Source organism: Lactococcus cremoris subsp. cremoris KW2, assembly GCF_000468955.1.
GTDB lineage: Bacteria > Bacillota > Bacilli > Lactobacillales > Streptococcaceae > Lactococcus > Lactococcus cremoris.
Map to the genome: position 1 here is coordinate 1,326,442 of NC_022369.1, position 57,671 is coordinate 1,384,112.

Consider the following 57,671-nt stretch of genomic DNA (forward strand, 5'->3'; position numbering starts at 1 on the left):
CTTAACAAAACGTTGATATTATGTCCTAACGAACTCCCCGGTAAGAGAGAAACTCCAGTATTAAGCTGAACTACCGAACGTGTTGAATCTGCCAGCATGATTGCAAAAGGCAAGAGACTCAAAAGTGTCAAAATACCAAAACAGATATAAATCAAAGTACGTCTGGCTCTTAGTGAACCTGTATAGCTTTTATTCATCAATCTTTACCTCCTACCAAATCCTTATTGCTTGTCCGTTCACGGAAGAAACGGAAAAGAGCAATAGAAACAATCGCCGCGATAATCAACAGAATCACTGATGCTGCTGCCGCAATTCCATAATTTCGGTATTGAAAGGCCTGATTGTAGATAAACATAGCAAGCGTATAAGTTGAATTTTGTGGACCACCTGAACCAGAAGATAAAAGATAAGGAATATCAAACACTTGTAAGCCACCAACAAAGCTGGTTACAAATGTGTACATGACAATCGGACGCAATAAAGGTAAGGTAATCTTTCTAAAAATCTGTCCGTCAGAAGCTCCATCTATCCGTGCCGCTTCAAACAAAGCATCATCAATCGAGGAAATCCCAGCGACAAGTACTATCGCCGTTGAACCATACCACATCCAAAATTGTAAGAAGATGATAATGCTTCTTGTCCCCCAAATAGACTGGAAGAAATTGAATGGATGACTGATAATATGCAGATTTGTGAGCAAAAGATTGGCTGGACCATTTGGATAACCAAAAATCCCCAAAAAGAGCGCCGCAATAGAAGCTGCCATAATCATATTTGGCAGATAAAAAACTGTTTTCCAAAAGCTATTACCTTTTAGATTGAGCTTCCGATTAGTCCACCAAGCAGCAAGAATCAGAGCCATTAATATTTGTGGTACAAAATTCATTCCCCACAAAAGTAAAGTGTTTTGAATACTCGTGATAAACAAAGGAGTATTCTTTAAAAGTGTAGAAAAGTTTCCTAAACCAACATTTGTGGCCTCGGAAAAAGTTTGAAAACCATTCATACTCGTAAAGCTAATCGTAATCGAGTAAATAATTGGATAAAGTTGAAAGACGATAAATCCAACGAAAAAGGGAATTAAAAAGTAGTAACCAAAACGGTTGTACCTTTCAAAAAGTTTTTTCTTGGATGACTTTTTTTTGGTGTTTTCCATATCACCCTCCTCTAAAAAATAAAAGGGAAATTGAATAATGTTATTCACTCATCAGAAACTTAATTCCATTAAAAAATGGTAATAGCTTCAACTTAAAGCGAATATCTTTATTTATTTCCCTTATGTTTTATAATTAGTCAACGCTCAAAGCTGGATAAGCTGACTTCACATCGTTTTTGAAGTTTTTTAAAGCCTTATCCTTTGTAATCTTACCATTGGCATAAGGGTTAACAACATCATTAATCCAGAGGGATTGGATGTTTTGGTCATATTGCGTTTGATTTTTACCGTTAATATTTTTAGCAACGTTAGAGAAGATTGGATAGGGATTTTGTCCACCAAGCAGTGAAACAGAAGCGTCTTTACCTACTGTATCATTTACAGTTTTGACAGAAACAAAGTCATTTTGCGTTTTTGCTTCCCATGTTTGGAATGTTTTATCTGTGCTCAAATAAACTGAAAGGGCAGAGGCTGCATCAGAATTTTTTGCTCCCTTAACACCAGCTAACCAAGTTCCACCCCAAGAGTAAGAAACTGGTCCGGCAGTCACGCGCCAATCTCCCGCAGTACCTTTAGAGTAGTCTTTCAACCAATAGAAAAGTCCCCAAGATGGCAAAGCGTAAGTTCCGATTGTGTTATTTGACATTCCTGCGAACCAATCGGCAGATTGAGCAGTTGTATTTTGAGTCAAACCTTTAGAAACGAAATCTTTCATCAGGTCCAGTGAATCCGTCATTGTACTGTCGATTTTCAATTTATTGTCTTTGACCCAACCCGTTTTACGCGCTCCAATAACTGGATTGTAAATTTCTTCAAGTGAGCTAAAGAGATAAGCTTTTCCACCTGATTTATCCTTGATTGTTTGAGCAGTTTTTTCGATTTGTGACCAACTTGAAAGTGCCGCTTGAGCTGCTTTTGTATCGCTTGGTGCAATTCCTAGATATTTTTGGAAAACATTGGTGTTGTAATAATAAGCTCCTGGAGCTGCTTGATAAGAAATAGCTACTTGTTGACCCTTAGCATTTTTACCTATGTCTAATGTATATTTATAGTTGTCTTTGGCAGCTGATGATACCCCATAAGATGCGAGGTCAGTTAATTTGCCAGACTCTACATATTTTTCAACGAAACCTGCATCAAGTGCAACCATGTCAGGTCCTTTACTTGTTCCGATGACTTGGTCAAGTTTAGTTTGAAAGTCGGCATAAGGAATGACAACTTGCTTGATTGTTAGATTTGGTTTAAGTTTCTTCAACTCATCAATCTGTGGTTGTTCAGTCGTGAAAGTCCAAAGTGTGATTGTTTGCTTTTTGTTCAAATTAGCACTTGCATCACTTGATTTAGTTCCACTTGCAGATTTTCCACATGCCGCTAATGATACAACGGCAAGAGCGCCTGCGGCAACCAAAGCAAAGCTTTTCCAATTTTTTGCGAGATTCATTTTATTTTCTCCTATTATTATTTTTTTCAATTTTTAATTCAAAGGGGGAGGCTGGATATCCCTCCTCATTCCAAATAAAAGCTTGCGGAGCATTGCTCCAGTTATACCTGATTTTTGCATCAGCATTAAGCGATAGTTTTTCAGGGACTTCTAAAATGATTTGTTCCCCAACCTGACGACAGTTTTTCAATTTATAACTATATCCTCCTTGAAAAAGTTCAAAAGCCTTATTCTTCTCAATACTAAATTCTTTTCCAAAAGTATCAAATAAAAGGATAATAGCATTCTTCTGAGTTTGTACAGCGCCCTTGGCAAGCGGCCCTGTACAATAACCATTTGGGAATAATTCAACATTGTCATAAGCGTCTAATAGCTTATGAGCGATATCTTTTTTATTTAGTGGATGTAGGTCATCATCTTCTCCATCTCCGATTGTCACGACCATCGCTGTTCGTGATATCTTGAGCCCTTCTTTTTGTTCCTCACGAAGTCCCGCCCAATCTGCCTCTTTTTCAGTCTCACAGTTTGGCAATTGAACATAGAGAAAAGGTAAATTTGGTTGCTTAAAGAGTATTCGCCAACTTTCGATTAATTCACGAAAACGAGTCCCATAAGTCTTTGGCTGACCAGCATCACTTTCACCTTGATACCAGAGAATCGCTACAAACTTTAACTTTTGCAAAGGTGCAATCATGCCATTATATAAACCAGTTGGTTCATAATTAATAAAGTATGCCTTATGACGTTCGGGCAATGTACTGCTTCGCCTAATTTTCCAGCCATGATTTAAATCTAGATACTTCTCTCCAACTAAGAGAATATGAGGTTTGCTAGAAGTGATTCCACCAGGAGCATTATAAACTTTAAGGCGAATTGCAATCGTAAGATTTTTTATTAGTTTAGATATTTTGTAATTCCTAGGTGGATACTTGTAATCCGTACTACCAACCTTCTTGCCATTGACATAGATAACATCAGCATCAGTCATTGTTCCAAGTCGTAATTCCCCCTCCATTCCAACAAATTCTTCTGGAAGTTCAAGTTTTTTTCTCAACCATAGCACACCTGGAAAAGTATAGTCTGCATTCCAAGTTTCACTCAAAGAAATTTCAGCCCAGTCACTATCATCTAAGCTTGGCTTTTGCCAAGATTGATAGAATCCTTTATCCGTTTCTTCGCAAAGCTTCTGATAATTATCTTGATAGAGCTTATCAAGCTCTTGAATTTCTTTTAGATATTCCCTATTTTTCAAAGCATTGTAAGATAGTGGAAGAGAATTAAGTTTGGTTAAAGACTCTTCACTCAACCAAGCATTAAGTGGAGTCCCACCGACTGCTGTTGTAACCAAGCCAATTGGTACATTATCTTTTGAAAACTTTTCTTTAGCAAAAAATAATCCTATCCCTGACAAATTCTTTAAATCTTCGCCAATTGCTCTTTTCCATTTTCCCGATGATAATTCCGTTTGAATTTTATCAAAAGTTGGCTCTTCTGGCACCTCAAAATAACGAATCAAAGGATTGTTGGCTTGCTCTATTTCCTCAGGATAGCGCGTTTTAAGACGTTCCATCCATAGTTGCATATTGGATTGACCCCCAAGCAGGAAAACATCGCCAAAACAAATATCTTTAAGAACAATTTCTGCATCGTCGGTTGAAATTTTAATTTCAATACCCTCACTTGCTTCGTGTGCTGGAAGAATAAAATCAAAATAACCTTTCTCATCAGATCTAGTTTTTAATAGTATCTCTTCATAAAATAATGTGACTTCTTGACCTGAAATCGCATGACCCCAGAAATGGTTCTCTTGATTTCTTTGTAAGATTGAACCGTTCCTGAGAAGATATGGAATAAAGATAGATGATTTCATGGATTATCTCTTTCATTTAATACAAAACTTGGATATGTGTTTTTATCTAATAGATAATATAGCGCTTTCATTATTTATTTTCTGATTTTTCTTGCGATTGGGAGTGGGAAATGTTGTGTTTGGAGTTTAATTATTTTGGAATTTTTATTGATTAACGTAAACAATAACTTAGAAATAAACCCAAAGAGAGCAAATTAATTTTTGCTCTTTTTTTAATCAAATATTTTATTGCTGATTTCCTATAGTAAATAGCTAAGCTATATAATAGTTTATTAAAAGCAATTATATTTTACAGTTTCAAAAAGGATATCAAGTGTTAGTTTTATGCTAAAATAAATTAAAACAACTCCTTTGTGAGGCTTCCTATGACCACTGCCTTAAAACGTATTTTTTCTGATAAAACCTTTTTATTTACTTTCGCTCTAGCGCTTCTTTCTTTAATTTTTGGGACGGTCAGAGCTTCTGATATTGATTTAAAAACCATTTTGGCTCTGTTGAGTTTGATTATTCTCATTTCTATTTTTGAAATTCTTGGTATTTTAAAATATTTTGCGGCCTTTATTATTGAAAAATGTCAAAACTTGAGACAAGTGGCTTTAGTAGTGCTGCTCTTGTCTTTCTTTGGTTCAATGTTTTTTACGAATGATGTGGCAATTTTAACTTTAGTTCCAATTGTTTTTAATATTGACCGAAAGGTGAAGTTACCTAAAATTGTCTTGATTAGTTTGATGACAATTTATGCCAACTTAGGCAGTGCTATTACACCTATTGGAAATCCTCAAAATTTGTATTTGGTTTCTTATTACCACTTAAAACTTTTAGACTTTTTCAAACTGTCCTTACCTTTAGGATTGGTCAGCTTATTGACTTTATTTTTATGTGCCTTCTTATTTTCAAAGAGAGCTGTCAGTCAGCTAGAAAACAAGGCTTTTTCCATCAAAAAACAAGAGCTTTACTTGTTAGGATTCACGACCCTAATTGTACTTTTTGGGGTTTTAGCTTTAATTCCTGTTTGGATTTCTTTAATCGCAAGCTTGGTCTGTGCTTATCTTATTGATAAAAAAGTTTATAAGCAAATTGATTACGGAATCATCTTAACTTTTATTAACTTCTTTATTATCGTTGGTGCACTTGGGCGTATTCCTTTGATTCATGATTGGCTTCGTCAGTTGATGAGCACTGACATTTCTATTTTCTTTGCCTCACTCTTGTCTAGTCAGGTCATCAGCAATGTTCCTGCTGTTGTCTTATTGTCAAAATTTACCGGACAACTTTCTCCTTTATACTTAGGAGTGACAATCGGTGGTTTAGGAACACTCGTAGCTTCTTTGGCTAACTTGCTAGCCTTAAGGCAATATCAATTGAGTGTTAAAGACCAATCTGCATTGAAATTTTTCGGCGTATTTACTCTTCTAAACGTTCTCTACCTATCGATTTTCATTGTGATTGGACTTTTATTTCTTAAATAAATATAAAAAAATCAAACCATTTTCTGATTTGATTTTTTTTATTAATAGTGTGCCGTAGAGTTTAACAACTTTATTTTTGCTTTTTTATTTTCTACTTCTAAAATGCTCAATGATGTCGAGCTAAGATCCATCTCACCATAAAATTCTTTGTTGTTTAATAAGAGAGAAATCAGCATTCTAATCGTTATTCGATGAGAAACAATTGCGATTTTGCCTGAACGCTCCCTGAGTCCTTCTTCTTTGATAAAAACTTTCAGTCTAGCTTCTAGTTGGGCAAATGATTCACCATCTTTAGATGGAAAGTAATTAAAGGGATGGTTAAAGAAATTATTCCATTCTAAAGGAGCAATCTTTTCAATTTCTTGATAGGTTTTTCCTTCCCAGGCGCCCATAGCGATTTCACCTAGCAAATCTGATGAAGTTTTCTTTTCATTTCCAAATATTAGTTGAGAAGTTTCCAGAGCTCTAGGACTTGTACTTGAGTATATATGATCAAAATAGTGTTTATTCAGCTCTTTGCCTAATGACACAGCTTGCTCAACTCCTTCAACTGTCAAATCAGAATTGAGCGATCCTTGCATCTTCTTTTCAAGATTCCACTTTGTTTGTCCATGTCGTATTAAATAAATTTCTAGCATTTTTTATCACCTCAAAAATTATTTTAGTAAAATAAATAGCTTTTTAAAAATACATTATAATTAAGTAGATATAAGTAAAGGTTATAAATAAGGCTATCAAACGTATTCTGTTAAAAGACCTTCAAAAACAAAGCATTAAAAAAGCATAATAGACAGGCTCTATCATGATTTTTATCTGGACAATCTAAACTTACAATAATTTCATTTTTGTAAAATCATCAACTTTTCAATTGTCTGAAGAACGCCACTCTCTTCATTTGATTTTGTAATAAAATCAGCTTTTTCTTTTACGATATCAAAAGCATTATTTACGGCAAAACTACATCCAGCAGCCTCTAATAGTTCAATATCATTTAGTCCATCACCAAAGGCAATAGTTTCTTCTTTAGTTACCCCAAGAATCTTTTGTAATTCTTGAACAGTAGTTCCTTTGTGAACATTATAGTTGGAAATATCAATCCAAGCTGCTTCTGATGCCACGATATAGGCCTGACTTTCAAAGTTTGATAATTGTTTGACATTTTCAAAAGCTCTCAGTTTTTGATCAAAGACTGTAATTTTTACAAAGTCTTCTTCAATATCTTGTAAATTTGCTTGGGTCTTAACAAGAGCGTATGATTTTTTTACCTTTTGAGTATCCTCTTCTGACACTGTTGACTTGATGTAAGCAGCTGTTGGCGTACAAGCAATAATAATGTGATCTGACGCTATTTCTTCTAATTTTTCTACAATTTGAATACCTAATTTGTTTGGCAATAATGACTCATAAATATACTTTCCTTTGTGTTTAATACGAGTTGCACTATCACCCAATATCCAAATGTTATCAGAAATATCGGTATCAAATAGTTCTTCAACTCGCTCACATTGCTTACCAGTACAGGGAGCAAAAGCAATATTATTTTGGTCCATTATCGTCTTTATCTTTTCATAGTAAGTTTGGTCAAAACTGCCATTTTTATTTAAGAAAGTTCCGTCTAAATCTGTGAGTACAAGTTTAATCATATTATTATCCTTCTTTGACTTTTTATCTTGCTTTAATTATTAGCACTTCTTTGTTCAAGTAATTACTCTGTGATAGATATTATATAAAATCTCTCCACTTCATTTTAAGACAGTAAATCAAGTAGAAAACTATTTTTATTTCTACTTAGATAATTATAATGTGATATCAGCTTGGTGAGGGCTCTATAATCATGCTTATATAGGAGGTCAAAATTACAGTCATTCATTATAATTTAAATCATTTACTCTTAATTTTACTGCCTTAGAATGAAGTGGTACTTCTCTAACTTACCACTCCAAAGATTTCTTTAACCCAATTCATCAATTAAAGAATTAATCGTAGAGATTACTCCGTTTTCGTCATTTGATGGAGCTTGATATTTTGCTACCAAAGTAGCTTGTTCTCCCGCATTTCCCATTGAATAACTATAGCCCGCTAGCTCTAACATTTCTAAGTCATTATTGCTATCACCAAAAGCAAGTAATTGCTCGGGTTTAATCTCCCATTGATTCAATAATTGACTAAGTGTATTCCCTTTATTTATATTGTTTGCAATTAAATCAACACTTTCGTGGCCACTATATACTGCTTTTAATTTAGAATCGTTATTTGAGTTCATCATCTCAATAAGCGAAAAAGCATTTTTATCATCTAAATGAAGTGCAATTTTTACCCATTCATCGTCGGGAAGTTGCTGAAAAGAATCAATTTCTTTTAATTTAAAATAATATTTTGCTGCATTATCCTTAAACTCATCAGTTCCTGTTTTGAGTATGTATGCAGATTCTACTCCACATAGAATAATATCAACTCCATAAGATGTATTTTCTAAAACTCTCAATACCTCCTGAATAATTGAATTTCCAATGGTATTTTTAATTAATAAGTTTCCATTTTCAAAAACTAATCCACCATTCTCTGAGACAAATGTAATTTCTCGCCAAATTTCTGGAAAAAATGAGCTTATTTGGGCATATTGATTTCCACTTGCTACAACAAAATTTACACCTTTATTTTTTAATTTATTGAATAGTTCGAGAAATTCTTCTCTATTATAGTCGTTACTAGAGTTAAGGAATGTTCCATCCATGTCTACAGCGATTGTTTTAATCATATATTTTACCTATGATTTCTTCTATTAAATACATCTTTAGTCTTATTTTTCTTTTATTTTCATTTGATATTCTTGCTTTTTCTTGTTCCAATATTGCTTATCATCTTGATTGATGACTCGGATGAGTCGAGCGGGATTCCCTCCGACAATCGAATTAGATGGAACATCTTTGGTGACAACTGCACCCGCAGCAATGATTGAATTTCTACCCACGGTCACACCAGGAAGTATTGTAGCACTGCCACCAATCCATACATTATCTTCAATAGTGATTGGTAAACCAAATTCAAGCTCTTCTATCCGAATTTCTGCATCTATTGGATGACCTGCCGTGTAAAAACTGACACGTGGCCCTACCATTACATTATCCCCGATAATTATTTTATTAACGTCTAGGAAAATACAATCCATATTTGCATAGAAATTATTGCCAATCTCCACATGTCTTCCATAATCGACTTGGAATGGTGGCGTCACATAGAGGTTATTTCCCGTTTTTCCGAAAACTTGTCGCTCTAATGCAACTATTGTTTCTGTTTGTTCAATAGGAGTATTATTGATTTTTTGGACTATTTTTTTTCCATGTATTGATTTGTTTTCTGGTAATATATTTCCGGCAATATATAAATCACCTGCTAGCATTTGTTTGTAGTCAAAATCTTCTTTCAAATAGAATCACCCCTCTCTATTATTTATTAGCTATTTTCGTTTAGTGGAGTAGTCAGTTCAATCAAGTTTCCTTCAGGATCTTGTATTACGGCTTCATAATAACCATCTCCGGTAGTTCGAGGTCCATTGAGCAAAGGATATCCATCTTTTACAAACCTCTCAGCATATTTATCTACAGCTTGCTTATCACCAACTGCAATCGCAATATGAGCATATCCTAAGCTTTCAGCAATTCTATTTGATAAGAATTTCTTTGTTGTTACTTCCATTCGGCTGCCAGACTCAAATGTTAAAAAGTATGACTTGAAACTTGTTTTTTTATTATGATATAAATCACTTGATGTCACATTAAAATACTTTTCATAAAAAGTTTTTATTTTTTCAATATCCTCGGCATAAATTGCTACATGTTCGATATACATTTTAATTCTCCATTTTCTATTTAATACTTATTTTTAACCAACTCGACTCAATTCAACAAATAATTTGCATTCCTCCACTTTCAGTCTAAACTGTGCTTAGATATTCTATATTAACAGCACCAATAATCCTCTATATATTAAGCGATTCATTTCATTCCCCTTTATATCGTAATTTATAAGTTGTATAGCACATCAAAAATAATCCACAGAAAAATAATGACAGTATCATAATATACATAGGAACTAATACACTGCCTTCTTTAAAATCAATTATTTTTGAAAGATTGTTCCATACGATAGGTGCCGCATAAGAACTCAATATTGTGGTCATTGTTATTAATGAGTTAACTTTAGTTAACTGGTATTCTTCTACTTGTTGATTGACTTGTAGAACAATCGTTGGGCCAGTAAATGAATAAACAAAATTAAAAAGAACGGCGAAAATAAATATCATCATCCATGAGTATGAATTAATCATCCCAAATACACTTAAAGCAGCCAATAAAAATCCAATTGGTAGCAAAAATAGTTTAAATTTTTTATACATGAGCCCAAATGATAAGCCTGCTAACATTCCAGCAATATTCATTACTCCTAAAATCAAACCAGCTTTTTCTGACGATACTATTCCTCTTTCATAAAGAAATGTTGGTATCTTTAATTGAACTCCCCAGATAATAAGAAAAGTCACAAAAGATAGTATCAGATATTTAATCGTTGAATGACTTAAACTTTTTGTTGATTTTTTATCTTTTATTTTATCTATGTGAACTTCAGGAACCAGTAGCCAGACTAATAAGGCAACAATCCCTAACCACAAGTACGTAAAGAAAGTATATTGCCAATTCATTTTAGCTAGCCATCCACTAAAGAATAATAGAATAGAGTTCCCAAATGCTCCAACCCCCATTTGTACTCCTAATAAGTTTGCTCTTTCCGAACCTTTATACAGGATAGAAATTAAGGTTATCGCATGTGGTGAATACATCCCTACACCCAGTCCAAGTATAATGCGAGAGATAAAAAATACAGGATAATCATTATTGAAAAATGGGATAACTCCAGCTATCATCCCTATAACAAGTCCAGAGAGGATTGTTTTTTTTAGTCCAAATTTCTCTACAAGTTTATTATTAAATAGGATTGTTAACAAGGCACTAAGACTAGAAATTGTAACCAGCGTTTCAATTCTTGATATACTAATTCCTGGATAATGTTTTAAAATTAGTGGTATAATAGTTGTAATGGCGGTGATTGCTCCTGTTACTATCGATAATGAGAGCACGCCAATTTTTTTAAACATACTTTATTAACAACCTTTCTTAAGTTGGTTATATTATATCCTTTTTATTAGAATTAGTAAAGCGTTTTTATTTTAAAAAAATATTGTAGAAGGAGAATTATGAAAGCCTATAAACCTAAAAATATCAAAGAACACAATAAAGAACTGATTTCAGACTATATTAAAAACTCTCAATTACCACTTACAATTCGTCAAATATCTGAGGGAACTCAACTCAGTGTTGTTACAATTAATAAACTTATTTTAGAACTTATTGAAAATAGTACTATTAAGGCACTTGAAAAACATGCTAAGACGGGAGGCCGTTTTGCAACGGCTTACGAATTTAATGCTACTAAAGAATTAATACTAATCATTCAATTTATTGAAAATGGTGATAATCTAGTCGTAAATTATCACATTGTTGACCTGCTTGGACAGGTTATCGAAGAAAAAAGTCTAAGTACAAATAACTTAGAGGAGCTTCTCGATAATATTAATCATTTTAGAAGAGTTTATCCTCAGATTGTTTTAATTACTTGTGGTATTACAGGTGTTGAGATTGATGGTGAATTACGAATTATGGATTTTCTACCACTAAGGAATATTAATCTAGCACAAGAAATCAAAGATTCGACTCATATCGAAACAATTATCGAAAATGATATTAATGCTGCTACATTAGGCTACTCTTCAAATGATGATGAAGTTCTCTCAGGTATCTATTTCCCTGAAAAATTCCCACCAGGTTCTTCTTTGATCATAAATCAGACAATCTTTAAAGGAAGTAATAATATCAGTGGAGAAATAAAATATCTTCCTAGTTTTAAGAATGTTAAATATCCTTTGAGTCAACAAGAAATTTCTTTAAAAGTATTCGATTCTATTCAAACGATTATCGCGATGTATGCCCCGCATAAATTGATAATATTCATTCCTAAAGTTTGGGAGAATATTTTGGATTTAGAAAAAATCAAAAATGAACTTAAAGAGATTTTCCCTAAGGGTACTCTCCCTCAAATTGAAATTTCCTCTGACTTCTCTAGTTTATATCTTGCTGGTTTAATCAAGTTGTCCTTGAAAAATTATTAAAATATTGATGATGAAATTTTGAATTTGCTATATAAAAAAACATTAGGATTTTCCTAATGTTTTTACTTTTTATAAAATTATTGGACTTTGTCTATTTTACTTTTCATCATCCGTTGATATCTATTTATTTTGCTCAGCAAATAATTTACCCATTTGTTTCAGTAATTTTGGCGCATCTTCTTTTTCCAAAACTAGTTCTATCCAATACATTCTACTGACATCTGCTTGGGCTTCTTTCATGACAGACACAAATTCATTCTCTGTTCTAACAATTTTTGATACTACACGATCTTCTGTTGCTCCAAATGTTTCTGGTAATTTCAAGTAATTCCACATTGGAATATCGTTATAACTTTGAGTAGGTCCGTGGATTTCTCTTTCAACTGTATAACCATCATTATTTATGATAAAACAAATTGGATTGAGTTTTTCTCTGATTGATAGTCCTAATTCTTGTACGGTAAGTTGAAGTGAACCATCACCAATAAATAAAAGGTGTCTGCTCTCTTTATCCGCAATTTGGCTTCCTAAAGCCGCTGGAAAAGTATATCCAATAGAACCCCATAAAGGTTGTCCAATAAAACGACTATTTGATTTTAAGAAAATTGTTGAAGCTCCAAAAAATGACGTTCCTTGTTCAGCAACGATTGTTTCATTGCTTTGAGTCAAACTTTCAACTGCCTGCCATAGACGGTCTTGTGATAAGGGAGCACTTGATGGAATAAATTCTTCATATTGCTTATCAATATATTGTCCTTCATATTCTATCCCTTTTAATTCTGATAAAGAAGAAACCACTGCTCTAAAATCAAAATCTTCTACCACTTTATTGAAAATTATTCCTTCATCTATGTTTAGTGAAATCATTTTATTTTCATCTAAATGATGTGTGAATGCACCTGTTGAGGAGTCCGTAAGCTTCACTCCAAGCATTAGGATAAAGTCTGCGGACTCCACAAAATTTTTAAGACTGATTTCTGAAAGTTTCCCGTTATATATTCCTAAAAATGAGGGCAAAGATTCATCAACAGCACTTTTACCAAAATTTAGTGTCGTAATCGGTAGTTTTGTTTCTGAAACAAACTGAGTTACCGTTTTTTCTAAGCCAAAACTAATTACTTCGTGTCCTGCAATCACTACTGGTTTTTGGGCATTTTTCAAACTTTCTTCAATCTTACTCAAAATCACTTGTTCAGTTGTATTCGTTGTAGAGCTTTCTTTTTCTAAAGGTAATGCAGGCTTCTCTGCTTTTGCTGCAGCAACATCGACTGGTAAGTTAAAATAGACTGGTTTTCTTTCTTTTAGTAATTGAGAAAGTACTCGGTCAATTTCAAATGTGGCATTTTCTGCTGTCAGTAAAGTCCGCGCTGTTGTAACAGGTTCATGCATCTTCATAAAGTGTTTAAAATCACCATCTGCTAGTGTATGATGGACAAATTTTCCGTCATTTTGAACTTTTGAAGTTGGTGAACCAACAATTTCTACTACTGGTAAATTTTCGGCATAACTTCCTGCCAGTCCATTGATTGCACTCAATTCGCCGACTCCAAATGTGGTGAGAAATGCGGCAGCTTTTTTAGTACGAGCATAACCATCAGCCATATAAGAAGCATTTAATTCATTAGCATTTCCAATCCATTTCATATCTTCGCGTGAAATAATTTGATCTAAAAATTGTAAGTTATAGTCACCAGGAACTCCAAAAATTTCTTCAATTCCCAACTCGTGTAATCGGTCTAACAGGTAATCTCCTACTGTATACATCACATTCCTCCATATTTTATATTTGATTTAGTCAACTAACTTGACATTTAAAGAATAACTCTTTCTTCTAAATAAGTCAACGATATTGACTTATCTAAATTATAAAGTATAATATATTAATAAAAGGAGTTAGCCATGACTAAAGAAAACCAAGAAATAGATGATGACTTAAATTTTACTAGAGATTTAGCTTTATTTTACTTCGGATACCGAGCATTTATAAAACAAGAGGATAACCTTGTACTTTCTTACGGAATTCGTCAGGTACATCGCCGAATTATCTTTTTTATCGGCAGACTTCCTGGTTTAACTGTTAATGAATTACTTGAAGTTCTTGATATTTCTAAGCAGGCTTTGAATGGTCCGATGAATGAACTTAAAGAAAAAGAATTAGTTTATGTCAAATCAAATGAAAATGATAAGAGAATCAAGCAGCTTTATCTGACCGAACAGGGCGCCATGTTAGATAAACGTATGAATGAAAATCAAATAAAAAAAATGAGACAATATTTTGATGAATCTGGCGATAAAACTGGCACTTTCTGGAGTAAAGTAATGGAATTATACGCCGATGAAATTGGTGAAAAATACGTCAATCGTTTATAAATTCTCAATCATCTGTCAGCTTCTTATTCAAAAGTTACTGACAGAAAATAGGTGCAGACATAGACTTTAAGATTTACAAGTAGCTCATCTTTGACTTCTGAAATATTCACAATTAAAAAAATAATTTTCAAAAATATAGGACTATCAGAATTATTGAATTATAATCTTTTTTGCAAATACACTCCCCTGTTTATGAGAAATTGACTTATAAAGAGGAGATATTCATTTATTAATCACACCTGAAAGCCAGAAATAGGAATCCAATGAATACACATCAATTAGAAATTTTTTATCATGTCGCCAAATTTCAATCAGTATCCAAAGCGGCGGAAGCTCTTTATATCAGTCAACCAGCTGTCAGTAGTCAAATTAAAAAGCTTGAGTCCGCCTATGGAGTTCATCTGATTGAAAAAAATGGTCAGGGAATTCAGCTAACAGCTCTAGGTCTTCAACTGTATGAGATTATTCGTTCTTTCTTTGAGAGTTCCATAATTTCAGCGGAATCGCTCTTAAAGAATTCTGCTGTCCTTCGAGTTTCAGGAAATTTTTTAATGACACATTTTGTGATTCCGCAAATTTTTGAGCAGGAAAATGATGCAACTCATTTTGGTCAGCTGATTATCAAGAGTACTTCTTCTTTCAATGCTCTGACAGAATTAAAAAATGGTTATTGTGATTTAGCACTTATCAGTACTTCTAGTCGGCCAATTCTGTCAGCTGATATTTTGGTCAAAAAAATTTTTGATGATGAGATTATTTCTGTCAGTAAAAAGCCGATAGAAAGCAATGTCACTTCACTTATCGTCAGTAAAAGTAAAATGGATGTTTACAAGATTTTAGAGAAAAATAATCCCTTGTTTTCCAATTTGCCTTATACTGCTGTTGAATCTACACAAGATGCAATCTCAAATATTGACATCAATAAAAATAGTGCAACTTTCATTTCTGCACGGTTTCTTAAATATTTTGAAAAAGATTATCAATACAGCTATACAGGTGTAAAAAATAGTATTTATGCCCTCTACAAGTCAAATAATTTTCATACTGATGAGATTTTAGAACTTATTGACGAGATGAAAACTCATACTAAGTAAATCAAATAAATAAAAAAAACAACCAATGCCAGCATTGGTTGTTTTTTTATGAGGAAAATGGTCATTTGCACGATTAGATATAACGTGTCAAGAAGTTCAAAATATTAGGCCAAACGTCATCAATATATGCTTCACCATGACGTGAGCCACTAAGAAGACAGGTTTCCACTGGAATTTGTTGATGTCGTAGTAGTTCTGCTAACCTTTGATGTTCATAAGCAGGAACAATCTCATTCATTGAGTTACAAAGAAGTCCAGGACCACTTTTTCCGGTGACTTTAGAAAAAATAGAAGCCTTTTCCAAATTATCGTCATTTATCGAATCCAATAAATTTTCGATGATCCACTTATAGTAAGCATTATTAGCCCCCTCTTGGTCAATCTTCTGACTTGGTAATTTTGGGTCAATGATTAATTGCTTAGGAATCGTTTTCTCATGATTTTCATAAAATCCTTTTAAGTCTAAAAGTCCTGATAGGCTGACAAATGGTCGACCTTTTGTCAATCCCAAAAAACTAGCTAAATGTCCACCGGTAGACCCTCCGATAAAAGCGATATTATCTTCTTGGAAGGCTGGGATATTTTTAATAAGCCAAGTGTAGGCAGTTTCAACATCTTCATTTTGAGTAGGAAAAAGATTTTTAGATTGTAAGGCCAGCCGGTAATTCACGGCTGCAACCTGATAACCTTCCACAGTTAGTCGGTAGGCCACCTCTTTTTCTTTGCCCTTATCTCCTTGCCACCAGCCCCCACCATGAATCAAGATCAGCGTTTTGCTATTCCATTCTTCTGGTTCATAGAGGTCAATGGCTTGTAAATTATCTTCTCCATAAGTAAAAGTTTTCATTTTTTCCTCCTGACTACATTTTCTTTCTCATCAACTATCATAAGACCTTCTCAAGGTTGGTTTGAGAAGGTCTATTTGTTTCATCAGTAATTTTGTAAATAGATTATTTGCTCAATTTGAAATACAAATCAGCAATATTACCTACAAATTCGTAAGGTTTTTCATCGATAATAACTTCAACTACTTTTGCGGAATCATCAATTGCCGGAATTTCAAGATTTTGTTGGCGGACAAAATCATTGGCATCAATAAATTCTTTGTTCAATGTGCGACCATCTAAAGTTTTAAATGTAATTTTCATTTTATCACCTCTTCCAAACTTAATTATAAATCAAAAACAGTATGGCGTCAATTAATTACGATACAATAATACAATATGAAAAATATTACACCACAGAAAATCTATTTAATTATCTATTATTTTTAAAATCGGCCTGAACTGCACCGATTTTGGCCTAAAGAGATTAGTTTGAAATAAAAACTAGGACCTTGTCCTAGTTTATTTTCTTTAGCGGGTAATCTGAGGATTAGTGAAAATATCTGATGAATCATCACTTGGCGAAGAAAACTCAGAGATAATTGCCCCGTCCTCACCAGCTTGAAACCAGTGGAGCGTATTTGGAGCAATCGTAAATTGTTCTCCTTCTTTAAGAATGATTTCATGCCTTGCGCTGTACCATTCTTTATTTTTTTCTGGAAGTTTGGCACTGATTTCATCTACATTTGGTGCTCCTGTCACATAAAGATAAACCAGTCCTTTTCGGACACGGAAAGTTTCTTCTTTTCCTTCTATCTCTTGATTTCTTCCACGACGTGGATGTTGATGTTCAGGACAAGTTTGTCCTGCCAAAAGAACCATTTCCTTGGCGCAATAACGGTCATTATTAATATAGATAATCAGATTTAAGCCTTCTTCTTTAATATTATTTAAACCAAAATCGGCGTATTCTATATTATCTAGTTCTTCTCTTGTAAAAGCTATATTTGAATCTTGAAAAGCTTTTCTAACACTTTCTTCGTATTCCATCTTTTCTCCTTAAGAAATTTTGAGGTCTTTAAAATCAATTTCCTCTTCTTCTTTCTCTTCAAATTCAACCATTTCATTCGGATTAACTGGTTTCATGATAATAATAAAAGTAAGAGCTTGAACGACAGAACCGATGACAAGGGCAAGAATAAAAAGTAGGCCATGATTTCCCGTCATGGTTGGGACCGCAAACATTCCCGAAGCAGGAATGTGGCTATCACATCCCCAAAACATGGATAATGCTCCAAAGACTCCACCACCAATCCCTGTTGCAATCATATTTTTCAACCAATTTTTAAATACAATCGGAAAACAACCTTCAGTAATTTGACAAAATCCCATAGGTATAGCCGATTTTAAAGTTTCAATATCTTGTTTGTCAAAAACATTCTTTTTGAATATTTTTTGAAGAATTAAAGTAAATCCATAGCCAAATGGCGTAATCATTGAAGCACCTATCAGCACGGTGAGAGGACCATAAATTCCTTCAGAAAACATAGTAAAGACGACGGCAAATACTGTTTTATTGATTGGACCACCGTAATCAATAGATGATAGTACGCCAATAATTAAACCGTAGATTAAAAGTTGTGAAGAATCAAGATTCATCAAATAACTTGTTAAAATTTTGACCAAGTAATTGATTGGCGTTCCAAGAATATAAAACATAACCATTCCGCCAAGAAAAGAGGAAACAAAAGGTACAATTAGTGTAGGCATCAAGCCTTCCATCCATTTTGGTACTTTGACATTTTGGTAAAAAAGTAAGGTAATGATCCCGACCACAAAACCTGAAGCAATCCCTCCAATGAAACCTGTATTGATTCCGTGAGCAACAAAACCGACAATCAAACCAGGAGCAATCCCCGGCTTATCAGCAATTGAATAGGCAATTGCTGTTGAGACAATCATGGGTAGAAAGCCAAGACCATATCCTCCCATCGTTGACATGGTATCAGCAAAAGTAAAGGCCTTTGAAAAATCATTAATGCTTTCGCCTCCCATGATATTACCAATGGCCAATAGAAAACCAGCTGCACAAATAACAGGCAGAAAAAAGGAAATGGCTGTCATTAAATGCCTTTTAAAACCTAGTGTTTTTAAAGCGTCCATCTTTAAGCTCCTTGATTTATTTCTTCTAATTTTTCAATTAACTTATTTGGCGATTTTACAACTAAACTTGTTGGTACTTCAACTACTTTTTTACCTTTAAATCGTTCACGACCACTTATTTTGATGTCAGCTGCGATAATTACAACATCCGATTCCGCAATTTCTTTAGGGTCAAGTTTATTTTGAACACCAGCTAACCCTTGTGTTTCAATATGAATTTCATGCCCATGGTCAATTCCTGATTGAGTCAATTTTTCTTTGGCAATATAGGTATGGGCAATACCGGCTGTGCAGGCTGCAATTCCAACGATTTTCATAATAGAATCCTCACTTTCAATAAGTAATCGCTTACTTTTGTCGTTTTTAGTTTTCCCTTTGATAGATTTTACCAAAGGGAACTTTTTTTTGATTTGACAGATTGATAATAATTTATTGGAAATAATATTTGGCTTTATCAACTGCTCCGAAGAGCTTGTTTTTGTGATGGACAACTTTTTCAGTTTCTCTCATAGGTTCTGGAAAAAGAACATTTGGTTCACGTTTTTCAGAATTTCCATCATTTAATTCTTCTCTTAACTTTTCAGCAAAGACAATTTTAATATCAGATGAAATATTTACTTTATTTATTCCATGTGTCACCGCCGCTTTAATTTCAGAATCTAAATTATTTGATGCACCATGAAGTACTAAAGGAATTCCAGTTTCTTTAACGATTTCTTCCAAAACGTCAATAGCCAATTTTGGTTGTAATCCTTTTGGATAGAGACCATGAGAGGTACCAATTCCTACCGCTAGTGAATCGCAGCCAGTGCGCTCAACAAATTCCTTGGCCTGCTCAGGAGCGGTGTAGATTCCTTCTTGATTTCCTCCTTCAACATTGTTACCCGTGTTTCCAATTGTCCCCAGTTCTGCTTCGACCGAGACCCCTACAGAGTGTGCTGCTTCGACAACTTTTTTGGTAATTGCAATATTTTCTTCAAATGGGGCCAATGATTTATCAATCATGACAGATGTCATTCCGAGTTGAATTGAGTGAATCACTTGCTCATAGCTTCCTCCATGGTCCAAATGAATAGCAATTGGTAATTTGGTCTTATTTGCTGCATCAATACATGAAGCAACAAAATTATCTTCCAAAAAACTTAACTCATCTGGATGAATTGCAATGATAAAAGGGCTTTGATCTTCCTCACATGCTTTTAAAGTCGCATTTAACAGCGGACCTGAGCCACAATTATAGGCTGGAATTGCGAAATTCTTTTCTTTTGCGACTGCGAGTAGTTCTTTTCCTGTTACTAAAACCATTTGGGTCTCCTTTATAAAAATATATTTTAAGGCAAAATTGCCTAGTGCACTTAGTTGCTTCTTGTCAGTAACTGATACAAGTTATCGACCGTTTTTACTTTTCCCAGCTCATAAAGAAAGTCATCATGGGCGAGTAATTGAGCGACTTGCTGTAATAATAAGATGTGTGTAGTCGTAGCATCTGTATCCTTAACAGCGAACATAATGACAACTTTTACTGGTTGCTCATCTAGAGTCTCCCACTCAATATCATTTTCTAAGACGGCAACGGTAATCGTTGTGTCTTTGACAGACAATGACTTACCATGCGGGATTGCAACACCTTGCCCAATCCCTGTCACTCCCTCGGTTTCTCTTAGATAAACATCCTTGATAAATTCTTGAGCATTGCTAACATAACCCTTACTGACAAGTAAATTTCCTAGTTCTTGAATGACTTCAGATTTACTTTTAGATTTTGACGGAACAATCAATAAATTTTTATGAACTACTTTTTTCAAATCGATTTCTGTCATTGTTTTCCCCTCCTTTTTCTAAAATATACTTTATTTTTTGGACATCATTTTCAGTCAACAATGGACTAATAATCATGATTGGAATATTGCCAATTTCTTCAATCGGGGTGTCAATTGTTGTCAGGATTAAATCAGTGTTTCCAGCAATATAATCTTGACTTTTTCGAGCTTGTCGATTGCTCATTGTCCCGATAATATTTAAATTGGGAACTTTTTGCTGAATCCTAACTTTTAACAGTTCACTTGTTCCAATTCCTGTTGAACAGACCAATAGAACTCTTTTGTTTGTTGTAATTTCTAAATAATATTTTTCAAAGTAAAGAGTAATATAGCCAATTTCAGAATCATCAATCTTAGTTTCAAAAGCCAGTTCTTGATTGATTGAATCTATTATTTTTGATAATTTTCCAAAAGAGCCACTATATTTTAATTTAACTTCATCTAATAAATTATTTTCAATATGGATACCCAGTCGCAATCGTGAAAGCATGGGTAAGATATGATGGTATAAATCTTCATGAAGTCTATGACTCTGCTGTAAGGTCGCAGCTTCCCTTATTTCAAAAAACTTGAGTATCAAGCACTTCGTTAGTTCATCTGCCAATTGTTCATCGATTTTCAAGCTTTCTTGCCTACTTAAATTAATCGCGTACAAGGTTTGAAATAATAGAAGTTGCTCCACTTCATCTAAAGAAAAATTAAGGTAATTTGTCAAGTTTTTGATAACTTTTATTGATAAATTTGCTAAGAGTTCATTTTTGGACATTAGTTCTGCTTCTCTGTCAGTAATTTTATTGATAGAACGCGTAATATTTCCTTCTCGTACACGTTTTACAAGAACTGACAGATGAAGTTTAACCGTCCAATCATAAGGATAACTGAGATATTGCTGCAGCTCTTCTTCAATTAATTCAACTTGACGGTCAATAAATTGACTATCTCCTGAAAATAAACGAAGGCCAATTTTATTAAAAGTTTTATTTTTATTAATCAACATAATTAATCGATTGATTGCTTTTCTGATTTGACTTTCTTCACCCTCAATCCAAACATAATGTTGTTCGGCTTTAAAAATAAGGGAATATTCTTTAAAACTTTCTTTGATTTTCTTCAATTTGCTAGTCTTAGCACTAGCAGATAGATAATCACTTTCTAAAACATCTTCTCTCCTTTTATAAGGGTGACTAAATAAAATCGTCAACATAATTCGATACAAATCATTCTCTTCGTGTTCGTTCTCTATAAACTCTGTATAAATATCTTTATCCCGAAAATAATCTGACAGTTTAAATCCTTTACCAGCCTGAGAAATGATTAATGGATTATCATAATGTTCTAGGTAACCCTCGTTGATTTTATTTATTATTCTTCTAATCGTTTTGTCAGATACAAGTAATTGTTTTGCTAAACCTGTGGCTGCAACATAATTTTCAAAATTTAGAAGACTCATCACCTGTCTTTCGTTTGTATTTAAAAACATGGTTCGTCCTTTCTATACTTTATTTTCTTGCTCTTACTTTACAATCTTATTTTACCCTACTTTTAGAATGCTTTTGACTTTTATTTGTCCAGAACTCTGGACAATTTTTAATTCGTTCAGTTTCAAATAGAAAATTAGTAAAAAAGCTCTACCAAAGTACAGAATTTTACTTTTTAGGAATTGCATATTATAAAATACAACAAAAATCATATTGAATATCGTATCCAAACTTTTGAAAAGGCATACAATTCATGATAGAATATAATAAAAAAGTCAACAGGAGGAATTTTGATGGTCAGAGCGCAATCTAAAGATGAACTGCTTGCATCTTCTCAAAATCATTGGGAAAAACTGTGGAATTTAATTGACGAATTAGACGAAAGAACAAAAAATGCGCACTTTGAATTTAATTTAGCTGAGAAAAAGGAAAAACATTGGGCAAGAGATAAAAATATTCGTGATGTTATCGCACATTTGTATGAGTGGCACTTACTTTTATTAAATTTTGTCGAAAAAAATAGTAAAGGAGAAAGAATCCCTTTTCTCCCTCACCCTTACAACTGGAAAAATTATGGGGAAATGAATGACCAGTTTCAAATAAAACATCAAAATACTTCTCTGACTGATTTGAAAAAAGAAATTTTTCAGACTCATCAGCGATTAATGACACTTATTAAAAGTTTTTCAAATGAGGAGCTTTACACGAAAAAATATTTTAATTGGACAGGAACAACAAGCTTAGGTCAATATTTCCAATCCTCACTTTCTTCGCACTATGACTGGGCTTTTAAGAAAATAAAAGAACATAAAAAGACATCAATTGCCTGATGTCTTTTTTATTTTTTTATTTGTCAGTGAAAATAGTTCTTTAGTATTTTATAAAATACAGTTAATTTCTGTCAGTAACTTTTATCAAAAATAATGCTATTGATGACAAGAACAATCCTGACAACCTTCTTCACAAGCAATATTTTGAAAACTCAAACCAGTGATTTCTGTCAAATCTTCCACACTTGGATAGTCACCAATAAGTGTAATTTCTCCATCAACAAGTGTCAGTGGCAAAGCATCTTCTTTGGCCATCATTTGTAACACTTGCGGATAAAGCTGAAACATTTCTGGCTGATTCTTCAAATTATAACGTGCCATTTGCACTTCTTCACCACTTTTAAATGCAGCAAAAACTTGTGTTAATGTCATCATTTCATTACTGAATTCGGGAATTTCTCTCTCAAAAAGTTCTATTTTCATCTTTATATCCTGTCTTTTGTCAATAAAAATATTATATCAAAAGAGGTCTTCAAAATCATTAACGAAGGCGCCAAGGAATAAAAGTACGAATATCTTCATTATTATAGCCAATGAGCAAGCGTCGGTCATCAAATGTAATTGGTGAACGTAAAAGCTGTTGATTTTTCAAAATAAATTGAATCATTTGCTCAGTTGAAATTTGGTCTAAATCGCAAGAACTTCTCAATTCTGAATAAAGTTTTGGTGCTTTTGATTCCGAAACAATAATTTCATCAAAGCCTTTATTTGAAAGCTCCAAAACTCTGACAATATCTTCTTTGCATAAAGAAGATTTAGAGATAACAACATAAGGAATATTTCGCTTTTTGAACCAACTGGTTACGCGCTCAGCTGACTGATTTGAACTTGATTTTTGGTAGATTTTAATCATCTTCACGCTCCTCTCACTTATATCCTCTATTATAACTCGATTTTTTGATTAAAAATTCAGACTTGAGATGTATTTATTAATTTTAAATAATTTTTATCAGTGAATTTTTAGAATTCACTTACTGACAAAGTCTGTCAGTAATTTATGGACAAAAAAGAGCCTTGGTCAGTAAAACCAAGGCTTTATAATTAAGAAATACCATCGATTTCAATTTCAACTAGTCCTCTAACTGCATTAGTCATATAAAAAGCATCATAAGATTTCAAATCAGAAATGGCAATATCCTTATAAATCAATGAATAATTTTGCCCGAACCAATCCAAATAAGTACCTTTCAATGCATTTTTAGCTGGTGTCTCATAAATATCTCCTCTTTTTGCCAGAAAATTACCTATTGATAATTCGCTGACAAAACCATCAATATGAAATAAAACATCCTGATAACCTTCTTTTTTAGCTTCAAGTACTTCCTGACGAAATACTTTTTGAAAATCAGGACCTGAAAGTTTGAAATTAGCTAAAAGACTGGCTTTGTCATTAAATGATGACAATTTAACTCGGTAAAGCTCATTAGAATTTGGTAGGGGACGAATCTCACTTGCCAATGCATCCCCATCTGTACTAATCCGTAAAACGCCGTCAGTAACATTTTGAGCAAAAAGTTTTAACTTTTCTTCTAAGTCCTGATGATGATACTGCTTTTGCAATCTTGCAACATGGCCTTCCAGATTTAATAATGTTCCATCTTTGACAAGACCAGTTGTAAACAAGGGACTTGGGACTTCTTTAATGCCAAAAAGTTGAAGAAATGGTTTTGCTTTTAGTAAAATTTCTTCAAATTCTACTTCTGGGTCACTTTCAAAAGTGATTCCGCCACCCACGCCAAGTTGATAGGTTTCCCCATCATGGACCAAAGTACGGATTACAATGTTCATATCCAAATTCATCTCACGATTTAGCCAACCTTGCATCCCCGTATAAGCTCCTCTTGGGCCTTTTTCAACTTCTTTAATAATTTCAAGTGCTCTTTTTTTGGGCGTTCCTGTGATAGAGCCTCCCGGAAATAGAGCTGTCATAAATGTTGAAAAGGTCAAATCTTTTTTCACTTTGCTTGTAATTGAAGTGACCAGTTGATGCACATGTGAAAAAGTTTCAATTTCTGCAAATTTAGGAACTGACAGAGTAAAAGGCTCACTAATCCGCGCAATATCATTACGTAATAAGTCGGTCACCATTAATAATTCAGACCGTTCTTTTTCATTTTCAGAAAGTCTTTTCTTTTGTAATTCATCAGCTAACGGATTTTCACCCCTAGCAATGGTTCCTTTTATCGGTTTTGAAACCAAAGCTCCATCACGAATTGTTACAAACCGCTCAACAGAGCTAGAAATTTGAGTCAGTTTCCATTCAGGATATTGTAAAAAAGAGGAAAAAGGAGCCGGAATTTTTTCCTTAGTCTTTTTAAAAATATCAAATGGTTTTTCATCAGACCAAATCTCAAATTGTTGAGTTAAATTAGCAACATAGATATCTCCAGCAACCATATAATCTTGTAATTTTTTGATAGAAGCTATGTATTCATCATGGCTTTGTTCAATAAAAACAGCTGCTGCTCCTTGATTTTCCTTAAATTCTTCAGGATTAAAAGTTTCGTCATCAATTGTCTCCGACAACCAATAATCTCCATCAGTTTTTCCAAATTGTGCAACATGCAATATATTAGTTTTATGATTAAAAAGTAACAGTTCATCATAAGCAGCAAAGCAAGCAGGATCTTGTTCATAACTCACAAATCCTAATATTTCAGGATTTATCGGCCAATCTTTTGGCTTTTCATCCAAACTACTTCTCAATAAATCTACCGCTTCTGGGAAACTAATATTCTGTTTTAAACCATCAACGAAAAGCTCCCCTTGGTATTTTGAAACTTTTTTGTAAGGCTTATGAGCCAAAATACTATAATACTCATTTTCGTTCACTTGACTAGTATGTAAAAAAACAATTTCTTCATCCGAACGATAATATTTCAGAAAAATTTTCCAGATATCAACATTTTTTTTAATAAATTCTTTCAAAAGACTACACCTGCTTCAAAAAATTCTTTAACATTTCATGCCCATGTTCAGTAATCAAACTTTCCGGATGAAATTGTAACGCCCATAAATTTAGTTTTTGATGATGAAAAGCTTGGATAACACCATCTTCGCTCAAAGCATCAACTATAAAGCCCTCAGGTAATTGACTGACAACTAATGAATGATAACGGGCTACCCTCAAATTTTGAGAAAGTCCGGCAAAAATCCCCTGACCACTATGAGTAATTTGAGAAATTTTACCATGCATCGGTTTTTCACCTCGAATAACCTGACCTCCAAAACATTCGGCAATCACTTGCTGTCCTAAACAAATTCCTAATAGTGGAAGTTTTCCAGCATAAATTTGAACGGCTTCACGACTAAATAACGCTTCTTTAGGCGTTTTGGGTCCTGGTGAAATGATTATTGCGTCATAAATCTGGCAAATTAAATCAGGAGAAGTTCGAATCACTTGACTCAAGTTTTCACTTTCAGTTACAACTGTCAAATCACATGCCAGTTCTTCAAAATACTGTACAAGTAAATAAGTGAATGAGTCATAATTATCAATTAAAAGTAATCGCATTTTATCCTCCTCAAATAATTATACTAAAAATAATATCTCAAGACAGCAACTAGTTTTAAGAATATTTCATCTGATAAAAAAATTGTCTCCTTATAATTTTCATCTATAGATTATGTTTCTCTATGTTATAATAGTTAATTGACTCCTATGACACTGAAGGTCTATAAGTTTCAATAAACAGTGTTTTTTTAATTTTTACCTTTTAAATTGTCAATAAGGGTCAATGAGCTATACTCAAAACGTAGTTAAAAACGTAACTAAATATTTTGTCAGGCAAGGGGCTGTGTATCTACGATATACAGTTTTTTATTCTTCCTTACTGCTTCACATGTTTTTTAAACTTCATATCTTTGCTATAAATATAACCTCCAAAAGTTAGTCTTTGACCTAGCTTTTGGAGGTTATATTTATTTTAAGTTATATCAACGTTTATTTTTTATTTTATATCTTCCTAAAAATATTCCCAGAGATAAAATTATTGATAATACTCCAAACAGTGTGATTCCGCTTGGAACTTTTTCTGCTCCCGTTTCTGGTAACTCATTTTTGTTAGATTTATTTATAGATAATTTTTGGTCATCGTTCTCATTACTAAACTCATTTCCTTTATCCTTTTTATTTTTGATTGTTACTTTAGCTGTGCTTGTTACACCATCATAAGTATAAGTCACGTCATAAACACCAGCTTTACTTGTATCCACTTTAGAATCATCAACTGTTAGCTGACTGAAATCAACCTTATTCCCATCTTTATCAAGGGCAGAATCAAAGTTATCTTCGGATTTCCAAGTATCTCCAACATAAAGACTTGAGTCATGAACATTTACTGCAGTTTGTTTATCTTTAACTGTGATTTTAGCTACACTACTTACACCATCATAAGTATAAGTCACGTCATAAACACCAGCTTTGCTGGTATCCACTTTAGAATCATCAACTGTTAGCTGACTGAAATCAACCTTGTTCCCATCTTTATCAAAGGCAGAATCAAAGTTATCTTCGGATTTCCAAGTATCTCCAACATAGACACTTGAGTCATGAACATTTACTGCAGTTTGTTTATCTTTAACTGTGATTTTAGCTACACTGCTTACACCATCATAAGTATAGGTCACATCATAAACACCAGCTTTACTTGTATCCACTTTAGAATCATCAACTGTTAGCTGACTGAAATCAACCTTGTTCCCATCTTTATCAAAGGCAGAATCAAAGTTATCTTCGGATTTCCAAGTATCTCCAACATAAAGACTTGAGTCATGAACATTTACTGCAGTTTGTTTATCTTTAACTGTGATTTTAGCTACACTACTTACACCATCATAAGTATAAGTCACGTCATAAACACCAGCTTTGCTGGTATCCACTTTAGAATCATCAACTGTTAGCTGACTGAAATCAACCTTATTCCCATCTTTATCAAAGGCAGAATCAAAGTTATCTTCGGATTTCCAAGTATCTCCAACATAGACACTTGAGTCATGCACATTTACTGCAGTTTGTTTATCTTTAACTGTGATCTTAGCTACACTGATTACACCATCATAAGTATAAGTCACGTCATAAACACCAGCTTTGCTGGTATCCACTTTAGAATCATCAACTGTTAGCTGACTGAAATCAACTTTATTCCCATCAACATCGGTAGCAGAAACAAAATTATCTTGAGGCTTCCATTTATCGCCTGTATAAATGGTTGAATCTTTTACATTAATCGTCGATTGGTCAACTTTATAGATGTAGGTAACTGTTTGTTCACTATTTGTAAATGTTCCGGTAGCATTGTTTAGAAGCTTAGTATCATCCAGTACATATCCAGTTATTGGGATTTTATATTCATTACTTGTTACATCGTATGGAGCATTTAGAGTATCAATTAACATCTTATCTGGTGCAATGGATGTTTGATTTTCATCCATATACTTTACCATTACTGGTTCACTATCCAACGTTGCATCCAAACTATGAACGATAACTGAATGTTGATTGTTGAAATTCCCTGTACCTGCACTAATTATTAATGATATATGATCACTCGAAAACGTTGTTCCTACATTATACGACCAGAATTTTCCATCATAATTGACCGAGATGTTTTTAGTATTTGCATCGTAAGAGAATGTCAGCTCACGGTATTTACCGTCAGGAGCACTTATTTCTTGAGATAAACCATCTATTGTTGTAAGCGTATTACTTTCATTTTTTATAAAACCTGCAAATGCACCATCCTTATGCAATAAATCCTCAAATTCAATAGGATCTGCTGCAACATCAGAATTTCCTGCATTATTGTATACTGTATCAAGTTTAAAGCCAAATGCTTGATTTAATCCTCCAATACCAAAACCGTTCCCACCAAAACCAACTTTCCCAGGAGTATCATTATACAATCCAATTGCTAAACCATCTCCTCCACTTTGAGATTGTGGTTTTGTTCCTAAATTAACAGACATACTTATTGAAAAGTTTTTAGTGATATCAATTTGTGTTTTTGAGGTTGCTGAGCCGGCTTGCCAAACTGAATCAGGAGTTAAAATTAATTCTCCGGATTGCTTATCATAATTTGCTGAACCATTGATAGTAAAGTATTTATCAAAATTACTTTTATCTATTGTTACTCCGCTTTGAGTTTGTACATTATTTCGTACCAATAACTCTTCAGCATTCACTTTTTTTATAGACCATGAGACGTTTGGAACATTTATCGTACCTAGTATAATCGTACCTAATAAAAAATATTTACTAAATTTCATATTCATCTTTATATTGTAACGTTTATAGTACGTTTTTTTTACGTTAAATTGTATGCCATACAATTTAATATTAGCATCTAAATCATATTATCATTGGTTTAACCAGAATTGAAAATGACTGTTTTAGTTTTCCTAAATCTTTTTTATTTTTTAATATATTTGTAATTTTATCTTCTGCTGAAAATTATTCTTTACATTAATTTGCTGTTGTATTATCTTCTCCACTCAAAATCATTTCTATCTTCAGACTCTATAACTAATGGAGCTATATTATAAAAGTAGACACAAATCAGTGTGTTATAATCTGTCTAAGAAGACATAAAATGAAAGGACTTTTATGTCAGGCTTTAAACATTACGATATTATTCTCTTGAAAGATTTAAATCCAAAAGAAATTCAACATAGACTTGGTCATTCGGATCATGGAATTACTATGAATACTTATAGCCACCTTGCAAAAAATAAAGAAAAAGATACTGCGAGAAATTTCGGAGATATCTTAAATGCATTATAAAATTTATTCGAACGTAGTTAAAAGCGTAGTTAGCTAAAATAATCTATGGCTGATTCCCTTTAAAAGGCGGTTTCATTTACTTATTATATGTTATAATATTTAATATAGAATAACAGAGGGAAAAATAATACGTGTCAGTAAATAGCTATAAAAATAATCCACTATCTTGGCAACCAGACAAAACTTTGTTAAAAAGTCCTATTTATAAGTCTTTGGTTGATTTACTTCAAGAAGATATTTTATCTAATCAACTTATTCAAGATACGAAATTACCTTCACAGCGTGAGCTTGCTGACTTTTTAGATTTAAATTTTACTACTGTCGGTCAAGCTTATCAATATGCAATAAAAAAAGGTCTCTTATATACTAACGTTGGAAGTGGAACCTATGTCTCACCAAATGCTTATCACTCGGCTACAATTTCTACTCATAATGTTGAAAAAAATATCATTGATTTTGGTCTTGTAAGTTCATTTGAAGAATGTAATTCTTTAGTGGTCCCTTTTATTCAGTCAGTCACTACCAGTCCTGACTTAATTAAATTATTGGATTATCAGAACCCAATGGGCTCTAATTTTCAAATTGAAACTGCCTCAAAATGGCTTGAAACTCAAGGGGTTATTCCTTATAAAAACCAAGTTGCCATTGTTTCCGGAGTTCAAAACGGACTTGCCATTACGCTGTCAGCAATGTTTGCTCCGGGAGATCGAATCGCGGTGGACCGCTACACCTACTCTAATTTTATCGAATTAGCACATCTCTATCATTTAGAAATCGTTCCAATTGATTTTGATGATGACGGAATGTCTCCAGCTGCTTTAAAAAGCGAATGTCTTAAGAAAAAAATAAAAGGTATTTTTATAATGCCATCTTGTAATAATCCGATTGGTTTTCAGATTTCTGAAGAACGCCGACATGAACTTGCAAAAATCATTAAAGAAATGGGCTTGATCGTAATCGAAGACGATATTCACTCTTTTATGACCACCTATTTTCAAGATAAAGTGCTTCCCCCTTTCCAACAGCTTCTTCCCAATCAAACCATTTATTTAGCTGGTATGACAAAATATATTAGTTCAGGTTTAAGAATCGCCTATTTGGTTTACCCACAAAATTTCAAATCAGCAATTGAAAAAGCCTTATTCAATATTAATGTGAAAACCTCAGGTTTAGATGCTGAAATTATTACTCAAGTAATACAATCACCAACAGCAACAAAGATTCTTGAAACAAAGTTTGATAAATTAAAAGAAGCTAATCAACTTTTTGATAATATTTTTAAAACTCTTAAACCTAAGCGACCAACTAATAATTATCCCTTTTACCGCATTATTCGTTTAAAAGATCAACTTATTCATGAAAAACAAGATACAATCGAAAACCATCTTCTGAAGCAAGGAGTTCGTGTTTTTCATTCGGACCGCTTTTCCACTCAAACTCAACCTGACCCTTTCATTCGGATTTCCCTAACTTCAAATACTATTGAACGATTAGACAAAGGTTTAAAAATAATCAAAAAAGAAAATAATAAATACAATCAATAGTTCTTTAAAAATAATGATATCAAAAAGCCAGACTTAAATTAAGTCTGGCTTTTATTAATGTCAAAGAAATCAAAGAAAAATTTCTCCTTTGGCAAAAAGAACTGCTTTTCCACCAATGCTTACGCGATTTTCTTTTAGTTCACATTTCAAATAACCCCCACGTGCTGAGGCTTGATAGGCCGTTAAGACTTTTTTGTCCAATTTTTCAGCCCAATAAGGAATAAGATTAGAATGTGCCGACCCACAAACAGGGTCTTCATTTATTGTTAATTTAGGAAAGAAAGTACGAGAAACAAAATCTTCTTCTTTCCCCTCAGAAGTAACAATAACCCCAATTCCTAGTTCAAATTTTTCTACCGCTGTGAAATTAGGCCCTAAGTTACGAACCGTTGCTTCATCCTCTAAAACAAAAAATAAATCTCTTGCCAAGTAAGCTTCCTTAATTTTTGTTCCCAAAGCTTCTTCATATTCTGGTAAAATATCAACCTTTTTAGGTAGGATAGACGGGAAATCCATATAGTAGGCATCTTCATTTTTTGTAACAAATAAATCGCCACTTTGGCTTGTAAAACGCAAGGTCGGTCCACCTTCACCATAATAATTAAAAAGGACAAAAGCCGTTGCTAAGGTTGCATGACCACAAAGATCAATTTCACGGTCAGGAGTAAACCATCTCAATTCAAAATAATCATCTTTTTTTACTGTAAATGCTGTCTCAGATAAATTATTTTCAATCGCGATTTTTTGCATAATTTCTGCTGACAGCCACTCATCAAGAACATAAACGGCAGCTGGATTCCCTTTAAAAATTTCGTCAGCAAAAGCATCAACGACATAATAATTCAAACTCATAAAATATCTCCTATTTTAATTTTTTGTAAATATATTCTGCACAACATAAATCTTCAACAGCCAAACCTACTGCATCGAATATCGTAATTTCTTCAATATTTGCTCGACCAGCTACTTTATCTGTAACCAATTCTCCTAAAGAACCAACGATATTTTCTTCTTTCACCAGCCCTTCAGCAATTGGAATTAATAAATCTCCGCTCTCTTTTAAAGCTGCTTCATAATCATCAACATAAACCTTCCCTTTGACCATCAACTCACTCTTAAGTTCCCGTGTAGTTGGAGTGAAAGTTCCAATAGCGTTAATATGCGTCCCTGCCGAAATAAAGTCAGCTTCCAAAAAGGCTTCCTTACTTGGTGTTAATGTACATACAATATCTGAATGTTCTACTGCTTCTCTAAGATTGTTAGAATTGATAAATTCCAACTCAGGATGATTCGCCTGCATACGTTCAATAAATGCTGCAGCTGCTTTTTGATTGAGGTCATAGACACGCACTACTTTGATTGGACGCACACATAAAATAGCTTCCAAATGTGAGCTGGCCTGTTGCCCAGTTCCAAGAAGAGTAAGGATTGATGAGTCTTCTTTTGCCAAAAAATTTGTTGCTAGAGCTGAAACTGCAGCAGTCCGAATCCAAGTAATCGCATTTGCATTAATAAGCGCAACTGGAAGACCATTTTGTGAGTCAAATAGCATAACTTCTCCTACGTGAGAAGGAAGATTTAAGCTATGATTATCAGGAAAGGCCGTAATAATTTTAGCACCAAAATAGCGTTTTTCACCAAGGTAAGCTGGCATTAAAGCAAAAACATTTTTATCTTTTCCATCAGGTAATATTTCAACCATTCGCTCTCTTTGAGCGATTGTTCCATTTTCATGATCATTAAAACAATCTTTCATTACTTGAATTGATTCTTTAAAGCTCAATTGCTCAATGACTTCATCATAACTTACTTGTTTCATACTACTCTCTCTTACTAAGATTTATTTTGTTCTGTTAATATTATATCTCTACTATTGACGAGATACAATATTAATATTGTATGGCATACGCATTGCTTTAAGTCTATATAAAAAAACAACTACCATAAATTAAAGATAGTTGTTTTTTGTGTTTAGAATACAGAATATTTAAATGTTTATTTATTAATTTGCTTATTTAACTGCAAACCAAGCTGTTTCACCAAATTTCCAACCTGCATTAAGCAATGAATTTTGTTCATATGAACTCATAGTGTAGTTGTGGGCTCCTGTTGCAGCATTAGGATTATAGGCAACGTATACCGCTTTGCTTCCACCAGAGTAGAACACTGGTTTAGCATTATTATCCCATTTCCAACCTTTAGAAACAAGACTTGTTGCTTCATATTGGCTTGTTGTATAGTAGTGATCTCCACCTTTAGCGTTTGGATTGTATACACGATATACTGCTGTACCACTTGTTGGAGCAGTTTCTAAGATTCCTTCGTTTCTCCAACCAGCTTTGATATCTTCATCACGTTCATAAGTTGATGTTGGATAGAAGTGTTCCCCTGTATTTGGGTTGTACAAACGATAAACTACTTGAGTTTTATCTGGATTTGTTGGGTTAGTAGGATTTGTTGGGTCAGTTGTATCCCCTGGAGTAGTAGCGTTAGCTGCTGCTGATGTATTTCCGCTAGCATCTGTTGCTTTTGCTGAGATTTTTGAATTAGCTTTTTGCGCTGTGAAATCAACATTTACAGAAGCTTGTGTTTTACCATCAGCAGTTCCTGGAACTTTAGCACTACCAATTTTAGCACCGGATGCATTATAAACAGTTACTGTTGAACCAGCTTCTGCTTTTACAGTTACAGATGATTTTTTAGCATTGCTGAGAACTGGAGTAGCTGGAGCTACGATGTCGGCAAATACTACATTTTTGTTAGCGTCTTTAGTATTTGCAAAGATATCCCAACTAATTCCTGAAGCATTTTCAATACCTGCAGTGAAGTTTGTTGTCAAACCATTTGGAGCATATTGTTCATACCAACTCATTGGAAGGTCTAAATCTACTGGGAATTTAATTGTAGCTGATGTTAAAACGCCAGTATTACCAAACATGCTTGAGATGTTTGCAGAACCGTTGATAACTTTTCTAATAGAATCAATACCAAGGTTAATTGCAGGTGTTACAAATTTTGTAATTTGATTTGCAATACTTCCTAAAATAGTATTGCTACCCCAGTCAACCATGTTGATGGCATTTTGAAGGTTATCAAGCAAGTTAATAATTTGATTTGCAATATGACGAGCAGTAGCATCGTCAAATTTAGCAGTTGCAACACCATCTTTAACAGTAATAGATGACACTTGATTAGACATATCCATATTTTGGAATGTTTCTAAAGCATTGATAGCATCATATACTTTATCCAAGTTACTTCCTGAGAATTGAGGATTATTTACCAAAATTGCAAGTTGTTTTTTGATTGCATTATCTGTACCAGTAGCAAGACTATTGAAGAGACCTCCAAGTACAGGAATTTTAGTGATGTTAATTCCCATTTGTACAGAAACATCAGCATTTTCATCAAATTTGATGTTATTTGCTAATTCAGCAGGAATTTTAATTTCAGCAGATTTTAATGTTTGAAGTAAAATATTTGCTTGAGCACCAATATTATTTGTAACAGTAAGTGTACCAGTATGTGAACCGGTAGTATTAATAGCTGTAAGGTATGATGAGTCAAGTTTAGTTTTAGAAGCCAGTGTTACGTCTACTTCTGAGGCTTGCGCAGTAATAGATGTTGCATTCATCAAAGGAACGGCCACTGCACTTGCACCAATCAAAGCTGTTGAGAATAGTGCAACTGCACTAGCTTTTTTGAATTTTTTCATTTTTTTATTTCTCCATTAATATTTTTTACTACTTTGCTTCTAACAAATTGTTAGAAAGCATTAATTTAGTCTTCCAATCTTTTTTAGATATAGAAACACTAAATAATTGTGACAATTAGCCATGTAGATCACATGACAGAAAATATATTTTTTACCTCCAATCTTTCAAAATAAATAAGCGTTCACATATAATGTTAGAAGATTCATAATCACTCTTCGGAATGTCTACCTAAAATTCAATTCTTTTTAGTGAGAGTATCCAGTCCAAACTCAACTCAAATATTTCTTTTCTTTGTGTTAAGTTCAACCGTTCAAATATCTCTTTAATAGACTTTACATCTTTATCTAAGCTCTTACCGATTAGAAATTCTGGAGATACTTCAAAATAATTTGCTAATTCTAGTAATCTAACGGCCGAAGGTTCTCCTCTGCCTTTATAATTGTTTAATGCATTTCGTGGATAACCAAGTTCTCGTTCAATCTGATTATTTGATTTCTGCGATAGGCGAACAAGTTCTTCTAAGCGCAAGTAAAAATTACTATTTTCTACCATATTCTCCTCACAACCTAAATATTCTATTCATTTTAAAATGATCGTTAATTATGAAACTTTATTCTATTAGGGTATTCATTCTGCATCAATTTCAGACTCTTTCCGAAAAACTAATCTTTTTCCGAAAGAAAACCAAAATTATGCTGTGACATCAAGGATAGTCAAGAAGAAATAAAAAACATTCAAAAACTTTTAATTAAAAATCCTTGACATAATCGTAAAGATAATGTACACTATACAGTATCATATATGTGTTACGTATATTTCGGTTTCCGTAATGTATCAATGCAACTTTACAAAAAAGATTAGTTTTTCTTAAAGAACGGCTTTATCTGTAAATCTTTTACATTTGTAACCGTTTGTTCTAATCCTCTTATTTTTCCTATTATATTCTACATTACAATCCTTATAGCTTGGGCTTAAATCAGGAAGATTACTTTGATATCATGCGATTTGTAGCATATTGGTTACACTTTTGGTGATTTACACCTCTATAACTTTGTGTAATGTTAATTACGCTAAGATTGTTGTATTATATCACACACACCTCTGTGCTGATTTTTTTTATTTTTTTGACGTAAGCCCCTTGATAAATTATCATTAAACTGCATAAAACAGCCAGGAATCCCTCTATAAAGGGATTCCTATTTTTAAAAATACAAATAATAATGACGTCAAAATTGTTTGGTGTCATTATTATTTGTTTTGAGTGTCACTTAGGCTTCGTTTATTGAATTTAGTTTTTACGTTTTAAGCATTAAAAACATCACTTACTTTAATAATTTCCATACACTTCAACGAAGAACAAAAAACGAACTTTAAATAAAGTTCGTTTTTTTGTTCTTCTATTTCTCGTGAAAAAATTTAATTAACATTTCTATTTACTGAAAACTTAAAGGAAAAATATTTCTTTTTCTAATTAAATCTGCGATAAATAACTTCTGGCAAAAAGTCAAAATCAGATATTATCAATCAATCTTCTTTTTGTATAAGGCATATTATCACTTATTCTGTCCAAGACTGAGTCAGGAATCAGGACTTGGCTTAGAAGTTTCACTTATATCAGATTTGAGCAATATTTTTACCAGCTACTATTGCTGACTCCTTCAGAAAGTACAAATATACTATAGCATAATAAAAATAAAGCTATCCGCTTGTTAATAGCATAAAGTTTTTTTTGTATTTTTAATTGTTACTTAATAATTTAAGTGTTTTATGTAGAAAGTTTTAAGTTTCACACAAATGTTCATATTGTTTTTGAAAATATAAATAAAATTCCACACTACAGAGCTCCTCTATGATATTTAAAGCTTTCCTAATTAACTGACTTCCTTCTTTTTTATCTTCAAAGTGATACAAATAGTATCCATAAGCTAAATTTCTTAAATTCATGGCAAACATTTGTTCCTTATCATTAGGAATATCTAAACGATTTATTAGATAATAAGCCGCCAATTTTTTCCCTCTTCTTGTCAATTCAATACTCCCTTTATAAAGAATATAGTACATTCGTACTCTGTGCTTTTCAATTTTTAAAACTCGCTTATGATCTTCAATAATCAACTCTATTAGATACATAATATCTTTATAATTAAGTTGTTCTAGAGATAGATATAAAACGTATAACTCTGTATATCCCCAGTTTTTAACCTCATAGAGATAAGAAGTTATGTACTCCACCTCTTCCTCTGGAAGACATTCGTAAATACTTTTTGCTAAAATACCAATTAATCGCTCACCCGACTCTTTTGCTTCTTCTTCTAGCTTTTTTAATTCTAGTCTAGACCCCTGTATTCGATATTTTTCGATTTCTACTAATTTTGTCTCTCGATTCTTTTTGGTACAATCATTAAAAAAATGCTCATATTCTTCTAAAGATATACCAAGAATATTCAAGGCCAATCGCACACGATCAAACCCCATCATTGATTGCCCATTTTCAAAACGAGTGATTGCTGCCTTTGAAATCCCTATTTTTTCAAAACTTTCACGTTTAATCCCTTTTTTAATTCTTAAATCTCTAAATGTCTCTCCATATATGTTTGATTCCATAATAATTTCATTCCTTATTTTAATAAACTTTTATTTATTCATTTAGACAGGTGGTAAATAATTCATTCACAGACGCTATTTTTTTATAGAATATATTTCAATAATACAAACTGTTCCTTTTAGAATAAATTAATATTACTATAGTTTGAGCGGTATAAATAAAATACCTCGATTTCATCTAATTAATTAGAGAATTAAGCGAAACTGCTCTTCTCACATCTTTTCAGTACATATCTGATATTGTTTTGTATTTATAAATCACTTCTGACCCCGTAAAAACTATTTAAAGTTTGTTTATTTCTGCATTGTACTATTTTTAGTACAATCATAGGCTTCTATCAGTTAACTTAAGATTGAATTATTCTCACTTTATTTTAATTTTCTAATCAAAGTGTTATTATTCTGTTTTTTTATTTTATTTAAAATTAAAAAGACACTAATAATGAGTGCCCTTTATATTAAAACTTTATCTTTTTTTATGCTTCTCCCTTACTAATAACCCATCTTGTACAGATTGAGAACAATTCCATCTTTTCATTTAGACTTAAATTATCAAACATGTCATTCAGACATAATTTATTGGAATTCAACACATCACTTTTTCCAATTAAATAATTTGGAGATACTTCAAAATAATCCGAAAGCTCTATTAAACGTAGTGCTGATGGCATATGATTTTCATTATAATTGTGTAGCGCATTCCTAGAGTAACCCAATTCTTTTTCAACTTGATTTATTGATTTTCCCAAATCAGAACTTAATGATTTTAATCGTAAATAAAACTTACTTTCTTGTTCCATCTAGTGTTCCACCTTTTTTATTTGTTATAAAATTTTCTAAAAATGTTTAAAGACCCTACTCCAGTGAATCCGTATAATAAAATAGTATAAAGTATTATTTTATAATTATAAAAAAAAGAGAGAATACGAGTCTTTTTTTATAATAAATCCATTTTTGAACTTTTATATATACAAAATCTCTAATAATTACTACAAATTCCATTAAAGAAAAGGGCTTAAATTAAGTCCTTTTTTTTATATCCTCATAATCACTATAGATAAACTAATAATGCAATAATCATGAATAGTAATAAAATTATTAGTAAGATAAAGCAGAATTGATATTTTCTAATTTTCTATCAGTAGCAATCTTAATTATTGAAAAACAATTTTTTTATTTTTCATTTAACTATTATATTTTCACTTTCTACACTATTAGTCCTCAAATTCGATTTGAACACCATCAATTTCTGATTGTAAAGCTTGAAGTTTTTGCTGTGCTTCAAGAAGCTCTCTATCCATTGAAGTTTCAGTATTTCTTATTGGTGGGACAATCACATCTCTTGGTTGAGATTCTTGTAACTCTGCTGGTTTTTCTCTTCGCGCTTCAACAGCAAGTTCTTCATTTGAACTATGCCACTTTAGATAACCACCTTTGTAGAATCCTCGAACATTTGCAAATTCTGATTCATTAAGGAAAAGCAAACGAGAAAAATATTCTTCTCCAATCTCATCTTTGAGTGCTTCTTTTGCTAATAGAGAAGCTCCTCCTCCAGTGACTATGATAAAATCCACCTCTTCAATGTCTGGAAAATTTTCAGTAACTAAGGGAGCTACTGTGAAACGAGTATAACGCTCAATTTCTCCTTCAACGATTGGGCTTACATTTTTTGAATCTTGTACATTTGAGTTTGGCGGATAGACATAGTTTCCTTCCGAATCAACCGAGCGAAGCATTTCTTCTATTAAAAATGATTTTGTCGAATTAATTCTACGTCCTATTTCTTTGATTAAGTTTTGAATTCCTTCAAAACGCTCATCACCAATTGGAGAAGGATTTAATGCAACAGAGCGATTGATTAGAATCGTTCCACCTCCTATATCAATCACTCCAATCCTTCCATCTGAAAAGCGACGATTACGTTGATAATCTTGGTCAAAAGCAAGATTGAGAACAGTTCCCATATATTGAGGGATAATAGAGAGAAATTCCTCTGACGGAATGATAATTGTTACCACGCGCCCACCAATGATAATTTGGTGTTGTCCGACCGCTAATTTTTTAAGCACATCAATCGTATCGCTCTCCTGATGCATGTCTGTAATAGATAAACCTAGCGTCAAATGAACAACGAGGGGAGACTCAAAAGCTTCAGGGAAATCCATGGCTAGCCGTCCAAGAGCAAATTCAAAAATACGGATAGTTTTCTTTTGTTTCATTCGACCACTTCTAGCATAGGTATCAATCATTCTTTCTGGTAAGTTATAAACTTCTAAATTTGGGCCCCAAATGAATGAATTCGTTGAGTCTTGAATTGTTTGGAAATGATAATTTTGTTCAATAATTTCACTACCAAGCCCTCCGGTTACAACTTGCTCAGCATTCAAATATGACGAAGGATAACTATATTCGCCTCGTTCAGATTTCATTTTGATTCGTTTATTTCCCAAATCAATAGCAAAGATATTCATAATTGTATTGTCCTTTCAAATTTCAATTATCAATTTTATTGTGTTAACTCAATTAAGATAAATTATTTTCAATCGTTCGAGTAATCTGCTTCAAACTCTCGTTGTAGTATTGAATTTTTTCATTTAAATCTTTCAGTTTTTCTCGTCCTTGTTTGAGTAGTTCTTCGGTATCTTCGCTGGCTTTGTTTTTCATATTACGAATTTCATCCTCGGCTTCAGCGATTATTTTTTCTGCTTCTTCTTGTGCTTTACCTCTTAACTCTTCGGCTTCTCGAATAGTTTTTCTAGCTGCTTCTAAGGCCGCCTGGCTGGGATAGTCCGCCTGAAGCCTTGCCAATAAATCAGCTATTTGTGCCTTCCCTTCAAGATTCTTCTTTTCAAAGTTTTGGCGCTCGTCTGACAGTTTTTCTTTAGCATCTTCTAATCTAGTTTCTAAATTTTTTCTGCTATGTTGTTCATTTTTCAAGGCAACTTTAAATTGTTCGAGCTTCTCAGTTAACAATGCTGCTTCTGTCTTTTCTAAGTTAACCAAGTCAGCTTTCTTTTCAGACTCTTCATTTTTAGTTTCTGCTTCTTTTGAAGTCGCCTCAGCTTCTAGTTGCGTAATTACTTTTTCTGCTTCTTGTAACTTTTCAGTACTTGTATAACTTTGGACTGACAATAAATCATATTTGGTTTGAAGTTCTTTAAGCTTAGTTTGAAGCTCTTTATTGAGAATACGTTCTTTATTTAATGAATCTCTCTGCTCTTTATAAATCGCAGTTTTAGCGTCTAATTCAATTTTGAGATTTTTTATTTCTTCCTCATTTTCCTGAGCTTGTTTAAAAATAGCACTTTTTGCTTCTAGTTCAATTTTTAAATTCTTTATGCCTTCTTCAAGCTCTTTTTGATAGACGTTATCCTTTTTTATTTTTCGCATTTGGTCTTTCTCCTCTTATATATCATATTACAAGAATATCTCTTTCTTGTAAATTAAATATCGCTTAATAGAAATTAACTGTTTTAGTTAATTTCTGGAAAAAGTATGCCTATAAATAGCTATTCTTTATTAATTTTTAATCAAAATAGCCTATTTTAAAATTTTTATTTTTTTTAGGATATTATTTGATAATTTATAGATTTAGATAAAAATATAAATAAATATTAAAAAAAGTACCCAACGTTTCAATTGGGGACTTTTAGTTTTTCAATTATTTTCTCTATAATAAGGCTTCCTATCGAATAATTATTTTGAAAGTCCATCATAGATTTTGTTTATATTCCATTCCATCATACGATAATAACTATCCCCACTCTCTCCACTTTTTGATACTGAGTCTGTAAAGATTGTTGAGTAAATTGGGATTTTCGTATCCTTAGATACTGTTTTCATCGGCCGACTATCGACGCTACTCTCTACAAACAAAGATGCAAGCTCTGTGGCTCTTAGTTTTCTCACTAACGTTTTTATTTGTTCTGGGCTTCCTTCTTCTTCGGTATTAATTTCCCAAATATAAGCAGAAGGGATATCATAAGCTTTAGAAAAATATTTGAAGCAGCCTTCGCTTGTCACAATCATTTTTTTATTTTCTGGAATTGAAGCAAATTTTGCTTTAGCTTCTCTGTCTAATTTAGTTAGTTTTTTTATGTACTTATTCAAGTTACTTTGATAAAAATCTTTCTGGCTAGGATCTTTTTCTGATAATTCTTTTTCAATGTTTTGGGCATAGATTATCCCATTTTCTAAATTAAGCCAGGCGTGTGGATCTTCTTTTCCCTCAGTGCTCTTTCCTTCAAGATAGATGACATCAACCCCTTTACTGACTGGAAAGTAGTCTACATTTTCTTTTTTATTTGCATTTTTGACTAATTTTGTAAACCAAGCATTTCCGCCAGTCTCCAAGTTTATTCCATTATAGAAAATTAAATCAGCTCTAGAAGTTTTTTGAACATCATCTGGCAAAGGTTCATATTCATGAGGGTCTTTCCCGACAGGAACGATACTGTGCAAGTTAATTTTATCTTTGGCAATATTTTTAGTCATGTCTGCCAGGATAGAATTAGTGACCACTACATTTAATTTGTCATCCGCTTTTTTTATAGACTGATTTGTATTTTTAGAACAAGCCACTAAAGAAATAGCTGTCATAATTAGCACAAAAGCAAGTAGAAACTTCTTATGTTTATTTAGCATTAAACTTTAACCCTCTTTCTTATAAAGTTCTGTTTTGGTGAAATTAAAAAACTTACTGTAAATATAATGGCTGAGGTAATCACAATGCTTGAACCGGCCGCAATATTGAAAGTATAACCAATAAATAAGCCTAGAACAGATGAGATTGCTCCAATTGAAGATGAAAGAATTAGCATTTTTTTCAAACTATTGGTATATAAATAAGCCGTTGCTGCTGGTGTAATCAACATAGCCACAATTAAAATGGTCCCCACACTTTGCATTGCTGTAACCGAAACTAAAGTCAGCAAAACCATCAAAAGATAATGATAAAAATTAACTTTCATACCTATTGCTTTTGCCATTAATGGGTCAAATGAGGTAATTAAAAGTTGCTTAAAGAAAAGAGCAATCACGATTAATACAAAAATGGATACACCGATTGTTAACCATTTGTCTATATCTTGTACTGCTAAGATATTCCCAAAAAGAATATGAAATAGGTCTGTTGAACTATTAGCCACTCCTATCAAAATGATACCTAAAGCCAAAAATGAGCTAAACGTAATTCCAATTGCGGTATCCCCTTTAATTAGACTATTATTTTTGATATAAGTAATTATAAGTGATGACAAAAGTCCAAAAGCAATTGCTCCAATAAAGAAATTTATACCTAAAATATAAGAAATGGCCACCCCTGGAAGAACCGCATGAGAGATTGCATCTCCCATCAGTGACATCCCTCTTAAAATAATAAAGCAACCAACTGCTCCCGAAACAATTCCTATCACAACCGCTGTAATCAAGGCATTTTGCAAAAAATGAAACTCGTATAAGCCATTTATAAAATTTTGTATCATCTCAATTTAATCTCCTATAAAAATATTATCCCCATATGCTTTTTTTAAATTTTCGTGAGTAAAGCTCTCTTTAACCTTCCCGTAAGCAATTATTTCCTTATTAAGAATAATCAGTTCATCAAAATAGACTTTCACCTTGCTTAAATCATGATGTACAATTAAAATCAATTTCCCTTGTTCTTTCAAATCTTGAAGAATATCCATAATGATTTTTTCACTTACTGAGTCAATTCCCACAAAGGGTTCATCTAAAAATATATAATCAGCTTCTTGAACCAGACATCTCGCTAATAAAACCCTTTGAAACTGTCCGCCTGATAATTCCCCTATTTGTCGATCTGCATATTCGGATAAATTTACTTTTTCAAGCGCTTGGGCAACTCGCAGCCACTCTTTACTTCCAACTTTTTGAAAGAGTTTCAAGCCTGTATAAGTCCCTAAAGAAACACATTCTTTGACTGTGATTGGAAAAGTAAGGTCAATATTACTTTTTTGCTCCACATAAGCGATATTTTTTAAGAATTTTTTACTTTCCTTTCCTTCAATTAGTACTTTCCCTGAATAAGGAATAATATTTAAAATTGCTTTTATTAAGGTTGATTTACCCGCACCATTTGGGCCAATCATACCGATAATTCCACCAGATTCAAGTTTTAGTTGAACATCTGTCAGTGCTTTATTTTCGCTATAGAATACATTTAAGTGTTCAATTTTTATCATTTAATTCCTTTCATTATATAAATGACTAAGATCTAAATCTTTAGTCTAGTAAAGTCAAAATATTTCATAAACAATTATAGCATACGCTAAAAATATAATCAATATATATTGCCTTAGCTATTTTTTTAGAACAAATAAAATAATAAGTCATTAATATAGTATCCCTTGCCTGTATTTGATATACTTCATATAAGGATATAATTGTTAAGGAGAGTTTGTGAGGACAAACCCTCTCATTTATAATGACAGTCACAATATTTTGCATATTACCAAACAAGGAGGGTCTATCTATGACGACTATGGTTTTTGTTAACTTTCCGGTAACGGATATTCAAGCTTCAACAACTTTTTATGAAAAAATTGGTTTCAAAAAGAATCCAAACTTCTCAGATAATCTTGTCAGCTGTATGGTTTGGGATGAAAATTTTTTCATCATGCTTCTTTCTCACGAACGCTATCAAAGTTTTATTGGGGAAAGGAAAATTGCTGATACAAGAACAACAAGCGCTGCGCTGATTTCATTTACATTGCCTAATGCTGATGCAGTTAAAAATTTTGGTAAACTTGCCAGCGAAAATGGTGGAAAATCGATTCATTTGGATGATGGTATCCCTGAAGAAATGATGTATGGTTTAGAAGTGCATGATTTAGATGGAAATTGCTTAGAACCTGTTTGGATGAATCCAGAGATGAATAATAATTAGTTTATCCAACCTTTTGATTTCTAAATAAAAATATAAAAAAACAAGAAGTTTTCTCTTCTTGTTTTTTGTTAGTTATTTTTAATTATCGAAAAATCCCATTTGAAAAATATAAACAATTTCTTCTCGATTGAAATGATAAAGGGCCAGTTCATCTTTGTAGCCATCTGGAAATAAAACCGCTGAATAATCAAATTCACGTTTAGTTTCTATTTCTATTTGCTTGTGGCCAATAATCATTAACTTTTCTTCTCCGCCAGCAAGCAAAACAACACTACCAAGTGGTAAAAATTCTTTTAAATTTTTATTCATTTGTATTATTTCCTACTTTATCTAATTCTTTCCTAAATATCCTGTGATTTCAATACTTTATTCAAATTTAGATTTTTCAAATTTTAGTATCGGTATCAATCTTTTTATTGTTCATCATTTTAAATAATTATATCATTTCCTCAGTAACAAATCTATAAATGACATAAATAACTTACACAAAAATCAAAATTAAGGAAAAGCATTTTAATTACTTATTATATTTTAATATTTTTATGAGATTTTTGTAAGTATTATTTGATGACAGATTTAACTTTACTTCTTCCATCACCCACTTTTTTAATGATAATTTGCTGACCAATTGTCGATTTCATCTCTTCTACATGACTTATGACACCAACCAATCTATTTTTCCCGATTTGTTCAAGAGCTTGCATTGCTTTTTGCAAAGTTTCTTGGTCAAGGGAACCAAAGCCCTCATCGATAAATAAGGCTTCAATCTGAACACCATTTGCAGTATTTTGTACTACCTCACTTAAAGCAAGCGCAATAGATAGGGCCGCAATAAATGTCTCACCACCAGATAAGGTATCAGCTGAACGAGAGGCACCCGTTTCATTATCATAGATGTTAATGTCTAATCCATGATCCATGCGCCGGTTATTTCCTTCTTCGGCAAGTTCAAAGCGATAACGGTTATTTGAGAGTTGATTGATAAAGTGAATATTAGCATAATCAAGAATTTTTTCTAAATAATTTTGCACCACAAAAGTTTCTAGTCTTAATTTATCTTCAGACAATTTTCCTGAAATCGCACCATAAAGTTGGCCAATGGCTTTTCTTTTTTCAAATTGTTTCTCTTGACCTTTCATTAGTTTTCTCACTTCAGAAAGGATTACGATCGCTTGTTTTTCAGCTGTTTCATCAGCTGCTAATTTCTTCTGTAAAGAAAGGTAGAGGTCTGTTTCTTGTTTTTTGCGATTCTCAATCTCTTCAAGATTTGGACGAGCTTTATTTTGAAGTTTTTTATGCAGGCTCTCAATCTCTTGTTCTAATCTTGATTTTTCTGACTTGTATTGTTCGACTTTTTGAGATAGTTCAAGCCACTTACCGTCATTAGCCCATTCCCATAAAACCTGAAAATCTGTAGTCAATGCCTCAGGTTGAAGCAATGTCTTATCAATCTTATCCTGATTATTTTTTATTCGTTCACTTAAATCTATCAACTGAATATTTAAAGATTTAAGATTGGCTTTTTTAGTAGCAACTGATATTTTTATCTCCGAAATTTTAGATGTTAGATCAGCTAAACGCTTTTCAAATAATGCAATTTCCTCTTTGAGTTTATTGCGCTTATCTTGTAAATATTCACTGGTTTGAGTCACAGCTGAATCTCTTATTTCTGTCAGCAAATTTTCTATTTGAGTAGAAAACTCAAGGTAGGTATTTTCAAGTTTTTTTACTTCTTCTTGTAATCCTAAATATTTTTCCTCCAAATCAGTTAAATTTATTTTTAACTGATTATTTTCTCCTTCCTCTTTAATCAAAGCACTTTCCAAATTTTGAATAAGCCCTTCAATGGCGGATTCATCAAATGCTGACGGAAAAATATCTGAGTAATTAGAAATAAATTCACGATAGAGAAGCGAGAAATTCTTAATGACTTGTTCTTTTTCGGCTGATTTCAAGGCAAGGTTATTAGTGATTTCAGTCGTTAATTGGTTTAGCTGCTTATTTTTTTCTAGTAAAGTTGCTAGTAACTTTTGAGATTCATCTATTTCTTTTAGTAAAATTCCTAATTTTTCATAAGAAATATTTTCAATTTCATCTACTGACGGATGCTCTAAGGCACCACAAACAGGACAAGGTTCATTTTCTTCTAATTCCGTTTGAAGTTGAGCAATCATCAAACGTCGTCTTCCCTTTATTTTTTCTTCATGTGCCATTTGAACATCATTTAGATGCTTTTTATTTTCAAAGAGTTCCTTCTTTGTACTCTCTAACTTATTACTTAAATCAAGATTTTCCTTTTCTAACCATGAAATCCTTTGAAAATCAGGAAGTAATTTTCCCTGGAAAGTGAGTTTTAATTGATTTATTTCCTCTTTCTTCTCAGAAAAATATGAATCAGAAATGATATTTTCTCTTAGCCTTAATATTTCTTGATTAAATTCAATTAAAACATCTTTTGAATTTTTCAATGATTGTTGAGTCTCTGATTGCTTATTTCTTAGATCAACAATCTTGGCTTGCTTTTTCTCAGCTTCAAAAGCCTGTTGAATTTGTGTAATTAAACTTTCAGACTCACTTTTCTGATCATTGATTCTTTGTTGCTGTTCACTTAAATGTTCATTTTCTGTCAGTAAATTTTGCAACAATTTTTCTTCTGTCAATGTTTTAGTAGCCAGGTCAGTAATTTTTATCTCTAAATCTTTAGATGTTTTTTTATCTTGTTCGAGTTCATGAAGGCTCTGTTTAAGAGGTTGGGTCCAAGTTAATTCCTCAAAATGTTTCAGATTTTTATTGTAGCTTTGAGACTGTTCAATAATTTTTTCTTGATAATCACTTTCTAATTTACTTAAATTTTCAAAGTCATTATATAAATTTAGTGCAATTTTATATGAATCTTCTAATAAAGTTACTTTTTCTTTTTGTTCTAAGTTTTTGGATATTGTTTCTTCTTTTACTTTCGTCCGTTCTTCTTTAAGAAGAAGCATTTCATTAAATTTTTCATGTTCAGGGACTACTTCTAATCTTTCTAATTCAAAAGAGTTCCAAATTTGAGATTCATAATAACTTTGTAATTTACGTTCATACTCTGCAAAAATTGCATTTATTTCTGAGTTTTGTAATTTTATGGCATTACTAAAAGCTGTAAATATTGATGTTCCGAATATTTTCTTTAAAATTGATTCTTTTTCTGGAGTTGAAGACTTTAAAAATCTTGAAAAATCATTTTGCGGAAGCAGGATAATTTTTTTGAACTGCTCAGCATTCAAATGTAAGAGTCGCGTTATTTCCTCTCCAACATTTTTAGGGATTGTAGCAATATTTGCTTTTTCAATTCCTGCCACGCTATCAACAACTGCTAATTTGGCAGTTGCTTTAAAAATTGTTGTCCCACTACCTCGTTTTTTAGCAATATTTTGCTCGGGTTTTCGTTCAATTTTATATAATAAGCCCCCCTGTTCAAAATAGAATACAACGCTTGTCAAATTATCAGGAGTGGCGAACTGACTTCTCATTTCCCTAGCATCTCTATCTCCTGTTGTTGTGCCAAACAATGCATAGGTCATCGCATCAAATATAGTTGATTTTCCTGCTCCTGTATCACCACTAATTAGAAAAATAGGCGATTCATCTAATAGACGGAAATCAACAATAGATTTTTCATGAGGTCCAAAATAATTCATTTCTAAATATATAGGTTTCATTATTATTTTTCTCCTTCTATTTGTTTGAACGTGTTCTCAATAATTTCTTGCTGCAAGCCGCTTAAAGTCTCACCAGTTGTAACTTCATAAAAATTTGAAAGTATCCCAATATTATCCAGGCTTTCAATATTTTGAGTTTTACTTTTTACTGACAAAATATTTTTAAATTTATAATCCAATTCCACTATGGTTCCATATACTTTTTGAAGTTGGGCACGTAAATTTTGTCCTGCAAGTTTTGCTCTATCAAAGTTTTTTATGGTGATAGCGAACCAAGCTTGATGAATTGGCTGATTTTCGTAAAATTCTCGACTGATTAAGGTATCCCACTCTTCTTCAATAACAACTAAATCCGTTTGGATTTGTAAAGGAATAAACTCAGAGCTGACGGAATCTTGCTGTGTTTCTACAATAAAAACTCCCTTTTGAGTTTTTGCTTCTTTTGTGTTAAATTTTACAGGACTTCCAGAATACTGTACCTTCTCACTGGGTGAAGCAAATCTAGTGTGGATGTGTCCTAAGGCCACATAATCAAACGCTTCAAATTGAATAACATTTAAAGTTGCTAAACCACCCACTTTTGAGGTAGTTTCACTTGTTAAGTTAATCTCTTCTTTATGAGGACTTACCGCAAAATGTGTCACTAAAATTTGTTTTTTGTTTTTATCAAAATGTGTTTGCATTTCAGAAATAACTAAGGTCATTGCTTCATCAATAGTTTTGATTTCTTTTGCTTTTTCCTCGTCCAGACCCTGACTTGAAAAGTATATCCTTGCATCCATCGGATCAAAAAAAGGTAATAAAAATAGTTGAACTTGCTCAGTTTCAATTGGAATAAAAGCTTCCTCTAAAGAAGTCCGTAAATGTAATTGATTAAAATCCAACCATTCTTTGGCATAATTTAATCTCTTGGCCCCATCATGATTTCCTGAAATTGCATAAATAGGAAATTTTTCGATGATGTTCATTTCTCTTAACATTTGATTAAAAGTAATAACAGAATCTGCACTTGGAACCGCTCGGTCATACAAATCTCCAGCAATAATTATTCCATCAACTTCATATTCTTTTGCCAGAGAAAGAATTTGTTTAAAGGCATATTTTTGCTCTTCTAATAATGAAAAACCATTTATCGTTCTCCCAATGTGCCAATCTGACGTATGTAAAAACTTCATATTTATCTCCCCAAGTGAATTTAATTATTATTATAACATTATCAAAAAAACTTTAGTTTGTTTGCTACCAGATTGTTATCCTCATCCCTAAAGAAAACAAAAAAGGCTAGTTATAGACTAGCCTTTTTCAGAAACTAAAATTATTTTATTTCGCCTTTAATAACTCTTCTTTACTATGAACTAATTGAGTCAAAAAGTCACAGTAAGGAGTAGCTATCTGATATTTTTTCCCTTTACGTGAAACTGCACCATTAATATAATCTATCTCTGTCAAGCGATTATTATTTATCAAATCTTGATACATTGAAGGATAATGTAAGCCAATCGTTTCAGGGTCAAAACATGTCTCAACATGTTCTACGACCTCATCTATATCAAGATTCACATCCTCATGTTTTGCAACTGCCGCAAATTCTTTGACAATTGTAACAACCATATCGTGAGCAGGTTTTGTTGCTCCCAATCCAGTCATATTAGTATCCAAAATAGTGCAGAGTCCATTCATTGTCCCATTAACGCACGCTTTTCGGTAAATTGAATAATGGATGTTATCAGAATAGTTAGCATTTAATCCTGAAGCAGATAAAATGTTTGCTAGTTTTTTAGCCGTTTCTTCTTCGCCAGGAATGAAATTTTGAAGTTCAACAGAACCATTTCCAAATAGTTTTGCTTTTCCTGGTCCTTCTAAACCTGCAGTCCACATGGTATTCCCAATAAAAATATTATTTTTAGAAACATATTTTTCAATAATATCTTCATGACCAATCCCATTAAGTAAGCAAAGAACTTTTGTATGCTCAGCAATTAAAGGTTTAATGTCCTGAAGCATTTTATCTAACTGCATTGCTTTCGTAAATAAAATAATTAAATCTGTTTTTTCTTCTGATGAAATATTAGATTGTAATTCTACTGATAGATAAGCAGTGATTTCTTCACCATTAAAATTTGCTTGTAGGCCATGTTCTTTAATTGCAGTCACATGTTCAAGCCAACCATCTACAAGGGTCACTTCGTTGCCCCCTCTATGAAGCATAAGCCCAAAACGGCTTCCCATCGCTCCTGCACCGGCAATTGTGATTCTCATTTTATTCTCTCAATCTATATATTTTTCCCCATAAAATAACTGAATTCGTAATTTTAAAACGAGTTCAGTTTAGTAATTTATAGATAACAAATTATTTATAGTTAAAATTGTAGCTTTTTATGAGATAAAAATCAAAGATTCGCTTTAATAATCTTGTAAGAGAGTATTCAGAATTTTTTCATTTTTTGAACTATCTACTATTTTGCTTGATCCCAAAGTCGAACATTCTCGATTGCTTCCATCAGTCCTAATTGACGAACTTTACGAGGAAGGAATTTACGAATATCGTCTTCATTATATCCAACTTGTAGACGATAATCATCAATTACTAAAGGACGTCGAAGTAATTTTTCATTTTTTACAATTAAGTCTACAAGCTCATTTAAAGTAAGAGAATCAAAATCAAGAATTTTTGATAATTTTTTATAGGCACTACTTCTTTTGGAAATAATTTCCTCTACTCCACTTTCAGTTAATGAGAGTATTCTTAAAATATCATTTTTAAATAAGCTATTTTCTAAAATACTTACTTCTGTAAATTCTAATTTGTTTGCAATTAACCACTGTCTCATTTTTTTACTAGAACTGCAATTCGTTGAAGAAAACAATTTAATCATGGCTTTACTTCCTTTTTTATTTTATTATTTTTTTCTCATTTATACTCATATTATATTAAATCAAATTATTTTTGTCAATATATATTATTATTTCTTTTTCATTTTTTTATTATTTATTTATTTTTATTTTATTAAACAGAAAAAGCCATCATAAATGATGACTTTATTTTAATTTTATTATTTTCTTTCCCCAGAAGTTAATGTCTTAAACTTGTGCTTCCATTCATTTTGGAACCATCGATTTTCAAAGGTGTCCGCAAGGAGAGTGTTTCTCTCTGTTTGCTGCTTACTATTTTTGACCACTTTTACTGATATTTTTTTAGACAATTGATTTCCTCCCGTTAGAGATCATAGACGATCATACCGAACTGGTTTCTTCCTACAACTACTTTATAGCTTAAAAAATCTAAAGTTTTAAGAGAATCATTTCATTCTCTTAACACTATTATACCAAAAAAATAACAGCTTATGAAGAAAAAAGCTCCGATTTTCGTTATATTTAATTTATATATCCTTCAAAAATTTGTTTATCAATTAATTTTTTCAATAAAAGTAAAAAAGCCAGCCCTAAGGCTGACTCAATGTTTGTAATTTGAAAAGAATTTCAGAGATGTCAAAGTTGGATAGGCTTTGACTCTCTAATTCTACCGTATTTTAAAGACTTTAACCACTAATTTGTTTGAAAATTTTTATTCATTAATTAATGTTTATCTTCTTTATTTTTCTTACGCCAGAAGAACATTGCTCCAAATAGAGAGAGAAGAACAGTTCCAACCATACTCAACCAACCTGCATTTGCTTCACCTGTTGCAGGTAAATCAGCTGTTGAAAAATGTTTTCCACCTATATTTGTACTCATATTTCCATTTATCATCCCTCCATTCATTGTTGTTGGCGGTGTAGTAAAGAGCGTTGGTTCGCTGGTATTTCCAGATGCATCTGTTGCAGTAACAGAAAGCTGTGTTCCTGGGTTAATTCCAAGAGGAAGTTTAATTGTATAACTTCCATCCACTCCCGCTACAGCAGTGCCTAAAACTTCGCCTGTTGCCGGATTTTTAACAGTAATAGTGGAACCAGGTTCACCTTTACCATTTACCGTATATCCACTACCAGAATCCCCAGTTACACTATCTACAGTTGGAGCGCTTGGAGCCGTCGTATCAGTGTTAGACGATGGTTCACTGACCACTAAGGTTTGGGTTACATTTGCATATCCCCCTGCTGAATAAGTTACTGTGTAAGTACCTGCGGACAGTTTGCCATTCGGTACTACCATTCCTGCTGAGTTGGTAATTACATGAGTAACCGAAACAGTTTTACCATCACTATCTTTAAGTGTAGCAGGTAGACTAGCTGTTGCGTCAGCTGCACCTTTTTTAGAAGTGGTCGTAGTTAAATTACCTGTTGGAGCTACTAAAACTGGACTAGTTGGGTTGCTTGGATCACTGACCACTAAGGTTTGAGTTACATTTGCATATCCCTCTGCTGAATAAGTTACTGTGTAAGTACCTGCGGACAGTTTGCCATTCGTTACTACCATTCCTGCTGAGTTGGTAATTACATGAGTAACCGATACAGTTTTACCTTCACTATCTTTAAGTGTAGCAGGTAGACTAACTGTTGCGTCAGCTGCACCTTTTTTAGAAGTGGTCGCAGTTAAATTACCTGTTGGGGCCACTAAAACGGGACTAACTGGGTCTGCTGGTGTTGTCGCTGAGGTTGGGTCACTGACATTGCCTGAACCATCTGTTGCAGTGATTGTCAATGGAGCGTTAGGACCAACTGAGCCTGGAAGAGTCACAGTATAGTTTCCACTTCCATCTGTGGTCCCGGTTCCGACCGTATCTCCATTATTATCTTTAATTGTGATGGTTGAATTAGGTTCGGCAGTCCCTGTGACTGTGTAACCATTGGTGCTATTCCCTGTGATACTTCCGACTGCTGGAGAATCGGGAGCAGTTGTATCTGAATCTGCCGGTGTTGTCGCTGAGGTTGGATCACTGACATTACCTGAACTATCTGTTGCTGTGACATTTAGTGGAGCGTTAGGACCAACTGAGCCTGGAAGAGTCACAGTATAGTTTCCACTTCCATCTGTGGTCCCGGTTCCAACTGTATCTCCGTTATTATCTTTAATTGTGATGGTTGAATTAGGTTCGGCAGTCCCTGTAACCGTATAGCCATTGGTGCTATTACCTGTAACACTTCCTACTACTGGAGCATCTGGGGCAGTTGTATCTGTTGGGTCAGAAACCACTAGTGTTTGGGTCACATCTTCATAGCCTGCGGCCGTATAAGTGACGGTGTAGGTACCCGCTGACAACTGACCATTGGTCATCGCAGTTCCTGAAGAATTGGTGATCACCGAAGCGACTGGAATGTCAGCTCCTGTGCTGTCTTTGAGACTCGCTGAAAGAGCAGCCATCGCATCTGCGGCACCAACTGCTGAGGTTGTCGCAGTCAAGTTACCTGTTGGGGCTACTAAAACGGGACTAACTGGATCTGCTGGTGTTGTCGCTGAGGTTGGATCACTGACATTGCCTGAACTATCTGTTGCTGTGACATTTAGTGGAGCGTTAGGACCAACTGAGCCTGGAAGAGTTACAGTATAATTTCCGCTGCCATCTGTCGTTCCGGTTCCAACCGTATCGCCATTATTATCTTTAATTGTGATGGTTGAATTAGGTTCGGCAGTCCCCGTAACCTTATAGCCATTGGTGCTATTGCCTGTGACACTTCCAACTGTTGGAGCATCTGGGGCAGTTGTATCTGCTGGGTCAGAGACAATCAGCGTTTGGATCACGTCTTCATATCCTGCGGCAGTATAAGTGACGGTGTAGGTACCCGCTGACAACTGACCATTGGTCACTGCAGTTCCTGAAGAATTGGTGATCACTGAAGTGACTGGAATGTCAGCTCCTGTACTGTCTTTGAGACTCGCTGGAAGAGTAGCCATGGCATCTGCGGCTCCAACTGCTGAGGTTGTCGCAGTCAAGTTATCTGTTGGAGCTACTAGAGTTGGATCTGCTGGAGTTGTCGCTGTAGCGGGATCACTGACATTACCTGAACTATCTGTCGCTGTGACATTTAGTGGAGCGTTAGGACCAACTGAGCCTGGAAGAGTCACTGTGTAATTTCCACTTCCATCTGTGGTCCCTGTTCCAACTGTATCTCCGTTATTATCTTTAATTGTGATGGTTGAATTAGGTTCGGCAGTCCCTGTAACCGTATAGCCATTGGTGCTATTACCTGTGACATTTCCAACTGTTGGAGCATCTGGGGCGGTTGTATCTGCTGGGTCAGAAACCACTAGTGTTTGGGTCACATCTTCATAGCCTGCGGCCGTATAAGTGACGGTGTAGGTTCCCGCTGATAACTGACCATTGGTCACTGGAGTCCCTGAGGAATTGGTAATCACTGAAGTGACTGGAATGTCAGCTCCTGTGCTGTCTTTAAGACTCGCTGGAAGAGTAGCCATGGCATCTGCGGCTCCAACTGCTGAGGTCGTTGCTGTTAGATTTCCTGTTGGAGCTACCAGTACTGGACTAACTGGGTCTGCCGGTGTTGTCGCTGAGGTTGGATCACTGACATTACCTGAACTATCTGTCGCTGTGACATTTAGTGGAGCGTTAGGACCAACTGAGCTTGGAAGAGTCACAGTGTAATTACCACTTCCGTCTGTCGTTCCGGTTCCAACTGTATCTCCATTATTATCTTTAATTGTGATAGTGGAATTAGGTTCGGCAGTCCCTGTGACGGTGTAACCATTGGTGCTATTTCCTGTGACACTTCCAACTACTGGAGCATCTGGGGCAGTTGTATCGGCTGGGTCAGAGACAACCAACGTTTGGGTCACATCTTCATATCCTGCGGCTGTGTAAGTGATGGTGTAAGTACCCGCTGATAAGTTACCATTGGTTACTGGAGTCCCTGAGGAATTGGTAATCACTGAAGTGACTGGAATGTCAGCTCCTGTACTGTCTTTGAGACTCGCTGGAAGAGTAGCCATGGCATCTGCGGCTCCAACTGCTGAGGTCGTTGCTGTTAGATTTCCTGTTGGAGCTACCAGTACTGGACTAACTGGGTCTGCCGGTGTTGTCGCTGAGGTTGGATCACTGACATTACCTGAACTATCTGTCGCTGTGACATTTAGTGGAGCGTTAGGACCAACTGAGCCTGGAAGAGTTACAGTATAATTTCCGCTGCCATCTGTCGTTCCGGTTCCGACCGTATCGCCATTATTATCTTTAATTGTAATGGTCGAATTAGGTTCGGCAGTGCCTGTAACCGTATAGCCATTGGTGCTATTTCCTGTAACACTTCCAACTACTGGAGCATCTGGGGCGGTTGTATCAGTTGGGTCAGAAACCACTAGTGTTTGAGTTACGTCTTCATATCCTGTGGCCGAATAAGTGACGGTGTAGGTCCCCGCTGATAAGTTACCATTGGTCACTGCATTTCCTGAGGAATTGGTAATAACCGAGGTGACCGCTACATCGGCTCCTGCACTATTTTTTAATGTAGTTGGAATCGTCGCAGTTGCATTACTTGCACCAACTGCTGAGGTCGTTGCTGTTAGATTTCCTGTTGGAGCTACCAGTACTGGACTAACTGGGTCTGCGGGGGTTGTCGTTGGTGTTGGCGTACTAACATTGCCTGAACTATCTGTTGCCGTAACATTTAATGGCGCATTAGGACCAACTGAGCCTGGGAGAGTCACTGCGTAATTTCCACTTCCGTCTGTTGTTCCTGTTCCGACTGTTGTACCAGAACCATTTTTAATAGTAATAGTCGAATTAGGTTCGGCAGTTCCTGTAACGGTATAGCCATTGGTGCTATTACCTGTGACGCCACTCACAATAGGAGCTGCCGGAGGGGTCGTATCAGCTGGGTCAGTAACCACTAAAGTTTGCGTTACATTTGCATAGCCTGCGGCTGAATAGGCGACAGTGTAAGTACCCGCTGATAATTGACCGTTGGTCACTGGAGTCCCCGAGGAATTAGTAATGACTGAGGTGACTGGAACATCAGTACCTGCACTATTTTTTAAGGTAGTTGGAATCGTCGCAGTTGCATCTGCGGCTCCAACTGCTGAGGTTGTCGCAGTCAAGTTTCCTGTTGGAGCAACCAGCGTTAAATTAACATCTCCAGCTAAATATACGTAAGAAACTCCATCAGCACCACTTAGAATATCAACATCTAATAAGTTGGTTTGAACAGCAGAACCTACAAAACGTGCATCGAGGTTACTTTGAATACTTGGTGGGGCAGTGATTTTTGTAGGAATGGTAATTCTTGTATCCCCAAGTGCCGAAGCATTTAAAAGAAGATCTAAAATTCCACCTGTTCCATTTACTAATGGAACTAAAACATTATCTATGGCTGTTATCAGTGCAGGCTTGATCAAAGCAAGGGCAGTATTAGCGGCAGGTGCTGCTAACCCTGTTGCAGAAAGATTACTAACTGCCGTTCGTAAATTTTCTAGAATAGTTCTGACATTTTGAGCTAAAATTGCTCCCATCCCATCATTTAAAGGCGCACTCAGCATTGAATTTCCATTAAGGGTCGTGGCTGATGTAAATGTTCCACCGCCAATATTTTGAATTCCTTTTAATAGATTAAGCTGAGTCGTCACTTCTGTTAAATTAATACTGGCTAAAGGATTATTGCCTAAGATTGTGGCTACTCCCGCAACAAAAGTATCTCCAGCACTAACGATTGCATTGATGAGTGCAACTTTATTAAAGTCAATCGTGATATTCGTCGTAACCGAAGTATTCCCGTTAGCAGCAACATAGCCACGAAGCTCTTGCGGAATTGTCAAAACAGCATAACGAGGCCCTGAAAGAAGGGCAACATTAGCCAATGCACCTCCGGCAATTGTAAAATCAACATTTCGAGTTCCTGAACCACTAGCCCAGCGATTGCTTGTAGTTGTCCCACTATTATTGCTTGAAGTAATATTTTGCAAGAGATCAATATTTAAAGCAGCAGCTTTTGCAGTGATTTGATTTGATAGCAAGCTATAAGCTGTTGGGATAATTACCGAAGTCATCAATAACGTCCCAGACATGGTCGCTGATAGTACTTTACGTTTGGTTATTACTTTACCTTTTTTACGTGGTGCCTTTTTTTTCTGCATTTCCATTTTTTCCAATCCTCCTAAATCATGTTGGCAATATCTTATGATGATCAGACACAAGAAATTGTTTGACAGCTTCCATAAAGTAATTTATTGTATACATTCTTTATACACCATTTCTTAATAAAAAAACATAAAAATACTCTAGTTTTTGCTTGACCATTGCTGACTTTAGCAAGCACTTGTGTCAAAAGAAGAAAGTTCATAAACGCCCTTTGTTTAGCTTTTCACAGCTTTCAACCACTAGTTTTTAACAACAAAAAAATCGCCAATGTTAGCGATTTCTCTTTTTATCAATATTTTTATTAAGATTGCATTTTTATTCAGACCTAAAAATGATTTTGTAGTTTATTTATTTGCATTTTCTTCCAGTATTTTCATTCTTCGCAAAAGTTGATGTTCTCCAAATAAAATCAAGAGTAAAACCAGACTCCAACCTCCAATTAATCCTGCAGAATCGATTAGTGGTCGCCCTGTCCTTGAAATGAAAATTCGTGTCGGATGATCCTGAACAACATAAACTGTAATTTTATCGCCTTCATCACCTAATCTTCTAAAATAAACATCCAAGGGACGTTTTTGATATTCATTTCCGTCGTATTTATAGGATACTTCATGAATTGCTTTCACATCTGTACCATAAACAATTTTTCCAGAAACAG

General features: G+C 33.8%; 49 protein-coding genes and 1 pseudogene (2 of these 50 only partly in view). 8 read left to right on the forward strand and 42 right to left on the reverse strand.

Annotation, left to right across the window (positions count from 1 at the left end):
• The 4 genes from KW2_RS06295 to KW2_RS06310 form a co-directional block, all read right to left on the reverse strand.
• Window positions 1-197, reverse strand: partial view of a carbohydrate ABC transporter permease gene (locus tag KW2_RS06295; RefSeq protein ID WP_021037324.1) — the start only. 658 nt of this gene lie to the left of the window's left edge; the window shows 197 of its 855 coding nt (coding positions 1-197); its start codon is at window positions 195-197; its stop codon lies beyond the left edge, outside the window.
• The gene (locus tag KW2_RS06300) at window positions 197-1,156 is read right to left on the reverse strand and encodes a carbohydrate ABC transporter permease (RefSeq protein WP_021037325.1); all 960 of its coding nucleotides are present in this window, start codon (window positions 1,154-1,156) and stop codon (window positions 197-199) included. Before KW2_RS06300 ends, KW2_RS06295 begins: the two co-directional genes overlap by 1 nt.
• A gap of 133 nt (window positions 1,157-1,289) precedes the next feature.
• Window positions 1,290-2,597: an ABC transporter substrate-binding protein gene (locus KW2_RS06305; RefSeq protein WP_021037326.1), complete on the reverse strand. Its 1,308-nt coding sequence runs from the start codon at window positions 2,595-2,597 to the stop codon at window positions 1,290-1,292.
• Window position 2,598: 1 nt separating this feature from the next.
• Window positions 2,599-4,467: a sialate O-acetylesterase gene (locus KW2_RS06310; RefSeq protein ID WP_021037327.1), complete on the reverse strand. Its 1,869-nt coding sequence runs from the start codon at window positions 4,465-4,467 to the stop codon at window positions 2,599-2,601.
• 365 nt (window positions 4,468-4,832) lie between these two features.
• Between KW2_RS06310 and KW2_RS06315 the strand changes: the two genes are divergently transcribed.
• Window positions 4,833-5,936, forward strand: coding sequence for an SLC13 family permease (locus KW2_RS06315; protein ID WP_021037328.1), 1,104 nt, complete (start codon window positions 4,833-4,835; stop codon window positions 5,934-5,936).
• 41 nt (window positions 5,937-5,977) lie between these two features.
• On the opposite strand, the gene KW2_RS06320 is transcribed toward KW2_RS06315, so the two are convergent.
• The 6 genes from KW2_RS06320 to KW2_RS06345 all read right to left on the reverse strand — a co-directional run bounded on the left by KW2_RS06320 (window position 5,978) and on the right by KW2_RS06345 (window position 11,088).
• Window positions 5,978-6,574, reverse strand: a complete 597-nt coding sequence (locus tag KW2_RS06320; RefSeq protein ID WP_021037329.1) for a histidine phosphatase family protein — start codon at window positions 6,572-6,574, stop codon at window positions 5,978-5,980.
• A 201-nt stretch (window positions 6,575-6,775) separates the two neighbouring features.
• Window positions 6,776-7,579, reverse strand: a complete 804-nt coding sequence (locus KW2_RS06325) for an HAD family hydrolase (protein WP_021037330.1) — start codon at window positions 7,577-7,579, stop codon at window positions 6,776-6,778.
• 308 nt (window positions 7,580-7,887) lie between these two features.
• Complete coding sequence (locus tag KW2_RS06330; RefSeq protein ID WP_021037331.1) at window positions 7,888-8,694, reverse strand: Cof-type HAD-IIB family hydrolase; 807 nt, start codon at window positions 8,692-8,694, stop codon at window positions 7,888-7,890.
• Between the two features lie 42 nt (window positions 8,695-8,736).
• Window positions 8,737-9,363 (reverse strand): sugar O-acetyltransferase, encoded by a 627-nt coding sequence (locus KW2_RS06335; RefSeq protein ID WP_021037332.1) that lies wholly within the window; start codon window positions 9,361-9,363, stop codon window positions 8,737-8,739.
• A 26-nt stretch (window positions 9,364-9,389) separates the two neighbouring features.
• Window positions 9,390-9,785 carry a VOC family protein gene (locus KW2_RS06340; protein WP_021037333.1) on the reverse strand — a complete coding sequence of 132 codons (396 nt, stop codon included), beginning with the start codon at window positions 9,783-9,785 and terminating at the stop codon, window positions 9,390-9,392.
• A gap of 151 nt (window positions 9,786-9,936) precedes the next feature.
• Complete coding sequence (locus tag KW2_RS06345; protein ID WP_021037334.1) at window positions 9,937-11,088, reverse strand: MFS transporter; 1,152 nt, start codon at window positions 11,086-11,088, stop codon at window positions 9,937-9,939.
• Window positions 11,089-11,187: 99 nt separating this feature from the next.
• Here KW2_RS06345 and KW2_RS06350 point away from each other — a divergent pair, with 99 nt between their 5' ends.
• Complete coding sequence (locus KW2_RS06350) at window positions 11,188-12,159, forward strand: ROK family protein (RefSeq protein WP_021037335.1); 972 nt, start codon at window positions 11,188-11,190, stop codon at window positions 12,157-12,159.
• Between the two features lie 120 nt (window positions 12,160-12,279).
• On the opposite strand, the gene KW2_RS06355 is transcribed toward KW2_RS06350, so the two are convergent.
• Entirely contained in the window at window positions 12,280-13,923 is a 1,644-nt protein-coding gene (locus tag KW2_RS06355; protein WP_021037336.1) for an alpha-keto acid decarboxylase family protein, read from the reverse strand.
• Between the two features lie 135 nt (window positions 13,924-14,058).
• On the opposite strand from KW2_RS06355, the gene KW2_RS06360 reads away from it, so the two are divergent.
• Together KW2_RS06360 and KW2_RS06365 are read left to right on the forward strand one after the other, a co-directional pair.
• Window positions 14,059-14,529 carry a MarR family transcriptional regulator gene (locus tag KW2_RS06360; protein ID WP_021037337.1) on the forward strand — a complete coding sequence of 157 codons (471 nt, stop codon included), beginning with the start codon at window positions 14,059-14,061 and terminating at the stop codon, window positions 14,527-14,529.
• A gap of 263 nt (window positions 14,530-14,792) precedes the next feature.
• Window positions 14,793-15,623: a LysR family transcriptional regulator gene (locus tag KW2_RS06365; protein WP_021037338.1), complete on the forward strand. Its 831-nt coding sequence runs from the start codon at window positions 14,793-14,795 to the stop codon at window positions 15,621-15,623.
• Between the two features lie 73 nt (window positions 15,624-15,696).
• Here the strand turns inward: KW2_RS06365 and KW2_RS06370 are convergent, their stop codons facing one another.
• From KW2_RS06370 to KW2_RS06405, 8 genes are all read right to left on the reverse strand, one after another.
• On the reverse strand, window positions 15,697-16,470 hold the full coding sequence (locus tag KW2_RS06370; protein ID WP_021037339.1) for an alpha/beta hydrolase fold domain-containing protein: 774 nt from the start codon (window positions 16,468-16,470) through the stop codon (window positions 15,697-15,699).
• A 103-nt stretch (window positions 16,471-16,573) separates the two neighbouring features.
• Complete coding sequence (locus KW2_RS06375) at window positions 16,574-16,771, reverse strand: hypothetical protein (RefSeq protein WP_021037340.1); 198 nt, start codon at window positions 16,769-16,771, stop codon at window positions 16,574-16,576.
• Between the two features lie 207 nt (window positions 16,772-16,978).
• Complete coding sequence (locus KW2_RS06380; protein ID WP_021037341.1) at window positions 16,979-17,497, reverse strand: D-lyxose/D-mannose family sugar isomerase; 519 nt, start codon at window positions 17,495-17,497, stop codon at window positions 16,979-16,981.
• 9 nt (window positions 17,498-17,506) lie between these two features.
• Complete coding sequence (locus KW2_RS06385) at window positions 17,507-18,610, reverse strand: PTS fructose transporter subunit IIC (RefSeq protein ID WP_021037342.1); 1,104 nt, start codon at window positions 18,608-18,610, stop codon at window positions 17,507-17,509.
• Between the two features lie 2 nt (window positions 18,611-18,612).
• Window positions 18,613-18,927: a PTS fructose transporter subunit IIB gene (locus tag KW2_RS06390; protein WP_021037343.1), complete on the reverse strand. Its 315-nt coding sequence runs from the start codon at window positions 18,925-18,927 to the stop codon at window positions 18,613-18,615.
• A gap of 112 nt (window positions 18,928-19,039) precedes the next feature.
• Window positions 19,040-19,915: a ketose-bisphosphate aldolase gene (locus KW2_RS06395; protein ID WP_021037344.1), complete on the reverse strand. Its 876-nt coding sequence runs from the start codon at window positions 19,913-19,915 to the stop codon at window positions 19,040-19,042.
• Between the two features lie 50 nt (window positions 19,916-19,965).
• Window positions 19,966-20,430, reverse strand: coding sequence for a fructose PTS transporter subunit IIA (locus KW2_RS06400; protein ID WP_021037345.1), 465 nt, complete (start codon window positions 20,428-20,430; stop codon window positions 19,966-19,968).
• Window positions 20,396-21,910, reverse strand: coding sequence for a BglG family transcription antiterminator (locus KW2_RS06405; RefSeq protein ID WP_021037346.1), 1,515 nt, complete (start codon window positions 21,908-21,910; stop codon window positions 20,396-20,398). The genes KW2_RS06400 and KW2_RS06405 overlap by 35 nt, the downstream gene beginning before the upstream one ends.
• A gap of 291 nt (window positions 21,911-22,201) precedes the next feature.
• On the opposite strand from KW2_RS06405, the gene KW2_RS06410 reads away from it, so the two are divergent.
• The gene (locus KW2_RS06410; RefSeq protein ID WP_021037347.1) at window positions 22,202-22,738 is read left to right on the forward strand and encodes a ClbS/DfsB family four-helix bundle protein; all 537 of its coding nucleotides are present in this window, start codon (window positions 22,202-22,204) and stop codon (window positions 22,736-22,738) included.
• A 96-nt stretch (window positions 22,739-22,834) separates the two neighbouring features.
• On the opposite strand, the gene KW2_RS06415 is transcribed toward KW2_RS06410, so the two are convergent.
• The 5 genes from KW2_RS06415 to KW2_RS11915 form a co-directional block, all read right to left on the reverse strand.
• Entirely contained in the window at window positions 22,835-23,161 is a 327-nt protein-coding gene (locus KW2_RS06415; RefSeq protein ID WP_021037348.1) for an arsenic metallochaperone ArsD family protein, read from the reverse strand.
• 58 nt (window positions 23,162-23,219) lie between these two features.
• Entirely contained in the window at window positions 23,220-23,591 is a 372-nt protein-coding gene (locus KW2_RS06420; RefSeq protein WP_011835057.1) for an ArsC/Spx/MgsR family protein, read from the reverse strand.
• A gap of 188 nt (window positions 23,592-23,779) precedes the next feature.
• A complete protein-coding gene (gene pabB, locus KW2_RS06425; protein ID WP_021037349.1) occupies window positions 23,780-25,666 on the reverse strand; it encodes an aminodeoxychorismate synthase component I in 1,887 nt (628 codons plus the stop codon).
• A 4-nt stretch (window positions 25,667-25,670) separates the two neighbouring features.
• Window positions 25,671-26,252, reverse strand: a complete 582-nt coding sequence (locus tag KW2_RS06430) for an anthranilate synthase component II (protein WP_021037350.1) — start codon at window positions 26,250-26,252, stop codon at window positions 25,671-25,673.
• 422 nt (window positions 26,253-26,674) lie between these two features.
• Window positions 26,675-29,005 (reverse strand): bacterial Ig-like domain-containing protein, encoded by a 2,331-nt coding sequence (locus KW2_RS11915; protein ID WP_206537331.1) that lies wholly within the window; start codon window positions 29,003-29,005, stop codon window positions 26,675-26,677.
• A 367-nt stretch (window positions 29,006-29,372) separates the two neighbouring features.
• On the opposite strand from KW2_RS11915, the pseudogene KW2_RS12035 reads away from it, so the two are divergent.
• Together KW2_RS12035 and KW2_RS06440 are read left to right on the forward strand one after the other, a co-directional pair.
• Window positions 29,373-29,519, forward strand: a pseudogene (locus KW2_RS12035) (site-specific integrase); the annotation flags it as partial.
• A 131-nt stretch (window positions 29,520-29,650) separates the two neighbouring features.
• Window positions 29,651-31,063 (forward strand): aminotransferase-like domain-containing protein, encoded by a 1,413-nt coding sequence (locus KW2_RS06440; protein ID WP_011835053.1) that lies wholly within the window; start codon window positions 29,651-29,653, stop codon window positions 31,061-31,063.
• 69 nt (window positions 31,064-31,132) lie between these two features.
• Here the strand turns inward: KW2_RS06440 and KW2_RS06445 are convergent, their stop codons facing one another.
• The 11 genes from KW2_RS06445 to KW2_RS06500 all read right to left on the reverse strand — a co-directional run bounded on the left by KW2_RS06445 (window position 31,133) and on the right by KW2_RS06500 (window position 43,586).
• Window positions 31,133-31,915, reverse strand: coding sequence for a PhzF family phenazine biosynthesis protein (locus tag KW2_RS06445; RefSeq protein WP_021037353.1), 783 nt, complete (start codon window positions 31,913-31,915; stop codon window positions 31,133-31,135).
• A 10-nt stretch (window positions 31,916-31,925) separates the two neighbouring features.
• Complete coding sequence (locus KW2_RS06450) at window positions 31,926-32,882, reverse strand: ornithine cyclodeaminase family protein (RefSeq protein WP_021037354.1); 957 nt, start codon at window positions 32,880-32,882, stop codon at window positions 31,926-31,928.
• Between the two features lie 192 nt (window positions 32,883-33,074).
• A complete protein-coding gene (locus KW2_RS06455) occupies window positions 33,075-34,778 on the reverse strand; it encodes an adhesive domain-containing protein (RefSeq protein ID WP_021037355.1) in 1,704 nt (567 codons plus the stop codon).
• Window positions 34,779-35,007: 229 nt separating this feature from the next.
• The gene (locus tag KW2_RS06460) at window positions 35,008-35,331 is read right to left on the reverse strand and encodes a helix-turn-helix domain-containing protein (protein ID WP_011835049.1); all 324 of its coding nucleotides are present in this window, start codon (window positions 35,329-35,331) and stop codon (window positions 35,008-35,010) included.
• 1,227 nt (window positions 35,332-36,558) lie between these two features.
• Window positions 36,559-37,383, reverse strand: a complete 825-nt coding sequence (locus KW2_RS11920) for an Rgg/GadR/MutR family transcriptional regulator (protein ID WP_021037356.1) — start codon at window positions 37,381-37,383, stop codon at window positions 36,559-36,561.
• Between the two features lie 476 nt (window positions 37,384-37,859).
• Window positions 37,860-38,183: a helix-turn-helix domain-containing protein gene (locus tag KW2_RS06475; protein ID WP_011835046.1), complete on the reverse strand. Its 324-nt coding sequence runs from the start codon at window positions 38,181-38,183 to the stop codon at window positions 37,860-37,862.
• 414 nt (window positions 38,184-38,597) lie between these two features.
• Window positions 38,598-39,854 (reverse strand): ParM/StbA family protein, encoded by a 1,257-nt coding sequence (locus KW2_RS06480; protein ID WP_021037357.1) that lies wholly within the window; start codon window positions 39,852-39,854, stop codon window positions 38,598-38,600.
• A 52-nt stretch (window positions 39,855-39,906) separates the two neighbouring features.
• Window positions 39,907-40,773, reverse strand: a complete 867-nt coding sequence (locus KW2_RS06485) for a coiled-coil domain-containing protein (protein WP_021037358.1) — start codon at window positions 40,771-40,773, stop codon at window positions 39,907-39,909.
• A 306-nt stretch (window positions 40,774-41,079) separates the two neighbouring features.
• On the reverse strand, window positions 41,080-42,027 hold the full coding sequence (locus KW2_RS06490) for a metal ABC transporter substrate-binding protein (RefSeq protein ID WP_021037359.1): 948 nt from the start codon (window positions 42,025-42,027) through the stop codon (window positions 41,080-41,082).
• Complete coding sequence (locus tag KW2_RS06495) at window positions 42,027-42,866, reverse strand: metal ABC transporter permease (RefSeq protein ID WP_021037360.1); 840 nt, start codon at window positions 42,864-42,866, stop codon at window positions 42,027-42,029. The genes KW2_RS06490 and KW2_RS06495 overlap by 1 nt, the downstream gene beginning before the upstream one ends.
• Window positions 42,867-42,872: 6 nt before the next feature.
• Window positions 42,873-43,586: a metal ABC transporter ATP-binding protein gene (locus KW2_RS06500; protein ID WP_021037361.1), complete on the reverse strand. Its 714-nt coding sequence runs from the start codon at window positions 43,584-43,586 to the stop codon at window positions 42,873-42,875.
• Window positions 43,587-43,876: 290 nt separating this feature from the next.
• Between KW2_RS06500 and KW2_RS06505 the strand changes: the two genes are divergently transcribed.
• Window positions 43,877-44,290 carry a VOC family protein gene (locus KW2_RS06505; protein ID WP_011676314.1) on the forward strand — a complete coding sequence of 138 codons (414 nt, stop codon included), beginning with the start codon at window positions 43,877-43,879 and terminating at the stop codon, window positions 44,288-44,290.
• 78 nt (window positions 44,291-44,368) lie between these two features.
• Here KW2_RS06505 and KW2_RS06510 read toward each other — a convergent pair whose 3' ends face one another.
• From KW2_RS06510 to KW2_RS06540, 7 genes are all read right to left on the reverse strand, one after another.
• Entirely contained in the window at window positions 44,369-44,599 is a 231-nt protein-coding gene (locus KW2_RS06510; protein ID WP_011676315.1) for a DUF4176 domain-containing protein, read from the reverse strand.
• Between the two features lie 251 nt (window positions 44,600-44,850).
• A complete protein-coding gene (locus KW2_RS06515) occupies window positions 44,851-47,991 on the reverse strand; it encodes an AAA family ATPase (protein ID WP_021037362.1) in 3,141 nt (1,046 codons plus the stop codon).
• A gap of 2 nt (window positions 47,992-47,993) precedes the next feature.
• The gene (locus KW2_RS06520) at window positions 47,994-49,166 is read right to left on the reverse strand and encodes a metallophosphoesterase family protein (RefSeq protein WP_021037363.1); all 1,173 of its coding nucleotides are present in this window, start codon (window positions 49,164-49,166) and stop codon (window positions 47,994-47,996) included.
• A 145-nt stretch (window positions 49,167-49,311) separates the two neighbouring features.
• Window positions 49,312-50,250: a 2-dehydropantoate 2-reductase gene (locus tag KW2_RS06525; protein WP_021037364.1), complete on the reverse strand. Its 939-nt coding sequence runs from the start codon at window positions 50,248-50,250 to the stop codon at window positions 49,312-49,314.
• 197 nt (window positions 50,251-50,447) lie between these two features.
• A complete protein-coding gene (locus tag KW2_RS06530; RefSeq protein ID WP_021037365.1) occupies window positions 50,448-50,867 on the reverse strand; it encodes a Spx/MgsR family RNA polymerase-binding regulatory protein in 420 nt (139 codons plus the stop codon).
• 700 nt (window positions 50,868-51,567) lie between these two features.
• The gene (locus KW2_RS11790; RefSeq protein WP_021037366.1) at window positions 51,568-57,015 is read right to left on the reverse strand and encodes a phage tail tube protein; all 5,448 of its coding nucleotides are present in this window, start codon (window positions 57,013-57,015) and stop codon (window positions 51,568-51,570) included.
• Between the two features lie 342 nt (window positions 57,016-57,357).
• Window positions 57,358-57,671, reverse strand: the 3' portion of a protein-coding gene (locus tag KW2_RS06540) for a hypothetical protein (RefSeq protein ID WP_021037367.1). It continues 130 nt past the right edge of the window; the window shows 314 of its 444 coding nt (coding positions 131-444); its start codon lies beyond the right edge, outside the window; the stop codon is at window positions 57,358-57,360.

Bases quoted from the DNA above. Each gene is read 5' to 3' on its own strand.
- KW2_RS06300 (WP_021037325.1), bottom strand. From the start codon at position 1,156: ATGGAAAACACCAAAAAAAAGTCATCCAAGAAAAAACTTTTTGAAAGG.
- KW2_RS06305 (WP_021037326.1), bottom strand. From the start codon at position 2,597: ATGAATCTCGCAAAAAATTGGAAAAGCTTTGCTTTGGTTGCCGCAGGC.
- KW2_RS06310 (WP_021037327.1), bottom strand. From the start codon at position 4,467: ATGAAATCATCTATCTTTATTCCATATCTTCTCAGGAACGGTTCAATC.
- KW2_RS06315 (WP_021037328.1), top strand. From the start codon at position 4,833: ATGACCACTGCCTTAAAACGTATTTTTTCTGATAAAACCTTTTTATTT.
- KW2_RS06320 (WP_021037329.1), bottom strand. From the start codon at position 6,574: ATGCTAGAAATTTATTTAATACGACATGGACAAACAAAGTGGAATCTT.
- KW2_RS06325 (WP_021037330.1), bottom strand. From the start codon at position 7,579: ATGATTAAACTTGTACTCACAGATTTAGACGGAACTTTCTTAAATAAA.
- KW2_RS06330 (WP_021037331.1), bottom strand. From the start codon at position 8,694: ATGATTAAAACAATCGCTGTAGACATGGATGGAACATTCCTTAACTCT.
- KW2_RS06340 (WP_021037333.1), bottom strand. From the start codon at position 9,785: ATGTATATCGAACATGTAGCAATTTATGCCGAGGATATTGAAAAAATA.
- KW2_RS06345 (WP_021037334.1), bottom strand. From the start codon at position 11,088: ATGTTTAAAAAAATTGGCGTGCTCTCATTATCGATAGTAACAGGAGCA.
- KW2_RS06350 (WP_021037335.1), top strand. From the start codon at position 11,188: ATGAAAGCCTATAAACCTAAAAATATCAAAGAACACAATAAAGAACTG.
- KW2_RS06355 (WP_021037336.1), bottom strand. From the start codon at position 13,923: ATGTATACAGTAGGAGATTACCTGTTAGACCGATTACACGAGTTGGGA.
- KW2_RS06360 (WP_021037337.1), top strand. From the start codon at position 14,059: ATGACTAAAGAAAACCAAGAAATAGATGATGACTTAAATTTTACTAGA.
- KW2_RS06365 (WP_021037338.1), top strand. From the start codon at position 14,793: ATGAATACACATCAATTAGAAATTTTTTATCATGTCGCCAAATTTCAA.
- KW2_RS06370 (WP_021037339.1), bottom strand. From the start codon at position 16,470: ATGAAAACTTTTACTTATGGAGAAGATAATTTACAAGCCATTGACCTC.
- KW2_RS06375 (WP_021037340.1), bottom strand. From the start codon at position 16,771: ATGAAAATTACATTTAAAACTTTAGATGGTCGCACATTGAACAAAGAA.
- KW2_RS06380 (WP_021037341.1), bottom strand. From the start codon at position 17,497: ATGGAATACGAAGAAAGTGTTAGAAAAGCTTTTCAAGATTCAAATATA.
- KW2_RS06385 (WP_021037342.1), bottom strand. From the start codon at position 18,610: ATGGACGCTTTAAAAACACTAGGTTTTAAAAGGCATTTAATGACAGCC.
- KW2_RS06390 (WP_021037343.1), bottom strand. From the start codon at position 18,927: ATGAAAATCGTTGGAATTGCAGCCTGCACAGCCGGTATTGCCCATACC.
- KW2_RS06395 (WP_021037344.1), bottom strand. From the start codon at position 19,915: ATGGTTTTAGTAACAGGAAAAGAACTACTCGCAGTCGCAAAAGAAAAG.
- KW2_RS06400 (WP_021037345.1), bottom strand. From the start codon at position 20,430: ATGACAGAAATCGATTTGAAAAAAGTAGTTCATAAAAATTTATTGATT.
- KW2_RS06405 (WP_021037346.1), bottom strand. From the start codon at position 21,910: ATGTTTTTAAATACAAACGAAAGACAGGTGATGAGTCTTCTAAATTTT.
- KW2_RS06410 (WP_021037347.1), top strand. From the start codon at position 22,202: ATGGTCAGAGCGCAATCTAAAGATGAACTGCTTGCATCTTCTCAAAAT.
- KW2_RS06415 (WP_021037348.1), bottom strand. From the start codon at position 23,161: ATGAAAATAGAACTTTTTGAGAGAGAAATTCCCGAATTCAGTAATGAA.
- KW2_RS06420 (WP_011835057.1), bottom strand. From the start codon at position 23,591: ATGATTAAAATCTACCAAAAATCAAGTTCAAATCAGTCAGCTGAGCGC.
- KW2_RS06430 (WP_021037350.1), bottom strand. From the start codon at position 26,252: ATGCGATTACTTTTAATTGATAATTATGACTCATTCACTTATTTACTT.
- KW2_RS11915 (WP_206537331.1), bottom strand. From the start codon at position 29,005: ATGAAATTTAGTAAATATTTTTTATTAGGTACGATTATACTAGGTACG.
- KW2_RS06445 (WP_021037353.1), bottom strand. From the start codon at position 31,915: ATGAGTTTGAATTATTATGTCGTTGATGCTTTTGCTGACGAAATTTTT.
- KW2_RS06450 (WP_021037354.1), bottom strand. From the start codon at position 32,882: ATGAAACAAGTAAGTTATGATGAAGTCATTGAGCAATTGAGCTTTAAA.
- KW2_RS06455 (WP_021037355.1), bottom strand. From the start codon at position 34,778: ATGAAAAAATTCAAAAAAGCTAGTGCAGTTGCACTATTCTCAACAGCT.
- KW2_RS06460 (WP_011835049.1), bottom strand. From the start codon at position 35,331: ATGGTAGAAAATAGTAATTTTTACTTGCGCTTAGAAGAACTTGTTCGC.
- KW2_RS11920 (WP_021037356.1), bottom strand. From the start codon at position 37,383: ATGGAATCAAACATATATGGAGAGACATTTAGAGATTTAAGAATTAAA.
- KW2_RS06475 (WP_011835046.1), bottom strand. From the start codon at position 38,183: ATGGAACAAGAAAGTAAGTTTTATTTACGATTAAAATCATTAAGTTCT.
- KW2_RS06480 (WP_021037357.1), bottom strand. From the start codon at position 39,854: ATGAATATCTTTGCTATTGATTTGGGAAATAAACGAATCAAAATGAAA.
- KW2_RS06485 (WP_021037358.1), bottom strand. From the start codon at position 40,773: ATGCGAAAAATAAAAAAGGATAACGTCTATCAAAAAGAGCTTGAAGAA.
- KW2_RS06490 (WP_021037359.1), bottom strand. From the start codon at position 42,027: ATGCTAAATAAACATAAGAAGTTTCTACTTGCTTTTGTGCTAATTATG.
- KW2_RS06495 (WP_021037360.1), bottom strand. From the start codon at position 42,866: ATGATACAAAATTTTATAAATGGCTTATACGAGTTTCATTTTTTGCAA.
- KW2_RS06500 (WP_021037361.1), bottom strand. From the start codon at position 43,586: ATGATAAAAATTGAACACTTAAATGTATTCTATAGCGAAAATAAAGCA.
- KW2_RS06505 (WP_011676314.1), top strand. From the start codon at position 43,877: ATGACGACTATGGTTTTTGTTAACTTTCCGGTAACGGATATTCAAGCT.
- KW2_RS06510 (WP_011676315.1), bottom strand. From the start codon at position 44,599: ATGAATAAAAATTTAAAAGAATTTTTACCACTTGGTAGTGTTGTTTTG.
- KW2_RS06515 (WP_021037362.1), bottom strand. From the start codon at position 47,991: ATGAAACCTATATATTTAGAAATGAATTATTTTGGACCTCATGAAAAA.
- KW2_RS06520 (WP_021037363.1), bottom strand. From the start codon at position 49,166: ATGAAGTTTTTACATACGTCAGATTGGCACATTGGGAGAACGATAAAT.
- KW2_RS06525 (WP_021037364.1), bottom strand. From the start codon at position 50,250: ATGAGAATCACAATTGCCGGTGCAGGAGCGATGGGAAGCCGTTTTGGG.
- KW2_RS06530 (WP_021037365.1), bottom strand. From the start codon at position 50,867: ATGATTAAATTGTTTTCTTCAACGAATTGCAGTTCTAGTAAAAAAATG.
- KW2_RS11790 (WP_021037366.1), bottom strand. From the start codon at position 57,015: ATGGAAATGCAGAAAAAAAAGGCACCACGTAAAAAAGGTAAAGTAATA.